We start from the raw sequence: 55679 nt of genomic DNA, 5'->3' as shown, positions 1-55679 counted from the left end.
TTCATCGCCGAACGCGTCGACGCTGCCGAGCAAACCTTGCGCTATCGCTGGGACAAGCTCGGCCGGTTGATCGCGCTGGAAAACGAAAACGAACGTCGTGCTCACTTTCACTACGATCCTGTGGGCCGGCTGCTGGGAGAGAGAGGTTTCGACGGTCGCTCGACCCGCTATCAGTATGATCCGGAAACCGGGCGCCTTGCCGAGACTATCAACGGGCAACGCAGCATTGCACTGACCTTCGACCCGATGGGCCGTCTGACCGAACGCCGCGCCACGCTCGGCGAGCAGTCGCAGAGCGAAACCTTTGCCTACGATGGCAACGGCCATCTGGTCATGGCGACCAACGCCGTCAGCCGCCTGCAATGGTTTCACGACCCGGCTGGCAATTTGCTGCGCGAGCACCAGCATTACTCGAATCTGGATAAGCCGCTGGTTGCCGTCTGGCAGCACGAGTACGACGCGCTGAACAACCGCGTTGCGACCATTCGCCCAGACGGGCATCGCGTCAGCTGGCTGACCTACGGCAGCGGTCATTTGCTGGGTATGAAGCTCGACGAGCACGAACTGCTCAGTTACGAACGCGATGATCTGCATCGCGAAGTCGCCCGCCATCAAGGCAACAGCTTGCTGCAAACCCAAAGCTGGGACCCGGCGGGACGCCTCCAAGAACAACTGCTAGGACGAGCAAACGACAAATCCACGCTCATAAAACGCGCCTACACCTACGACGCTGCCGGCCAACTCACCGATATCAAGGACAGCCGTCGCGGCCCGTTAAGTTACCGCTACGACCCCGTCAGCCGCCTACTCAGCGCCACCAGTCGATTAGGCACAGAAACCTTCGTTTTCGACCCCGCGAGCAACCTGCTCGACGACAGCGCCGCACCCGTCCGCCGTCCGTTAGATTCGGAGCCTGTCCGCCACAAACTGATCGACAACCTGCTGCGCGACTACGGCGGCAATCACTACGAATACGACGAACACGGCAACCAGACAACGCGCTGGACCGACGGCCTGCGCAGCGAACTGCACTGGGACCTCTTCGATCGCCTCGCGCATTTCCGAGATCCGCGCCTCACTGTCGACTTCGGCTACGACCCCCTCGGAAGGCGCCTCTACAAACTCTCCAAAGCCCACTACCGCCCACGCCCGGAAGCCGGCACCGGCTGGAACGAAAACGAACACGCCCGCAAAGAGCGCGAACTCGGCTGCGGCTTCACCCTGTACGGCTGGGACGGCGACAACCTGGCCTGGGAAAGCAGCCCGCCGCCCCACGCCGGCGCCCTCGGCCGAACCGTCCACTACATCCATGAACCCGGCACCTTCGTGCCGGTGGCTCAAGCCATCCGCCACGAAACAATCCGCCTCGTGAGTCAGCCGACCTACGAAGGCCGCTACAACTTCAAAGAAGATCCGCTCTGGAACTACAAACCTGTCGCACTGCCAATCGACGCCCTCGCCTGGTACCAATGCGACCACCTCGGCACGCCCCAGGAAATAACCGACCAGAACGGCAACACCGCCTGGAGCGCTCAATACAAAGCGTGGGGCGAAGCAACCGAACAGCGCTCGGAGTTCGCCCAACAAATCGGCCTGACCAACCCGATCCGCTTTCAGGGCCAGTACCACGACCACGAAACCGGCCTGCACTACAACCGGCATCGGTACTATGATCCAAGGGTCGGGCGGTTTATCAGCAAGGATCCGATTGGCTACAGTGGCGGGCTAAACCTCTACCACTACGTGCCGAACCCGACGGGATGGATTGACCCGCTGGGGCTCGCCAAAATTGGCGGGCGAACGGGGGGTACGCCCAGACAGGCACAACAAAAAGTCGAAAAACGTCAGGGTCCTGCTGACATCACTCGGATTGACCGTCCAGAGGAGGACGTGCCATACAGTCAGTGGCATGCCCACTGCAAGTGCGGATCTGGCTATAACCTTGACGGATCAATCCATGACAAAGGCAAGGGAGAGGTGAAGTTTTCTAGAAAGACTATCGACTGGCTGAACAGTCATGGATGGAGTATTCCGAAAAAATGAAGTTGACGAAGCTATTTCGCAAAATAATCAGTAAAGAACCCTATAACGATTTGAGCGTATTTTTCTCAGACTTCGAAAGTTTCGAAGAAATACCTTTGATTTCTAGGCATCACCGATTGAAGCTTTTAACGAAAAGTATCGAGAACGACAATGTTTCGGATTTTTTGATCGGTCTTTCATTCTTTCTCATGACCTCGATTAGGACGCTTTCAGTCACTAAGAAAAGCAAAGATATCTTTTTCGCGGTAAGTTTTCCTGACTTTGATCTGTTCGCAGAACAGGGTGTGTTGATGCCGCACATATTCATATACCCAGCGGCAGTCTCAACTTGTTTCGTGGAAAAGATAAAAGCCAAGCAGAGAACTGAAAGCTCACGAGAGATGAATGAAGTAAAAAGACATTTTGCAAGATGCAACCTTGAACCGATTTTTGAATTTTATGAAAGCCGATTCCACGACTCGGCTAGCGGGGAGGACATAATAAGGATTTACGCAGTCCCTAAAAAACTTGGGGTGTAAAAACCCTAAAGGGTGCGGTCCCCTTTAGTCCAAGAGCAGTGCGCAGGTAGACGGTCGATTGACCGTCTTGTGATCCAGTCAGCCCCTACACCGCAAACCCTGTCCCACGCGTATTCACAAACAGCGAATAAATCGAGTGACTGCTCGCCATGAACAACCGATTCCCCTCGCGTCCGCCGAAGCACAGGTTCGGGCAGCGTTCTGGCAGCGAGATGTGCCCGATGGCCTTGCCCTGGGGGTTGAACACGCGCACGCCGTCGAGTTTTTCGAGGTCGGCCTTGGGGTCGCCGTTACCGCCCCAGCCGCACCACAGGTTGCCGGCTTCGTCGCACTTCATGCCATCAATGGCGGCGTAGTCCAGGCCTTCGATGTGTTTGCGGCGTTCGCCCAGGGTGCCGTCGTCCTTGACTGCGATGGCCCAAATCAGGCGGTTCGGTTTGGCGCGACCTTCGACGACGTACAGGGTCTTTTCGTCTGGCGAGAAACACAGGCCGTTGGGGCCTGCGAGGTCGTCGATCACCCGGGTGACTTTCCGGCTCTCGCCGTCGATGCGGTAAACCGCGTGGGGCTGGGTCGGGGTGATTTTGTGGCCTTCGTAGTTGTTGCTGGTCTGGAAGGGCGGGTCGCTGAACCAGATCGAGCCGTCGCTTTTGCAGACGATGTCGTTGGGGGAGTTGAAGGGTTTGCCGTCGAAGCTGTCGGCCAGCACGGTGATGGTGCCGTTGTATTCAGTGCGGGTGATGCGCCGGCCTTCGCTGGCGGTGGTGGAACCCTCGCAGACGATGAGGCGGCCCTGGCGATCGCGGCACATGCCGTTCGAGAAATTGGAATGCTCGCGGTAGACGGTGAAGGTATCGGTGATTTCGTCCCATCGCATGATGCGGTTGTTGGGAATGTCGCTGACCAGCAAGTAACGCCCGTCACCGACCCAGACCGGTCCTTCGGCCCAACGCATGCCCGTGGCGAGTTTTTCGACGCTGGCGTTGAACACGCGCAGCTCTAGAAAACTGTCGTCGAGAATGTGAACGAGCGGATCCGGGTAGCGCTGGCTCAGGGGTTCCGCGGCAGACGCGAGGCGGGGCAGAGCGGTGCTGCCGACGGTGGCCAGCGTAGCGGAAACGGCGAGGGATTTTTTCAGGAAGCTGCGGCGGGTGTTGCCGCTTGAGTGACCAGCGGTTTCAGCGTGCGCGGGCAAGGCGGACAGGGATGAGTCCATGTAGCGATCTCCGTTCTATTATTTTTTTACGGGTCGCTAGTAATACCTCGTGATAAGACATCGTACAAGTGAATGATGGGTGGGTTATCCCGTTCACCCTTCGAGGACATCGCTGCCCAAACGGGCTTCTTCCCGACTGAAGCCGGTCCCATTAAAGGCAACGCGTGCAGTCGGTGGGACCGGATTCAGCCGGGAGTCGACGCGGAGCGTGGGCACGATCATCAGTGTTGAGCAGCAAGATTGATAGTGCCCAAACGGGCCTCTCCCCGGCTAAAGCCGGTCCCACTAAAAGCATCGCGTGCAGACAGTGGGACCGGCTTTAGCCGGGAAGCTTTTGATCTTCTACGCGGTAGTCCAGACACCACAAAACGCGACTTGGGTGCAGGCTGAACGCAGGTTTCGCGGAGTGGGCCGAGCCGCATGGATGCGGCGAGAGCTGCCCCCCGCCATGGATGGCGGATGGCAGCGGGCCCACGGAGCGAGACCGGAGTGAAGGAACCCTGACGAAGGAAGGGCCCAACCGAGAGCAAGCACCCTTGGTTACTTGGGGTGCTTTTCCAAGTAACTCGCCGGAGGCGAAATGTCTGCCCTTAGGCAGACGCCCTTGATCTTCCCCAAGGCCGGGCACGCTCCCAGGCCAGGCAAAGAACGAAAAACCTACTTCGCCCTCAACCCCTCCCGCACATCCTTCACATCCGAACCGGACACCGCCGGCGCCGCATTGCCCCACGTATTACGCACATACGTCAGCACATCCGCGACATTCTCATCCGACAGATTCCAGCCAAACGCCGGCATCGCCGGAGCCGTTGGCGCCGCATCCGTCGCGCCCGCACGACTGCCTGCCAGCACTACACGAATCAGCGAAGACGGGTCATTGCTGTTCACTAACGGCGCCATCGCCAGTTTCGGGAACAGATGGGCCGCACCTTCACCCGTCGGCGTATGGCACGCCGAGCAACGATCCGCGTAAATCGCCTTGCCCGCCACCATCGCCGCATCGTCTGCAGCAATCGGCTTGGCCGCTTCCACCGGCTTGGCGCCATCCTTCAAGTACACCGCCACCGCCAGCAAATCCTCGTCCTTCCAGTGCTGCGAAGAATGTTCAACTTCCTCGGCCATTGGCCCGGAGGCGATGTCGAAACGGTTCGCGCCGGTCTTCAGGTACTTGACGATATCGGCCTCGCTCCACGCACCGATGCCATCGTGGCCCGTGGAGGTAATGTTCGGCGCGACCCAGTTCTGCAGATTGGCCCCGGTGAGGAACTGGTCGTTCTTGTCACCGCCAATAAGGTTCTTTGGCGTATGGCACGTGCCGCAGTGCCCCAGGCCTTCCACCAGATACGCGCCGCGGTTCCACTGCTCGGACTTCTGCGGATCGGCCTTGAACTCGCCTTCCTTGAAGTTGATCAGGTTCCAGCCAATCAGGCTGGTGCGCACGTTGAAGGGGAAGGGCAGCTGGTTGGTTTCAACCTTGTTCTCCACCGGATCCACTGTCTTCAGGTACGCGAAGATCGCCAGATTGTCTTCACGCAGCACCTTGGTGTACGCGGTGAACGGCATGGCGCCATACAGGCGCTTGCCGTCCAGGCCGTGACCCTTGGACATGGCGTTCTGGAAATCCTCGAAGCTCCAGCGGCCGATGCCGGTCGCAGGGTCAGGCGTGATGTTCGCGCCCGCCAGCTTGCCGAACGGCGTATCGAGGATCACGCCGCCGGAAAACAGCGGTTTGCCCGGGATCGTGTGGCACGCCGTGCAGTCGCCCAGGGTGGTGAGGTAGCGGCCTTTTTCCACGATGTTGTAGGAATCGGCGCCGGTTGCTGCGTGCGCAAGGGAAACAGACAGGCCGATAACGCCTGCGCAGACTGTCAGAAGAGTTTTCATACGCTGATCATCTCCCCTGGACGCTTGAGGTAGCGGGTGCGGATGGCATCCGCCGCTTTGAAGGCCAGTGCCGCGACGGTGCCGGTCGGGTTGTAGCCCGGGTTTTGCGGGAAAGCGGAGGAGCCGACCACGAACAGGTTCGGCACGCCCCACACTTGCAGGTGCTTGTTCACCGAACTGTTTTTTGGATCAGCGCCCATGATAAAGCCGCCGACGATGTGCGACGACTGATATGGCGCGCTGTTCCAGTGCCCTTGCTGAGAGCTGGGCACCATCTGCCGCGGGTTCATGCTCTTGGCGATCTCGCCGACCTTGCCGGTGACGTACGCGGCCATCTTGCGGTCGTTCTCCGGGAAGTCGAAGGTGATGCGCAGCAGCGGGCGACCCAGCGGATCTTTATAGGTCGGGTCCAGCGACAGGTAATTGGTGCGCGTCGCGTAACTGCTCGCTTCGCAGCCGATGGACATGGTGGCGGCGTAGTTCTTCACCGTGGCTTTCTTCCATTCCGAACCCCAGGCCGGCGTGCCGGGCGGGAGAGGGCGGGAGTCAATGGGCGCAGCGCCGATCGGCGTCACGCGGGTGCTGCCGCCGCCTACGAAGCCCAGACCCGAGTGGTCGAAGTTGTCGTTGTTGAACTCGTCGATGCCCATGCCGATGGCGCCGCCGCCGATAAACGGGTTGAAGTTCTTGTCATCGAAGAACATGCGTACGCTGTTGGCGGTCTGGTAGGCGTAGTTGCGGCCCGTGGTGCCGGTGTTGGTCACCGGGTCATACGGCTGGCCGACGCCGGACAACAGCATCAGGCGCACGTTTTCGAAGATGAACGCGCTGATTACCACCAGTTCGGCGGGCTGTTCCCATTCCTCGCCGTTGGCGTCCATGTAGATGATGCCGGTGGCGCGCTTGCCGCTGCTGTCCATGGTCACCCGCAGGACTTCGCAGTTGGTCATCGCGGTGAAGTTCGGCTTGCGCACCAGCACCGGCAGCACTGTGGTGATAGCGCTGGCCTTGGAGTAGTTGGCGCAGCCGTAGTTGGTGCAGAAACCGCAGAACGTGCAGGCGCCCATGGCCACGCCCAGGGAGTTCACATACGGGCGCGAAAGCAAGGCCGACGGCACCGGGAACGGCTTGTAGCCCAGGTTTTTCGCGGCTTCGGCGAACAGCGTCGGGGCGTAGGTCTGTGCCGTCGGCGGGTTCGGGTATTCCTCGGAACGCGGACCTTCGAAGGTGTTGCCGCCTTCCTGGATCACGCCCTTGATGTTGCCGGCCTTGCCGGAGATGCCCGCCAGGCGATCGAACTTGGCGTAGAACGGCTCCATTTCCTCCCAGTCGGTGCCCCAGTCCTGCAGGGTCAATTCTGGCGACAGCTCCTTGCCGTAACGCTCGGTCAGGTAGCTGTGCAGCCGGAATTCGTGGGGCTGAAAGCGGAAAGTGATGCCGGCCCAGTGGTTGCCAGCCCCGCCGGTGCCGTTACCGGGGTGGAACGAGCCCCAGCTGCGCATGGGTAGCGCTGTCTCGGTCACGCTGTTACGAATGGTCGTGGTGTTTTGCCGGGTCCTCAGCATCAGGTCCTGACGGCGGTTGTAGCGCAGTTCATCCGCGGCCGAGGCCACGTTGAAGTCAGCAGCGGTGTCGCGCCATGGGCCGCGTTCGAAGCCGATGATCTTCAGGTTTTCGTCAGCCAGTTCATTGGCGATGATGGATCCGGCCCAGCCGAGCCCGACAACCACGACGTCCGTGGATGGTAGTTTTTTGGCCATGTCGAATTAACCCTTCTTGGTCCAGGCGGAGCTGCCGATGATGGAGAGCGGCACCAGATTGAGCTTCTGGTTGTGCAGGCCGATGTACTCGCGGTAGTCGTAGCGGGCACCAGGGAAGCCGATCATTTTCCACGACACCATGTCGCGGTTGCCGCCGTAGACCGGGTCGGCGAAGAAGCCTTCCATGGTGTTGCCGAGCACTTGCTGGAAGAACAGCTTGGCGTCGATGCCCTCCAGCTTGATCTCACCCTTGTCCAGGCCGGTGAGGACCTTGTCCTGCTGTTCCGCGGTCAGGGCGCTGAAGTTTTTCTGGAACTGTTTCTGGCAGTACCCTTCCAGGCCTGCCAGGCCAAGGCGATAACGCTGGCGCGGCACCAGTTCCGACTGGTCACCCTGCATCGGCGTGCCCTGAACGAACGGGCCCTGCATGTAAAGGCGGCTGAATGTGCCGTACTCGCCGGCCAGTTGGCGATCGATGAACACTGCGCAACCCGCGTCTTTGCCGCTGACGCTGAGTTCATCGGCGGGGATCAGCCGGGCGACGATGGCTTCCACCGCAGTGGCTTCGGCGTCAGTGAAGAATTGCCAGCCGGGCGTGTCGTAGTGCATCGGACCGTTGTGGTCGAAGGGCACCCACTGCGGAACGCCGACGACGGTGGCGGCCTGGGCCGTAGCGGCGGCGCCCACGGCCAGCGTGGTGGCTGAACCTTTCAGCAACTGGCGGCGGGTGAGGCCTTTGGATTTCTCTGTCATTCCGGGCTCCTGCAAAACCACGCCCCCACAGGCCATTGGGGAATGGTCCGTGCCGGGGCTATGCTCTGCGTTCTTTATCACGGGTATTGCCGCACATACGATGTGCACGGCAACTGGCTCTTGGCGGGGTGTGACATTGGGTCTCTGGCAGGCCAGCATGCGAATGGCGCACGCTAGGCGGGGAATTGCCGCAACTGATCATCATCTTTTCACGCCAACTGCCATGGTAGATGTGTTGCGAGTTATTGCCACGGACGATTTTCGTAAATGACTGTTACCGATTTCGTAATAGTCAGGCCTCTCCCCAGTAACAATGGGCTTTCGCGGAACCCCGGTCAGGTGACCGAAGCGAGTCAGTTGATCCGACCCATACACATGAACCGCGCGTGCTCCCGGCCTGCGCGCACTCGTGCAACGGCGTGAATCTGACAGAATCTTCATGAAGGGGAGCCCGTCCCCAGAGCCACTTATTGGTATCGTGCACGCCATTTGCGTCCTGCAACTTCATGCGGGGCGCTGACTGTGCCGTTCATCTTTTCACCGAGTAGCAACAGAAATGCCCGATCCCATACCCTTAAAAGACCACGAGAAGGAAACCCGGCTGGTCAACAAACGCTTGATCGCCTGCGCCGTTTTCGTGGCCATGCTCAGCGTCGCGCTGGTGTGCCGCATGTACTTCCTGCAAGTCACCGAATTCGCCTACCACTCGACCATCTCCGAAAACAACCGCGTCCACGTGCTGCCGATTCCGCCGGAACGCGGGCTGATCTTCGACCGTAACGGCGTGATCCTCGCCGACAACCGGCCCAGCTTTAACCTGACCATGACCCGCGAGCGCGCAGGGGACTGGCACGCGGTGATCGACGAGCTGATGCAGATCCTCAACCTGCCAGACGAGGACCGGATCATCTTCGACAAGGCGATGAAGAACTCGCCCCACCGCTTTGTGCCGGTAACCCTGCTCTATGAGCTGACCGAGGAGCAGATCGCGCTGCTGGCGGTCAACCAGTTCCGCCTGCCGGGGCTGGACGTCGAGGCGCAGTTCGTTCGCCATTACCCGCTGGCGGAGCATTTTGCTCATTCCATCGGCTACGTCGGCCGAATCAACGAGAAGGAAGCGACCCAGCTCGACCAGGTCGAATACCGCGGCACACAGTCCATCGGCAAGACCGGCGTCGAGCGGTTCTACGAAAGCGAGCTGCATGGCCATGTCGGCTATGAAGAAGTGGAAACCAACGCCCAGGGCCGCGTGTTGCGGGTGCTCAAACACACCGATCCGGTGGCGGGCAAAAACATCACGTTGAGCCTGGACATCAAGCTGCAAGAGGCGGCGGAACACGCGCTGGGGGATCGTCGCGGCTCGGTGGTCGCCATTGATCCGGCCACCGGCGAGGTCCTGGCGATGGTCAGCAAGCCGAGCTTCGACCCGAACCTGTTCGTCACCGGCATCAGCTTCAAGGAGTATTCCGCGCTGCGTGATTCCGTCGACCGGCCGTTGTTCAACCGCGTGCTGCGCGGGCTGTACGCGCCGGGCTCGACGATCAAGCCGGAGGTGGCGATTGCCGGCCTGGACAGCGGCGTCATCACGCCGTCAACCCGCGTGTTCGATCCGGGCTACTTCCAGCTGCCGGATTTCGATCACAAGTACCGCAACTGGAACCACAGCGGCGATGGCTGGGTGGACCTTTACGCGGCAATCATGCGCTCCAACGACACCTACTTTTATGACCTGGCGCACAAGCTGGGCATCGACCGACTGCACGATTACCTGACCATGTTCGGCATCGGCCAGAAGGTCTCCCTGGACATGTTCGAAGAATCGGCGGGCCTGATGCCGTCGAAAGAATGGAAGCGCATCACCCGCCGTCAGGCCTGGTTCCCGGGGGAAACGGTGATCCTCGGCATCGGTCAGGGCTACATGCAGGTCACGCCGCTGCAACTGGCGCAGGCAACGACGCTGATCGCCAGCAAAGGTGTGTGGCACCGCCCGCACCTGGCCAAGGAGATCGGCGGCGTGGCGCCGGTGGACGAGCATCCGATGCCGAACATCGTGCTGCGTGATTCCCACGAATGGGATCAGGTCAACACTGGCATGCAAGCGGTGATGCACGACCCGCGCGGTATCGCCCGCGCGGCCGCGCAAGGTGCGCAATACCGCATCGCCGGCAAGAGCGGCACCGCGCAGGTGGTGGCGATCAAGCAGGGCGAACGCTACAACCGCAACAAGACCCTGGAGCGGCACCGCGACAACGCCTTGTTCGTCGGTTTTGCGCCGGCGGCCAGTCCCAAGATCGTCGTCGCGGTGATGATCGAGAACGGCGAGGCGGGCGGTCGCGTGGCCGGTCCCGTGGTGCGGGAAATCCTTGATGCCTGGCTGCTGGATCAGGACGGCCACCTGAAACAGCAATACGCCACGCCGAGTGTCACGCCGATCAATCCGAAGGTGCAGATCGCCGCGCCGAACAAGCCTGCGGGCCAGCCGCCGGTGTGAGGTGTCCTCACTGCACCGGTCGGCAGGAGCGCCACCCCGGTCCCGCCCGGAAGGTTGCGATGTTCTTGACGCGGGCTGACGCTTCGCCCTTGAAAGGCCGACGCTTGATCCGTGAGAGCAGGCTTGCCCGCGAAGCCTTTGGCGCGGGCACTGCAAGCACAGCCTGCCCCGCGCATCCTCAGAAGCACTGAACTGTCCCCGACGCTACAGGTCGATTTGAGACCACGCGTGGGGTCTGTTTCGGCCTCGCGCGCCAATTCGACTCGACAAGGAATTTGCCCCATGTCCAGCAGAACCATCGCCGACTACCTCGCCCAAACCCTCGCCGCAGCCGGCGTCTCGAAGATCTGGGGCGTCAGCGGCGACAGCCTGAACGGCCTGACCGACAGCCTCCAGCGCCTGGGCAAGATCAAGTGGATGCACACCCGTCACGAAGAAGTCGCGGCGTTTGCTGCCGGTGCGGAAGCAGCGTCCACCGGCAAGCTGGCGGTGTGCGCGGGCAGTTGCGGTCCGGGTAACCTGCATTTGATCAACGGCCTGTATGACTGCCACCGCAGCGGTGTGCCGGTTTTGGCCATCGCCGCGCAGATTCCGTCTTCCGAGATCGGCCTGAACTACTTCCAGGAAACCCACCCCACCGATTTGTTCAAGGAGTGCAGCCACTTCGTCGAAACCGTCAGCACCCCCGAGCAGTTTCCGCGGGTACTGGAGCGGGCGATGCGCGCGGCCATCAGCCAGCGCGGCGTGGCGGTGATCGTGGTCTCCGGTGACGTTGCCCTGAGCGCAGCGCCGGACATTAAGCCAGAATGGGTCGATCACGCTCCAGCGCGGGTCATCCCGGCAGAAGCCGACCTGCAACGTCTGGTGGACCTGCTGGACAAATCCAAGGCCGTGACCATTCTCGCGGGCGCCGGCTGTGCCGAGGCCCACGATCAAGTGGTCGCGCTGGCCGAGAAGCTCTCGGCGCCGGTGGTTCACGCCCTGCGCGGCAAGCAGTACATCGAATACGCCAACCCCTTCGACGTGGGCATGACCGGGCTGATCGGCTTCAGCTCCGGCTACCACGCGATGATGGCCTGCGACACCCTGGTGATCCTCGGCAGCAGCTTCCCGTACCGCAATTTCTACCCGGAAAAAGCCAAGGTCATTCAGATTGATATCGACCCGACCGCCATTGGCCGTCGCGTGCCGGTGGCCCTCGGTCTGGCGGGCGGCATCGCTGAAACCCTTGATGCCGTACTGCCGCGCCTCAAGGCGCACACCGACCGTAAATTCCTCGACAAAGCGCTGGATCACTACGCCAAGTCCCGCGAAGAACTCGACGAACTGGCCACGCCTTCGGGCCATGGCGAGCCGATTCACCCGCAATACCTGACGCGACTGGTGGACGCCTACGCCGATCCGGACGCGATCTTCACCGTCGATGTCGGCACCCCGACGCTGTGGGCCGCGCGTTACCTGACCATGAACGGCAAGCGCTCGCTGCTGGGCTCGTTCAACCACGGCTCCATGGCCAACGCCATGCCCCAGGCCCTGGGCGCGAAAGCGGCCTTCCCGCAACGGCAAGTGGTGGCGCTGTGCGGTGACGGCGGTTTGTCGATGCTGATGGGCGACTTGCTATCGATCCGCCAGCTCAATCTCCCTATCAAGCTGGTGGTGTTCAACAACAGCTCGTTGGGTTTTGTTGCGATGGAAATGCAGGCGGGTGGATACGTGCCCCACGACACTGACTTCGACAGCACCAATTTTGCCAACATCGCCATTGGCGCGGGCATTCTGGGGATTCGCGTGGAGGACTCGGCCGACCTGCCGAATGCGCTGAAGAAAGCCTTCGAGCATCCGGGACCGGTGGTGGTGGATGTGGTGACCGCGAAACAGGAGCTGGGTATGCCGCCGAAAATCAAACTCGCCCAGGCGAAAGGCTTCAGCCTGTTCATGCTTAAGGCTGTAATGAACGGTAAAGCGGACATGGTGCTGGAGTTGGCGAAGACCAATTTGCGCTGATTGTCAGCTCCCCGGATGGGTGCTGCGTTCAGTGCGCAGTGCCTGTTCAAGGGTTATAAGAATGAAAACGGATTAAATGCAGACTGCAACATCACGCGTAGCCAGTTCATATCCTGCAGTATTAGATTTATTGGAAATAAGCGTAATTTCGAAATATACCAGTCATCGGTAACTCCTTGGTTTATTGCGGTTTTGTTCGTAGAAGAGCGCTGTAAAGTACCGCTACAGGCGTTTGAGTCAGATGTTCGCCTCGGCTACGCTCTAACACTCAACACCCATTCATTAAGGAAGATGATCATGAGCAAAAGGAGCGCAATGGGCGACGTTAATCTTGGCCATCACGCAGGTGACCGGGATGTAAACTTTGCCGAAGACGGTGTCATCAGAAGTGTGACGCCAACGTTTGCTGCTGATCCAACGACGACGACCGAGCAGAAGTTTTACATGTCACTGACTGTCTATCCTGTCGGTGCGGATGCGAGCGAGCTTTGGCGTTACAACGCCGACGGCACTATGGATCATGATTTTCCACGTGTACAGATCACCGCGATCAATGAAGAGATGAGCGCGGTGATTGATATCCAACGTTTGATATTTAGTCAGCCCAAAGGCAAGTTGGAGGCCGCAAGTACAGCAGGCACGATAACCTGCGTTGGCGTCACCCGAGCCCTTGTGAGGACCGGGGATGAGGCGACTTCCGGCATCTACTATTATCCGGCAGCGGTGCGCATTACCGCAGAAGGCAAGATGGATCCGGACTTTGGTACCAAAGGGGTGATGCTTTATAAATTTGATAAAGAGCGCGATGGAGACGGTACCAGGCCTAACGTACAGTCCTCGGCTTTTAATTCTTACCCAGGCACCTTACAGTCCGGTGGCGACATTCTGTTCTGCTGTGGCCTCGCCGATCTGAAGGAAAATAAATACGCGTACGCCCTCGTAAAGTTCAAAAACGACGGTCTACCAGATTTGAGCTATGGCGATAGGGGTCTGAGAGTCATCGCTGCGGCGGCAGACCGTAATGCCGCTCATTGGAAAGATTACGGCGTTGACGCCGCAGGGGATCTCACATTGGTGGGGGCGACGTCCACAGGGGATGCGGGGATCGTTACCCGGTATGGCGCGGATGGTGAGGTAGACGCAAACTACGGGCCAAATCATGACGGCACCCAGACGCTTAAGATCAACGGGTTGAACTCTTACATCAGTCAGATACACGTGTCTGAAGAAGGGGCTACAACCCTGCTTTTCGCCGTTGATTCCCTCGATACACCTGTCGCTGTAGTGAGACTCGTGAAGAGCGGCGAACAAGATCCGCAGTTTAATGATGGTAAGCCGGTATTGATTGGAGATATTGAAAAGGACAACGTTTGCCTAGCTGTAGACCGTAAAGAGCGCATCGTTGTAAGTGGCGAGAGCTTAACGTCGCCGGGCGTTGCGCGCGTGGTCAGGCTTGCGTCGAACGGGACGCCAGACACTTCATTCGGTAACACCGGAGTTAACGAGTACCCCACGCTGACTCCTTTTAACCGTGTGGTCATTCAAAATCAATCTGACATTCTTGCAGCAACCGTTGACAGGACATGGGTCGACGTCCCGGTGATCGTCAGATTGCTTGGCGAGAGCGTCGAGGACTGAAGCACCGGTCAGTAAAGGTTAGTAGCAACATCGGCGTTTCAAGTTGTTCTTTATCACACTTGGGAGGCCGGCTTTGTCCGGAGACACTGTGCTTCAGTCGACGCAATCCTTCGCCTGAAATCAGTTGTCTCCGGACAGGTTTTGCTCTTATCCAAAGACGGGCACCCCCGGTGATTCGATCCACTCGATATTTCGCCCTCAAACAGCGCGTTTTCGCGCTCTGCGCACCACCCTGAATCACCAAAATTCCCCGCCTTAAATCTCTTGAAAAAAGCGTTGTAAGCCCGCGAAGCGCGATGTTATGTTGCTAACATCCTGTTGCAAAATGACCGTCGGATAACATTATCCCGGTCTACGCAACCCGGCTCCACCAGCGGAATCCCCATGGAAAAGCGTCTCTTCCTTGATGCACTGGAACAGCGGTTCAGCGACCTGACGCCGACGGGTAAGCGTATCGCCGGCTACCTGCTGGCCAATCCGCAGAAGCTGCCGTTCGAGACCGCTGACAGCATCGCCCAGCAGACCGGGACCACTGGCATTTCGGTTGGGCGCTTCCTGCGCTCGCTGGGTTATCGCAATATCGACGACGTTAAACAAAGCCTTCGCGGTGACAGCGCCAGTCCGTGGGTGATCACTGATCGGCTCGGCGCCTTTCGCGAAGAAAACACCCAGGGCGATGCACTGGAACGTTCGATGAACCGCGAGCTGGAAGCCATCCAGCGGGTCTACGCACTGGCCCGTAGCGAAACCTTCGCCCGTATCGTTGAGCGGCTGCACAGCGCCGATGCGGTGTTCATCGTCGGCATCCAGACCACTCGCGGCATCCTCAACGCGTTTTTCAGTCATCTGGAGTACATCCGGCCCAAGGTGTACTACGTCGACGGCTTGTCCGGCACCTACGCCGAATCGCTGAATTCCCAATTCGAAAATCCCTACGCCGTGGTTGCCGACTTCCGCACCTATTCCGCCGTCACGCGGACCTTCTGCGAAGTCGCCTATCAGCAGAACGTCGGGCTGGCTTTCATCACCGACTTTCACTGCCCGTGGGCGCGGGATTACCCGAACGATCTGCTGCAGCTCAATTCCGACGTGGGGCAGTTCTGGGATTCCCTGGCGCCGCTGACGTGCCTGTTCAATTTGATGGTGTCGGCAGTGGCCGACCGTTATGGCGACCGCCTCGACCAGAGGCTGGCGAAGAACCGTGAGCTGCAACAACTGTTTGGCCAGTTTGAATAGATAGAGCTTCCCGGCTAAAGCCGGTCCTACTGAAGCAACTCGCACACGCTGATCTGGAGTGTCGTTACGTGAATAGCCCCCTCGTCGAAGTCGATGCCCACGCGCTGCAGGTCGAGGTCGACTTGATCTACGCCGGCGTCGACAACCTCGCCGGCAAGCAGATTTACCAGGATCCGCGCTGCCTGCTGCACCGCGACGCCGAGCGTTGTCTGCGCAAAGCCAGTCGTCTGGCGCGCCAGGCAGGATTCAGGCTGAAAATATTCGACGCCTATCGTCCGGCTTACGCGCAGTACCTGCTGTGGCAAGCGCTGCCCAACCCCGAATACGTGCGCGATCCCGGCCTGGGTTCCCATCACACCCGGGGCGTGGCGGTGGACCTGACCCTGATCGACGCCAGCGGCCAGGCGCTGGACATGGGCACCGGTTTCGATGACATGCGCGAGCAGTCCCATCAGTTCTTCGCTGACCTGCCCGCCGACATACAGCGCAATCGCTTGCTGTTGCTGGGGATCATGCTGGCGGCAGGCTTCACCTACATCGACAGCGAGTGGTGGCATTACGAACTGCCGGACGCCGACAACTACCCGCTGATCGACGACGGCTCAATCCAGCCCGCCACCTGAACACGCGAGACGCAAGACGCAAGACGCAAGACGCAAGACAAGACAGGACACACGAACAACCGACCGGGACAACCACGAATCCCGGCTGAATCTGGCGCCACCCGATCTCGCAAGGGCAGGGTGCGCCATTTCGCAGGCCTGACGCCTGTGAGCTTGAACTGCCCGGTATAGCTTCAATAACAAACCTGACGAACTTTCAGACATCGAACGATCAAGGAACCGGCATGAAATCAATCGTTACCCCCCGCACCCTGGCGATGGCAGTCCTCTGCACTGCGATGGGCCTCGGCGCCTGGCAATCGGCCAGCGCAGCCGTGGCCCAGGACACCCTGATGATCGGCAAACCGTCCGACCCGCAGACCCTCGACCCGGCCGTGACCATCGACAACAACGACTGGACCGTGACCTACCCGGCGTACCAGCGGCTGGTCACCTACAAGGTCGAAAACGGCAAAGGCAGCACCGAAGTCGCGGGGGAGCTGGCCAGCAGCTGGACCACCTCGGCGGACAACCTGACCTGGGAATTCAAGCTCAAGCCCGGCAACAAATTCGATGACGGTGCCGAGGTCAACGCCGAAGCGGTGAAGTTCTCCTTTGACCGGGTGATGAAGCTCAAGCAGGGCCCGTCCGGCGCCTTCCCTGAGGACATGGCCGTGTCGGTGGTCGACCCATTGACGGTGCGCTTCACCCTCAAAGCGCCGTACGCGCCGTTCCTCTCGACCCTGGCCCACAACGGTGCGGCGATCATCAATCCGGATGTGGCGAAGAAGGCGGAAGGCGCTGACGCGTATCTGTCCACTCACACCGCAGGTTCCGGGGCGTTCAAGCTGGTCAACTGGCAGAAAGGCCAGGCCCTGACCATGGAGCAGAACAGCTACTACGCCGGCCCCAAGCCGACCCTGAAAAAGGTCGTGGTGAAGATCATCGGCGAGGCCTCCGTGCGCCGTCTGCAGCTGGAACACGGTGATCTGGACATAATTGAAGACATGCCCGAAGACCAGCTCGAAGCGCTGGCGAAAAAATCCGGCATCGTTGTCGGCGATTACCCGTCGCTGCGAGTGACGCTGCTGTACCTCAACACCCAGAAAGCGCCGATGAACAACCCGGATGCGCGGCGTGCCATCGTCGAATCCCTGGATTACGACGGCATCATCAACGGCATCCTGAAAGGCAAGGCCAAGCCGCTCAATGGCCCGATCCCCCAGGGCATGTGGGCCTATGACGAGAAGCTGCCGGCGTTCAAGCAGGACATGGAAAAGGCCAAGGCCGATCTTGCGAAAGTGTCGCCGAAGGTCAGCAACCTGACGTTCATGTACTCCGACAAGGACCCGAACTGGGAACCGATTGGTCTGACTTTGCAAGCCGGTCTGCAACCGCTGGGCGTGAACCTCAAGCTGGAGAAACTCGCCAACGCCAGCATGCGTGAGCGCCTGGGCAGCGGTGACTTCGACATCGCCATCGGCTCGTGGAGCCCGGACTTCGCCGACCCCTACATGTTCATGAACTTCTTCTTCGACTCGAAGCTGAAAGGCCTGGCCGGTAACCGTTCGTTCTACGACAACCCGGCGGTGGACAAACTGATTCGCGAATCAGCGACCACCAACGACATGGCCAAGCGCACCGAGCTGTACCAGCAGGCTCAGAAGATCGTGCTCAACGACAGCGTCTACGCCTACCTCTACCAGAAGGCCTACACCTTGCCGATGAGCGAGAAGGTCAAGGGCTACGTGTTCAACCCGATGCTGGAGCAGGTGTTCAACGTCGGCACCATCACCAAGTAGCCCTTTTATCCAGTAAACCGCTGTCATTCACAGGGCCCCGCAAGGGAGGCGGGGGCCTGTGGAGCAGCGCTGTGTCCGCGAGCTGTTTCGCGTTATTGACCGACTGCGTGACCGAGGTGCCCCATGGCCTTCCTGAATATGCTGCGCAAACGCCTGGGCGGCCTGCTGCTGGTGGTGTTCGGCGTTTCCCTGATTACCTTTTCCATCTCGCACCTGATTCCGGGCGACCCCGCGCGACTGATCGCCGGGGACCGTGCCACCGACGCCATTGTCGAAAACATCCGCCATCAGCTGGGGCTGGATCTGCCGCTGTATCAACAATACGGCCGCTACATGCTCGACCTGCTGCACGGCGACCTCGGTACGTCGATTCGCACCCATCGCCCGGTGCTCGAAGACTTGCAGGCGTTCTTCCCGGCAACGCTGGAGCTGGCGCTGGCGGCGCTGACGTTGTCGATTCTGGTGGGTGTGCCGTTGGGCGTGCTCTCGGCGGTGTACCACAACCGCTTCATTGACCAGGTCGCGCGCACCCTGGCGGTGACCGGGATTTCGACCCCGGCGTTCTGGCTAGGACTGGGCCTGATCGTGCTGTTTTACGGTCACCTGAACTGGCTGCCCGGCAGCGGGCGTCTTGACGAAGGGCTGGACCCGCCGAAAACCATTACCGGGTTTTACCTGATCGACACGCTGCTGGCCGGCGACACCGGGCTGTTTTTCAACGCCGTGCAGCACCTGATTCTGCCGGCCATCACCCTGGGCTTCGTCAACCTCGGCGTGGTCGCCCGGCAGATCCGCTCGGCCATGCTTGACCAGCTCGGCGAAGACTACATCCGTACCGCGCGCGCCTACGGCCTGTCGAAGTGGGCGGTGATTCTGCGCCATGCCTTGCCCAACGCGTTGATCCCCTCGGTGACCGTCCTGGGCCTGACCCTGGGTGATCTGCTCTACGGCGCGGTGCTGACGGAAACCGTGTTCGCCTGGCCGGGCATGGGCGCCTACGTGGTCAAGTCGATCCAGTCGCTGGATTTCCCGGCGGTCATGGGCTTCGCGATCATGGTTTCCTTCATTTACGTGCTGCTGAACATGGCGATCGATCTGCTGTACCGCCTGATCGATCCGCGCATTGGCGAGGTCAACTGACATGACGACTCCGATCACCGCGCCCGCCGTGGCGCCACTGCCGGCCGCGTCGCGCTGGCAGGACAAATGGGCTTACCTGGCCCATCAGATTCGCCGCAGTCCGCTGACCATGGCCGGGCTGCTGATCACTGTGATAGTGCTGTTGGTGATGGCCTTTGCGCCTTGGCTTGCGTCCCATGATCCCAACGCGCTGAACCTCACTCAGCGCCTGGCCGCGCCGTCGGCCGCCCATTGGTTCGGCACCGACGAAGTGGGCCGCGACCTGTTCAGCCGCGTGTTGTACGGCAGCCGGCAATCCGTCGGCGTCGGTCTGTTCGTGGCCTTTGCCTCGTGCTTTGCCGGCGGCTTGTTGGGCTGCATGTCCGGGATCATCGGCGGGCGTTTCGACGGGCTGATCATGCGCCTGATGGACATCATGTTGTCGGTGCCGTCGCTGGTGCTGATCATGGCCCTGGCTGCGGCGCTGGGCCCGAGCCTGTTCAACGCCATGCTGGCGATCACGCTGGTGCGGATTCCGTTTTACGTGCGCCTGGCCCGTGGGCAGGCCCTTAGCATCCGCCAGATGGGTTACGTCAAGGCGGCCGAAACCTTCGGCGCCGGGCGCTGGCACATGGTCATCTGGCATGTGGCGCGCAATGCCATGCCGCCATTGCTGGTGCAGCTGAGCCTGGACATCGGCAGCGCCATCCTCATGGCCTCGGCCCTGGGCTTCATTGGCCTGGGCGCGCAACAGCCGACGGCGGAGTGGGGCGCCATGGTCGCGACCGGGCGCAACTACATCCTCGATCAATGGTGGTACTCGACCTTTCCCGGCGTGGCGATTCTGATCACCGCCACCGGTTTCAACCTTTTGGGCGACGGCGTGCGGGACTTGCTCGACCCACGGCAGCAGGGGAAATGACCATGCAGGCATCTTTTCAACAATCCCTTGCGGCGCAGGCCCCGGTGCTGGTCATCGACGACCTGCGCATCGAATTCCCGGCCTACAAGAGCACGGTCAAGGCGCTCAATGGGGTGTCGCTGCACGTCAATCCCGGGGAGATCGTCGGGGTCATCGGTGAGTCCGGTTCGGGCAAGTCGGTCACCGCGATGCTGAGCCTGCGCCTGCTGCCGGAGCGCTCCTACGAAGTGAAGAGTGGCAGCCTGAGTATTCTCGGCCGCGACATGCTCACCGCCAAAGAAAAGGACCTGTTGAGCGTGCGTGGCCGCGACGCCGCCATGATCTTTCAGGAGCCCATGACCGCGCTCAATCCGACGCGCCGCATCGGTCGGCAGATGCTCGACGTGATCATCCATCACCAGCGCCTGAGCAAGGCCGACGCCAGGGCCAAGGCCATCGCGCTGCTGCGTGACATGCACATCGCCGACCCCGAGCAGGTGATGAACAGCTACCCCTTCGAGCTCTCCGGCGGCATGCGTCAGCGGGTGATGATTGCGCTGGCATTCTCCTGCGATCCGCAGTTGCTGATCGCCGACGAGCCGACCACCGCGCTGGATGTCACCGTGCAGCGGCAAGTGCTGTTGCTGCTGCGGGAAAAGGCCCGTGCGCGGGGCACGGCGATTTTGCTGATCACCCATGACATGGCGCTGGTGTCGCAGTTCTGCGATCGGGTTTACGTGATGTACACCGGTGCGGTGGTGGAGCAGGGCGTCACCGCGCAGGTGATGCCCGACCCGCGACACCCGTACACCCAGGGTTTGCTCAGCGGGTTACCGGAGATGGTCGAGCCGGGCCAGGACCTGAAGACCATTCCGGGTCAGGTGCCCAATCTTTCCGCGCTGCCGGAAGGCTGTACCTTTCTTGATCGCTGCGCCTATGCCACGGCCCAATGCCTGCAGCGCCCGCCGATGCAGATCATCGATGCCGCCGCAGACCGCAAAAGCGCCTGCTGGTTGAGCGCGCCGTTACACATCACCGCACAGGAGTCGCGGCCATGACCCTTCCCGCCCTGCAGACATTGCCAGGCCAAAACCCGACCATCCTCGGCCTGCAAGACGTGCGCGTGCATTACCCCATGGGCAAGGACTGGCTCGGTCGCCCGAAAGCCCTGGCCCATGCCCTGAACGGTATTGATCTGCAGGTCCGTGCCGGTGAAACCCTCGGCGTGGTCGGGGAATCCGGCTGCGGCAAAAGCACCCTGGCGCAGTTGTTGATGGGCTTGATCAAGCCGACCTCGGGCCGGCTTGACTGGGTCTACGACAGCGACAAGGAACGCAGCAGCAACGTGCAGATTGTGTTTCAGGACCCGCAATCGTCCCTCGATCCGAGGCTGCCGGTGTGGAAAATCATCACCGAGCCGTTGTTCGTGCAGCGTTCGGCGCCGCGTCACGAGATGCGCGGGATGGCGGCGAAGGTGGCGGCGCAGGTGGGCATTCGCACGGAATACCTTGATCGGTTTCCCCATCAGTTTTCTGGCGGGCAGCGTCAGCGGATCGCCATTGCCCGGGCGTTGTCGTCCAATCCGGACATCATCGTGCTCGATGAGCCGACGTCGGCGCTGGATATTTCGGTGCAGGCGCAGATTCTCAACTTGTTGGCGGAGCTGCAGCGCAGCCGGGACCTGACGTACATTTTGATTTCCCACAATGTGTCGGTGGTGCGGCACATGGCCGACCGGGTGGCAGTGATGTACCTGGGGCAGATTGTGGAGTTGGGTACCGCGGCGGAGGTGCTGGAGCGACCGCGTCATCCGTATACGCAGCTGTTGCTGGAGGCGGTGCCGCGTCTGGGGGTGGCGGTGGACGACGCTCAGGTGTCGGCGCCGACCGAGCTGCCGGGCAATCGGACGTTGCCGACGGGGTGTTTTTTCCGGGATCGTTGTCCGAAGGCAACCTCGGGTTGCGAGAGGCCGCAGGCTTTGTTGCCGGCGAGGGGGGCGGTGGAGGGGGAGCAGGTGCGGTGTCATCTGGAGTCGTGATGATGCGTGCTGCGCAGGGAGATCAAGAGCATCTGCCTGGGGGCAGACTGTTTCGCCTTCGGCGAGTTACTTGGAAAAGTCGAAAGTCGCACCATCCCCAAGTAACCAAAGGTGCTTGCTCCTGGTTGGGCCCTTCCTGCGTCGGGGTTCCTTCACTCCGGTCTCGCTCCGTGGGCCCGCGCCGAACGGACATCCATGTCCTGACGGCGCTCTCGCCGCGTCCCTGCGGCTCGGCCCACTCCGCGAGACCTGCGTTCAGCCTGCACCCAAGTCGCGATTGGCGTCGTCCGGACGTCTTGCGTATGAAGATCAAGATCAAAAGCAAATCAAAAGCTTCCCGGCTGAAGCCGGTCCCACTGACGGCTGTGCGGGATTTTACTGGCTGAATGCGCTGCTTTTAGTGGGACCGGCTTTAGCCGGGAAGAGGCCGGTGTGGGCTATGGGGTTGTTTCGAGCTGACACCCGGACGCTCGATCGTTCCCACGCTCTGCGTGGGAATGCATTCCCTGACGCTCCGCGTCATATGGCTGCGCGAACACATCGGCAATTCATCGCGCCCATATTCGACGTCTGTTAGTTAAGCCGTATATAAACAACGGTCTTTATTGGATCCACTACTTGAACTAACGTCCCGCAATTGCATTGAAGTTCAACTATTTCTCTTCCCAAAGAACAGCACTCAACTTTCATCACCACCCAGCCCTAAATTCCGTGCCGTTGCAGCCGAAACATCTTTCAGGCCGTGCCTTCTCTTTCCTGCTGCACCCGTGCAAAGCGCAGCGCACCTATCGGCATCGCACTCTTGTCGCTGTCATCTCTGTTATGGACACACGCATATGATTAAACGTCTGGGTTTCAGCAGAAAAATCCTGCTGGCTGCTGCACTCATCGTGGTAGTTGCTTTCTCGTGTTTTATTCTGGTGAACGATTATCGCCAGCGCCAAACCTTGAAAAACAGTGTCGCCTCCGAACTTCAACAGTTGGGCAGTCTGACCACGCAGAACATTCAAACCTGGCTCGACAGCCGCACGCAGTTGCTCAACTCCATGGCTCAGCAGATCGCTGTGGACGGCCCATCGGCAAGCAGCCTGCAGCGCGTGATCGGTTTGCCGGTTTACCCGGACAACTTCCAGCTCAGTTATTTCGGCAGCAAGGACGGCGTGATGTTTTCCGTGCCGACGGGCAACCGCCCGGCCGACTATGACCCACGGGCCCGTGGCTGGTACAAGGCGGCGGATGCGGCCCAGGGCATTATCGTGACCGAGCCCTACATCGCCGCGTCGTCGGGCAAGCTGGTGGTGACGCTGGCCACACCGGTGCGCCAGCAGGGGCAAATGATCGGCGTCGCGGGCGCGGACATTTCCCTGGACGCGATCAGCAAGACCATCAACTCGCTGAACTTCGGCGGCCATGGCTATGCGTACATCGTCAGCGCCGACGGCAAGATTCTGATTCACCCGGACAGCAAGCTGATCCTCAAGAACGTCAGCGAGGCCTATCCGAACGGTGCGCCGACCATCGCGCCGGGCGTGGCGGAAATCGAGTCCGGCGGCAAGGGGCAGATCATCTCGTTCACCAAGGTGGAAGGCCTGTCATCGGCGAACTGGTACGTGGCGCTGGTCCTCGACCGCGACGCGGCCTATTCGATGCTCAGCGAATTCCGCTCTTCGGCGATTCTCGCCATGGTCATTGCTGTGGCGATCATCATGGTGCTGCTGGGGCTGTTGATCCGCGTGCTGATGCAGCCGTTGCACCAGATGGGCCGGGCGATGCAGGACATTGCCGATGGGGAGGGTGACCTGACCATGCGTCTGGTGATTGTGTCCCAGGATGAATTCGGCGCGTTGGCGCAGTCGTTCAACCGTTTTGTGGAGCGTATTCACGGCTCGATCCGCGAAGTGGCGTCGACCGCCGGGCAACTGGGTGAAGTCGCGGCCCGTGTGGTCGGGGCCTCAAACTCGTCGATGGGCAATTCCGATCAGCAGACCAGCCGTACCAGCAGCGTGGCCGCCGCGATCAACCAGCTCGGCGCTGCCGCCCAGGAAATCGCCCAGAACGCCGCGCTGGCGTCGCAGCATTCCAGCGAAGCCACGCAGTTGGCCAGTGAAGGTCAGGGCGTTGTCAGCCAAACCATCAAGGCGATGAACCAGCTGTCCGAGAAGATCAGCGAGTCGTGCGCCAATATCGAAACGCTGAACAACAAGACCGCCAACATCGGTCAGATTCTGGAAGTGATCACCGGCATTTCCCAGCAGACCAACTTGCTCGCGCTCAACGCCGCCATTGAAGCGGCGCGGGCGGGGGAAGCGGGGCGCGGCTTTGCGGTGGTGGCGGACGAGGTGAGGAATCTGGCGCACCGCACCCAGGATTCGGCGCAGCAGGTGCAGGGCATGATCGAGGAGTTGCAGGTCGGCGCCCGTGATGCGGTGATCAACATGACCGAGAGTCAGCGCCAGAGCGAGAACAGTGTGACCATCGCCAATCAGGCCGGCGAACGCCTCAACAGCGTGACCCGCCGGATCAGTGAGATTGACGGGATGAACCAGTCGGTGGCGACCGCGACCGAGGAGCAGACGGCGGTGGTGGAGTCGATCAATGTCGACATTACGGAGATCAATACGCTGAATCAGGAGGGGGTCGATAACCTGAAATCGACGCTTGATGCCTGCGCGCATCTGGAGCACCAGACGGCGCGGCTGCAGCATTTGGTGGGGACGTTCAGGATCTAAACGTCTGATCAAGATCAAGAGCGTCGGCCTAACGGCCTCGGGTTTCGCCTTCGGCGAGTTACTTGGAAAAGCACCCCATGTAACCAAGGGTGCCTGCTTCTGGTTGGGCCCGACTTCGTCGGGTTCCTTCACTCCGGTCCCGCTCCGTGGGCCCGCCGCCATCCGCCATCCATGGCGGGGGGCGGCTCTCGCGGCATCCATGCCGCTCGGCCCACTCCGCGAGACCTGCGTTCAGCCTGCACCCAAGTCGCGATTGGCGGTGACTGAACTATTTGTGTTTGAAGATCAGGATCAAAAGCAGATCAAAAGCTTCCCGGCTAAAGCCGGTCCCACTAGGTACGAGGTGATCGTTCCCTACGCTCCGCGTGGGAATGCATCCCCTGACGCTCCGCGTCACAGGTCTCACTGACGGGATGCGGTGATCTTGTGGGACCGGCTTCAGCCGGGAAGGGGCCAGTCTCCACACCCTCAATTCTGCAGCGCGCCATCCGACGCTTTCCGCTTAAAGCCGGTCGCATTCATTGCATCGCTCTGTGCCAACGGACCAACGGCACGAATTATTTATTTCAGCCCTGCCAGAACCCTCCCCATCCCGCCTTCAACATCCGCGCAACTTGTCTAGCCCGCACAGCCGCTAGACCGCCCTTTAACGTCCTGATGTCCACAAAACCCCCGAAAAATCCCGCATCAAACCGTCTCCGAAGTGACACTCCGCCGTCATCGTCGATTCATGGAACTGCCACAGGCTGCCCCTAATGTCACTCGCACCGAACGCGGCCATGGACGGTCGTGCGGCTGATCATTCACCCCCGGCAGGACGCTGGAATCACAAGACCAGAGAAGCCCATGACCGCAGCCATCCACGTCGACCGCCTGAACAAGACATTCGCCCGCAAGACCGCTTTGGTTGACCTTGCATTGTCTATACAACACGGGGAAATGGTGGCGCTGATCGGCGCTTCCGGTTCCGGGAAATCCACCCTGTTGCGCCATCTGGCCGGGCTGGCCTGCTGTGATCGCAACAACGGCGGCAGTGTTCAGGTGCTGGGCCGTGAAGTGCAGGCTTCGGGCCGGCTCAACGGCAAAGTGCGCCGACTGCGCGCCGACATCGGCTACATCTTCCAGCAATTCAATCTAGTCAATCGCCTCAGCGTCCTCGACAACGTCCTGCTCGGCTGCCTCGGTCGCATGCCGCGCTGGCGTGGCAGCCTGGGCCTGTTCAACGCCGAAGAGAAAGCCCGGGCCATGGCCAACCTTGATCGCGTGGGCCTTGCCGATCTGGCGCCGCAACGGGCCTCGACCCTGTCCGGCGGCCAGCAGCAGCGGGTGGCTATCGCTCGTGCGCTGACCCAGCAGGCCGAAGTTATTCTGGCCGACGAGCCCATTGCCTCCCTCGACCCCGAGTCCGCGCGCAAGGTCATGGAAATCCTCGCCGACATCAATCGTCGGGACGGCAAGACCGTCGTCGTCACCCTGCATCAGGTGGATTACGCCGTGCGCTATTGCCCGCGTGCCGTGGCACTGAAGGGCGGGCGCATTCACTTCGACGGCAACGGCAGCGAGCTCAACGGCCAGTTCCTCAATGACCTGTACGGCGCCGACGCTGACACCAGCCTGATGTTCGACGGCACGGCACGGGACAGCGAACGACCGTCGCGACTGATGATGGCCCGCGCCTGACTCAGGTGGCGGCACCGGTAACAAAACCACTCAACCCCACACCCAAAACCAGCTCCGGGAGTTCCCCATGTTGAACCGTATCGGGCGCGTGTTCGCGTCTGCCGCTGTCGTCGCCGGTTGCCTGCTGGGCAACGCGCAGGCCGACGACAACGTCATCAACTTCGGCATCATGTCCACCGAGTCGTCGCAAAACCTGAAGAGCGTCTGGCAGCCGTTCATCGACGACATGACCAAAAAGACCGGGCTGAAAGTCAACGCCACCTTCGCCTCCGACTACGCCGGCCTGATCCAGGGCATGCGCTTCAACAAGGTCGACGTCGCCTGGCTCGGCAACAAGGCCGCCATGGAGGCGGTGGACCGTTCCGGCGGCGAAATCTTCGCCCAGACCGCGGCCGCCAACGGTGCCCCCGGCTACTGGAGCGTGATCATTGCGCGCAAGGACAGCCCGATCAATTCGGTCGAGGACATGCTCAAGCACGCCAAGGAACTGACCTTCGGCAACGGCGATCCGAATTCCACCTCGGGCTATCTGGTGCCGGGTTACTACGTGTTCGCCCAGAACCACGTCGACGCCGCCACCGCCTTCAAACGCACGCTTAACTCCAGCCACGAAGTCAACGCCCTCAGCGTGGCCAAAGGGCAACTGGACGTTGCGACCTTCAACACTGAGAGCTGGGACCGCCTGGAAGTCACCCAGCCGGACAAGGCGGCGATGCTCAAGGTGATCTGGAAATCGCCACTGATCCCGGCCGACCCGATGGTCTGGCGCAAGGGCATGTCCGACGCGGACAAGAACAAAATCCGCGATTTCTTCGCCAACTATGGCGACACCGACGAAGAAAAGGCCGTGCTGAAGAACATGCAGATGGGCAAGTTTCTCAAGTCCTCGGACGACCAGTTGCTGACCATCCGCCAGCTCGACCTGTTCAAGCAGAAAACCGAAACCACGGCCAGCACCACCCTCAGCGCCGAGGAGAAGGCCACCCGCCTGAAAGACATCGACGCCGGCCTGACCAAGCTGCAGGACCGCATCTCCGAGCTGGAAAAACAAGGCACCGCCAAGGCGGGTTGATGCACGGGGCGCGCTGCAGCTTGAGGGCCCAGCGCGCCAGTCATGACGCTTCACCCGTTCGCAACTGGATTCTTTATGACCACTCACGCTGCTTACATCCAGGCCGCTGGCAAGCGCAGCTGGCCGCAATACCTGGGCTGGGGCCTGTTCCTGGCGATGATGGCCTGGGCCTGGCACGGCGCGGAAATGAACCCGCTGGCGCTGTACCGTGACTCCGGCAACATGGCGACCTTCGCCGCCGACTTTTTCCCGCCCGATTTCCACGAATGGCGCGCGTACCTCAAGGAAATGATCGTCACAGTGCAGATCGCCCTCTGGGGCACGCTGCTGGCGATCGTCTGCTCGGTGCCGCTGGGCATTCTCTGCGCCGACAACATCACGCCGTGGTGGATTCATCAACCGCTGCGGCGGGTCATGGATTCGTTCCGCTCGATCAACGAAATGGTCTTCGCCATGCTCTTTGTGGTGGCTGTCGGTCTGGGCCCGTTTGCCGGTGTCCTGGCGTTGTGGATCAGCACCACCGGTGTGCTCGCCAAGCTGTTTGCCGAAGCGGTGGAAGCGATCGATCCCGGCCCCGTCGAAGGCGTTCGAGCCACCGGCGCCAGTGCCTTGCAGGAAGTGATCTTCGGGGTCATCCCGCAAGTCATGCCGCTGTGGATTTCCTACGCGCTGTACCGCTTCGAATCCAACGTTCGCTCGGCCACGGTGGTGGGAATGGTCGGTGCCGGCGGGATTGGCGTCATCCTCTGGGAAAACATCCGCGCCTTCCAGTTCACCCAGACCTGTTCGGTGCTGCTGGTGATCATCGTGGTGGTGAGCGTCATCGACATCTTCTCCCAGCGCCTGCGCAAGCAGTTCATCTAATGACCACGACAGGAGAGGGTGCGAACCCTTTTTTAGCCATGCAGTTGTCTAGACAATCCGAAGCCCTGCACCGAGAGCCGACGCGTCGAGAAGCCACGCATCGGGAACCCATGTACCGCGAACTGGCGCAGACCCTGCGCAGTGAACTCGACCGCTACACCGCCGGTGAATACCTGCCGGCTGAAATCCAGCTCGCCGCACGCTTCGAGGTCAACCGGCATACGGTTCGCCGGGCCATCGACGAGCTGGTCCGCGAAGGCAGCCTGCTGCGCCGCCAGGGCAAAGGCACCCAGGTGCTGGGGCGTCCGCTGGTGTACCCGGTTGCCGCCGGCAGTGCCTACAGCGAATCCCTTGCCGCGCTCGGCCACGGCGTCGAAGCGGTGCTGCTGCAACGCCGGCATTGCACGGCCACGGTGGAGGAGGCCGCGCATCTGCGCCTCGAACCCCACGCGCCGCTGATCGAACTGCAAACCCTGCGCCGCCTCGACGGTCAGCCGGTCTGCCTGATTCGCCACCGTTACTGCGCCACCCGCGCGTCGTTGATCGCCGACTACGTCAGCGGCTCGGTGCGCCAGTTCCTCACCGAACGGCAATTGCCGTTGACTCGCACCTTCAGCCTGATCGGCGCGCGCCTGCCCAGTCGCGAAGAAGCCAGTGTGCTGCTGATGCCGCGTCATCTGCCGGCGCTGACGGTGCTCACCCTTTCCCATGATGCGCACGGAAACCCGGTGGAGATTGCCCATTCCACCAGCCGCTCCGACCGCTTCCAGTATCAGATCGTCACCTGACGGAGATGCCCTCGATGACTGCGACACCCGTTCCCTCCACCGCGCCCGACGCTTCAGCCCCCGAACTGTCCGCCCGTCAGCACTGGATCGGCGTGCTCTCGCGCAGCCGCCGCGATGAATTGCTCGCCCATGAAGCCGCATTGCGTGACGCCGAATACCAACTGATCCGCGCGCCGGAAATCGGCATGACCCTGGTGCGGGGCCGCATGGGCGGCAGCGGTGCGCCGTTCAACGTCGGCGAGATGACCGTGACCCGTTGCGTGGTGCGCCTGGCCGACGGCCGCACCGGCTTCAGCTACCTGGCCGGGCGTGACAAGGCCCACGCCGAACTCGCCGCCCTGGCCGACGCCCATTTGCAGGGTGCTCAACAGGCGCACTGGATCACAGAACTGATTGACCCGCTGGCCCGCGCGCAAGCTCTGCGTCGGGCTCGACAACAAGCCGATACCGCCGCGACCAAAGTGGACTTCTTCACCCTGGTCAGAGGAGAAAACTGATGAGCACCTCTCTCGCAACTGAATCCTTGCCCGCCTCGCTGTTGCAGCCGGCATTTGCCGATCCGGTGCTGGATGCCCAGCGCAGTTTTCGCGCCGCCCTCAAGGCGCTGGCCGGTCCCGGTGTCGCGCAAAGCCTGCTCGCCGCGCAAACCCCGCCGCACCTCGAAGGCCTTGCTGCGGCCAGCCACGCCCTGTGCCTGGCCTTGCTGGACATCGACACGCCGCTGTGGCTCGCGCCGACGTTCGACACCCAGGCCATTCGCGCCAACCTGACCTTCCATTGTGGCTGCCCGATCGTCAGCGACCGGCAGAACGCCCGCTTCGCGCTGCTCGACGACAGCCAGTTGCACGATCTCAGCGGTTTCGACCTGGGCAACGACCGTTATCCCGATCAGTCCTGCACGCTGCTGGTCCAGTTGCCGAGCCTGCAGGGCGGCACGCAACTGGCCTGGCGCGGGCCGGGCATCGAACGCCAAAACCACGTCAGCCTGCCGCTGCAGGAAGCGTTCTGGCAGGAGCGCGAAGCGCGCAATGACTTTCCCCGCGGGATCGACGTGTTCTTCGTCGCCGGCAGCGAATTGCTCGGTTTGCCGCGCAGTACTCAAGTGGCGTTCAAACCCGTGCTGCCCAAGCCCCAGCCTTCGAGTCTTCAACCCTCAAGAGGAGCGGCCTGATGTACGTTGCCGTCAAGGGTGGTGAACAGGCCATCGACAATGCCCACAAACTGCTGGCGAAACAGCGCCGGGGCGACCCCTCGGTTGCCGAGCTGGGCGTGGAACAGATCCGTCAGCAATTGCCCCTGGCCGTCGCCCGGGTGATGACCGAAGGCTCGCTGTACGACGCCGAGCTGGCGGCGCTGGCGATCAAGCAGTCGGCCGGCGATCTGGTGGAAGCGATCTTCCTCCTGCGCGCCTACCGCACCACGCTGACGCGCTTCAGCGCCAGCTTGCCGATCGACACCTCCAACATGCAGCTCAACCGGCGTCTGTCGGCCACGTTCAAGGATGTGCCCGGCGGGCAGCTGCTGGGTCCGACCTTCGATTACACCCACCGCTTGCTGGATTTCACCTTACTGGCCGAAGGCGAATTCCCTGGCCCTGAAAGTCAGGCCGACGCGGCGGTCCAGGACTGTCCGCGGGTGTTGGGATTGCTGGCGAAAGAAGGGCTGATCAAGGAAGAACAGGACACCGGCGCACCGGTCGCCGACATCACCCGTGAGCCGCTGGAGTACCCGGCCAGCCGCGCCGAGCGCCTGCAAGCGCTGGCCCGGGGCGACGAGGGTTTTCTGTTGGCCCTGGGCTATTCGACCCAGCGCGGATACGGCCGCAACCACCCGTTTGCCGGCGAGATTCGGGTCGGTGACGTGGAAGTGTGGATCGAGCCGGAAGAGCTGGGCTTCCCGATCGCCATTGGCGCCATCGAGGTGACCGAGTGCGAGATGGTCAACCAGTTTGTCGGGTCCGCCACCGAGCTGCCGCAGTTCACCCGCGGCTACGGCCTGGCCTTCGGGCACGCCGAACGCAAAGCCATGGGCATGGCGCTGGTGGACCGCTCGTTGCGCGCCGGTGAGTACAGCGAGGAGATCGTCTCCCCGGCGCAGCAGGAAGAGTTCGTGCTCGCCCACTGCGACAACGTCGAAGCCGCCGGTTTCGTCTCGCACCTGAAACTGCCGCACTACGTGGACTTCCAGGCCGAACTGGAACTGATCCGCAAACTGCGCACGCCCTCCAAGGAGCAGGCTCAATGAACGCCGCCACGCAGCCACGTCCGCAACCACAGACGCCGCGAGACGAGGCCTACAACTTCGCGTACCTGGATGAACAGACCAAACGCATGATCCGTCGCGGCCTGCTCAAGGCCGTGGCCATTCCCGGTTATCAAGTGCCCTTCGGTGGCCGCGAAATGCCGCTGCCCTATGGCTGGGGCACCGGCGGCATGCAACTGACCGCGGCGATCCTTGGCGCCGAAGACGTGCTCAAAGTCATCGATCAGGGCGCCGACGACACCACCAACGCCGTGTCGATCCGCCGCTTCTTCGCCCGCACCGCCGGTGTCGCCACCACCGAACGCACTCCCGAGGCGACGATCATCCAGACCCGTCACCGCATCCCGGAAACGCCGCTGCACGCTGACCAGATCATGGTCTATCAGGTGCCGATCCCCGAGCCGTTGCGCTTCATCGAACCGTCGGAAACAGAGACCCGCACCATGCACGCCCTGAATGATTACGGCGTCATGCACGTCAAGCTTTACGAAGACATCGCCACCTTCGGCCACATCGCCACGGCCTACGCCTACCCGGTGACCGTCGACGAACGCTACGTCATGGACCCGTCGCCGATCCCCAAATTCGACAACCCGAAACTCGACATGAGCCCGGCGCTAATGCTGTTCGGCGCCGGTCGCGAGAAGCGTCTTTACGCCGTGCCGCCGTTCACCCGCGTCACCAGCCTGGACTTTGAGGACCACCCCTTCGAAGTGCAGAAGTGGGAACACAACTGCGCCATCTGCGGCAGCCATGATTCGTTCCTCGACGAGCTGATCCTCGACGATCAGGGCACCCAGAGCTTCGTCTGCTCGGACACCGACTACTGCGCGCAACGGGTCAGCCAGGGGAGGGCCGCGCAATGAACGCTGCTCAACAGATCGACCGCGATGCGCTCGGCGATCGCACTCAACCGCTGCTCAAAGTGCGCGGCCTGACCAAGTTGTACGGCCCGGAGAAAGGCTGCCAGGACGTCAGCTTCGAGCTCTATCCGGGGGAGGTGCTGGGCATCGTCGGCGAGTCAGGCTCGGGCAAGTCGACGCTGCTTTCGCTGCTCAGCGGCCGTTGCCCGCCCGACCGGGGCGTCATCGATTACCGCCTCGCGGACACCCACAAAAGCGCCGGCCAGTGGCTGGACCTGTACAGCGCCAGCGAGGCCGAGCGCCGCACCTTGCTGCGCACCGAGTGGGGCTTCGTTGAGCAAAACCCCCGCGACGGCCTGCGCATGGCGGTGTCGGCCGGGGCCAATATCGGTGAGCGGCTGATGGCCCAGGGCGTGCGCAATTATCAGGCGCTGCGGGCGGCGGGGCTGGACTGGCTCAACCAAGTGGAGATCGACCCGGCGCGCATCGACGACCTGCCGCGAACCTTTTCCGGCGGCATGCAGCAGCGCCTGCAAATCGCCCGAAATCTGGTGTCCGGCCCACGGCTGGTGTTCATGGACGAGCCCACCGGCGGCCTCGACGTGTCGGTGCAGGCGCGTTTGCTCGACCTGATGCGCGGGCTGGTGCGCGAGCTGGACCTGGCGGTGGTCATCGTCACCCACGACCTGGCCGTCGCCCGCTTGCTTGCCGATCGACTGATGGTCATGCGCCGTTCCCACGTGGTGGAAACAGGGCTGACCGATCAGATCCTCGACGACCCGCAACATCCGTACTCGCAGCTGCTGGTGTCTTCGGTGCTGCAGCCATGATCCGACTTTCGGGATGCTTTCAATGAACACGCTGATCGAGGTCCGTGACCTCTCGAAAACCTTCACCCTGCACCAGCAGAGCGGCGTGGTGCTCAACGTGCTGCGCGGCGTGAATTTCTCCGTCGGCGGCGGCGAATGCCTGGTGCTGCAGGGTCATTCCGGCGCGGGCAAAAGCACGCTGCTGCGCACCTTGTACGGCAACTACCTGCCGGCCGGCGGCAGCATTCGCGTGCAGCATCAGGGCGAGTGGATCGAGCTGGTCGGCGCTGCGCCGCGCGAGGTGCTGCAAGTGCGCCAGCAGACCCTCGGCTACGTCAGCCAGTTTCTGCGGGTGATTCCCCGCGTCGCCACCGTCGACGTGGTCATGGAACCGGCCCTGGCCCGTGGCTGGAAACGCGAGGACGCCCAGGCCCGCGCCGAGCATCTGCTCGCCCGGCTGAACATTCCCCAACGGCTGTGGCAACTGGCACCGGGCACGTTTTCCGGCGGCGAGCAGCAGCGCGTCAACATCGCCCGCGGCTTCATGGTGCCGTGGCCGGTGATGCTGCTGGACGAGCCTACTGCTTCGCTGGACGACGGCAATCGCCAGGTGGTCCTTGAATTGATCCATGAAGCGAAAACCGCCGGCGCTGCGGTGATTGGCATCTTCCACGACCGACTGGCCCGGGAAGCGGTGTCCGACCGCCACCTGGACATGACCCCGCCAGATGTCGACCTGCAACCCTCGATGGTGTCGAGCCCGAAGGAGACCGAACAATGCTGAACGAACAGATCCTGACCCACGCCAAGATCGTCACCGCCGAGCGCGTCTTCACCGGTACCGTGGTGCTGCGCGACGGGTTGATCAGCGAGGTGGACGACCGCCTCAGCCATTTGCCCCAGGCGCAGAACCTCAACGGTGACTACCTGCTGCCGGGGCTAGTCGAACTGCACACCGACAACCTGGAAAAACACCTCAGCCCGCGCCCCGGTGTGGACTGGCCGTCGGCCTCGGCGGTGATGAGCCACGACGCGCAAATCATCGCGGCGGGCATCACCACGGTGTTCGACGCGCTGTCCATCGGCGACGTCAATCCCAAGGGCAAGCGCATGCAGCAATTGCCGGGCATGGTCGACGCGATCGCCAAGGCCAACGCCGCCGACATGACCCGCGCCGAGCACCGCTTGCACCTGCGCTGCGAGGTCTGCCACCCCGACACCCTCAGCGTGTTCCGTGACCTGGTCGAGCAGCCGCTGGTGCAACTGGTGTCGGTGATGGACCATTCGCCGGGCCAGCGCCAGTTCGCCCTCGAATCCAAGTACCGTGAGTACTACATGGGCAAGTACCACCTGAGCAGCGAGCAAATGGACGCCTTCATTGTCGAGCAGGTCGCCAACTCCAAAACCTACAGCGACCGTTATCGCCGGGCCATCGTCGACATCTGCCTGGCCCGTGGGTTGTCGGTGGCCAGCCACGACGACGCCACCCTGGCTCACGTGGAAGAGTCGGCGGGTTACGGCATGAGCATCGCCGAGTTCCCGACCACCCTCGAAGCCGCACAGGGCTGCCGGCGTCTGGGAATGAGTGTGTTGATGGGCGCCCCGAACATCGTTCGCGGCGGCTCGCACTCGGGCAACATTGCGGCGGCGACATTGGCCGAAGAAGGGCTATTGGATATTCTCTCCAGCGATTACTATCCGGCCAGCCTGTTGCAGGCGGCGTTCACCCTGGGCGCTCAGCTGGATGCAGCGGACGACTCGACAGGCGCCGGACTGGCTCGCGCGGTGACCACGGTCAGCCTGGCACCGGCCCGTTCGGCGGGCTTGCACGATCGCGGCGAGATCCGCGTTGGCCTGCGCGCCGACCTGATCCACGCCCGGGCTATCGGCACACTGCCGGTCATTCAACAAGTCTGGCGACAAGCGAAGAGGGTGTTCTGATGGCAGGCAGGTTGATCTATCTCATCGGACCGTCGGGTTCGGGCAAGGACAGCCTCCTGGACGCGGCCCGCGAGGCATTGGCCGCGCGGGGCTGCCGCATCGTGCGCCGAGTCATCACCCGTTCGGCGGAAGCCAAGGGCGAAGCGGCCCAGGCCGTCAGCGTCAACCGCTTCGCCGAACTGCAGTCTCAGGGCGCCTTTGCCTTGAGTTGGTTCGCCAACGGCCTGCATTACGGCATCCCCAAAGAGATCGATCAATGGTTGGCCGACGGGCACGACGTTCTGGTCAACGGCTCCCGCGGGCATCTGCCTCAGGCGCGGTCGCGCTATCCGTCGCTGTCGGTGGTGTTGCTGACAGTCGATCAATCGGTATTGCGGGATCGCTTGCTGAGCCGGGCGCGGGAATCGGCCGAAGACATCGAAACCCGACTGGCGCGCAACGCGCAGTTCGCTGACGACCTGCAAGTGAACGATCCGTCGTTGATCGTGCTCGACAACTCCGGCGCCCTGGAGCAAACCGTCGCCCGATTGTTGCAGCGACTGCAGCGCGCGCCCGCATGCGCCTGACCCTGTTGGGCACGGGGGATGCGCGGCAAGTCCCGGTTTACGGCTGTGAATGCGCGGCCTGTTGCGCGGCCCATGCCGACAAACGCCTGCGCCGCCGCCCGTGCTGCGCGCTGGTGGAGCTGGGGGAAGAACGCTGGCTGATCGACAGCGGCTTGCCCGATCTCACCGAACGCTTCCCGCCGCGCAGCCTCAGCGGCATCTTGCAAACTCACTACCACGCCGACCACGCCCAAGGCCTGCTGCACCTGCGCTGGGGCCAGGGGCTGGTGATCCCGGTGCATGGCCCGGTGGACCCGGAAGGGTTGTCGGACCTGTACAAGCACCCCGGCATCCTGGATTTCAGCCAGCCGTTCATGCCCTTCGAAAGCCGGTCGCTGGGCGAACTGCAAGTCACCGCGCTGCCGCTGCTGCATTCCAAGCCAACGCTGGGTTATCTGTTGGAAGGCGGAGGGCGGCGCATCGCCTACCTCACCGACACCGTCGGCTTGCCCCACGATACCCAGGCTTTTTTGCAGCGTGAGGCGCTCGACGTGCTCATCCTCGACTGCTCAATGCCGCCCCAGCCGCAAACGCCGCGCAACCACAACGATGTGACGCTGGCGCTGCAGATCATTGCCGAGCTGACACCCGAGCGAGCCGTGCTGACCCATGTCGGGCACACGCTGGATGCGTGGTTGATGGAACATGCCGCGGATCTGCCCGACCACATTCGGGTGGCGCGGGACGCAATGGAGCTCTGAGCGGGAAGGGGGGAGTTTGGCCAGTCGTCCTATGACCACCTGTCGCCCATGTCGCTTAAACCTCGGTCCGGCTTCAACTTTTCCCTGTCATGGCCGTTGCAAATGTAGCCCTACATTTCCTTCGGAGCTTGACCATGTCTTTGATTCCCCGCCGTATTGCTGGACGAATGACCCTGGGGATCCTGACATTGCTGATTCTCACCGCGGTGGCGATTTTCGCGGTCATGACCCTGGGCGGCAAACCCCAACTGGTGGCCGCTGGCACCGAATCCGCGGAGCAGTCAGCCAGCGCCATTACCCGTCAGTTGGCGCTGCCATTGAGTCGCATCGAGGGGACCGCTGCTGCCATGGCGCTGCTGGCCGAGACACTGCCCCACGAAGAAACCCTGTACATGAGCAATTTCCCCGGGCTGATCGACAGCCAGGGGGATTCCGCCATCGCCGGTGGCGGCGTGTGGCCGGAGCCCAACGCCTTTGCCGCAGGCACCGAGCGGCGCAGTTTTTTCTGGGCACGGGACGCGGGCAATCGACTGGATTTTTCCGACGAATACAACCAGGCCAAAACGCCGCCTTATCAGGCTGAGTCCTGGTACACCGGGGCCAAGTCCGCACCGGCAGGGCATTGCGTCTGGTCCGATGCTTATCAGGACCCGGTCAGCGGCGTGGCAATGACCACCTGCAGCGTCCCTTATCGGGCCCAGGGCGCGTTCGCCGGTGTGGCGACCATCGACCTAAAGCTTGACGGCCTGGCGGCCTTCCTCAAGGACAAAGGCGGCGTCACCGACGGCTACGCATTTGCAGTCGATCCTTCAGGGAATCTGCTGTATTTCCCCGATGCGAAGGGCACCAAGGGCCTGTTGACCATTACCGGATTGAGCCAGGAACAACCCTGGTTAAAGCCAGTGGCTGATCAGCTTGCGAGCAACACTTCGGCCCTCTCGACCCTGAGGATTGAGCACGACGGTCGGCTCAACGGCCCGGCCTACGTCACCCTGGCGACCATGGCCGGCACCGGATGGCGCATAGGGCTGGTGACCCCGGAAGCCCGCGTCGTCGGCCTGGCCGACCGCCTCACCGGACAAATTCTGCTGTTCCTGTTGCCGCTGTTGGGCGTGCTGCTGGGTCTGGCCTGGCTAGCCGGCAAGCGGCTGTTGGCGCAACTGGAGGAAACCACCGCGCAGATATCGAGTCTGGGCCAGGGCGGTCAGATCGATACTCAACTGGCGATTTTGCGCGCCGACGAGATCGGCGCACTGCGTGAGTCGGTCAACCGCTACGCGGGTTCCCTGCGCGACATGCTGCACCGCATCGCCGAGGAGTCGGTGTCCCTGGAACGCCAGGCCAACGAGCTGGCGCAGTTGTCCCAAGGCGTCGCCGAGCGGGCCGAATCCCAGCGCCAGGACAACACCTTGTTGGCGACCGCAATCACCGAGATGTCGGCCAGTGCCAACGAAGTCGCCCAGAACACCACAGACTGCTCCGACACCGCCCGCCGTTCCCTGGGTGATGCGCAGAAAAGCCAGGATCAGGTCAACAGCAACAGCCAGTCCATCGAAGTACTGGCAACGGACATTGCCGGCGCGGCGGGCGCCATCACCCAATTGGGCGATGACATCGAGCGCGTGGGCAGCGTGCTGGAAGTGATCAAGTCAATCTCCCAGCAGACCAACCTGCTGGCGCTGAACGCCGCCATCGAAGCGGCCCGGGCAGGTGAACAGGGGCGTGGTTTTGCGGTGGTGGCGGATGAGGTGCGCACGCTGGCCGGGAGGACCCAAGCCTCGGCGAACGAGATACAGGAGATGATCTCGCAACTGCGTCAGGCCTCCAGTGCGGCGGTGTCGACCATGCAGAACGGCGCCGCGCGCACCCGTGAGTCGGTGCAGCAGGCGGTCAGTGTCGCCGCCACACTGGGCACCACCGTCTTCAGCTTCGACGACATCGTCCAGCGCGCCCATCAAATCGCCGTGGCCGCCCAGGAACAGAGCCACGTCACCCACGAAATCAATGAGCTGGCGGTGCGCATCCACGCCTCCAGCGAACAAGGCGCCCGGGATGCCGGCACCCTGCGCGAACTGGGCAAAGGCATGCAGTCGATCTCCGGTCGTCTGGGTGCATTGAGCCGCGGTGGCAACCAGGCCTGAGGCGCCTGTCTCAGGCCTCATCACCGGTGGCCACACCGGCGTCTTCCCGGCTAAAGCCGGTCCTACATGTATGCGGTCAGTAGGACCGGCTTGCGCCTGGTATGGACGCGGAGCGTCCCGTGATGCATACCCACGCGGAGCGTGGGCACGATCAGACAGTGAGGGTGCGTGCATTCAGCGGAAATGGTGGTGGCCACACCGGCCTCTTCCCGGCTAAAGCCGGTCCCACTAAAAGCAGCGCGTCCATTCAGGAAAAGTGGCGGCGACCTCGACCGTAGGACCGGCTTCAGCCGGGAAGCTTTTGATCTGCTTTTGATCTGCTTTTGATCTTCGTACACAAAAAGCTCAGTCACCGCCAATCGCGACTTGGGTGCAGGCTGAACGCAGGTCTCGCGCAGTGGGCCGAGCCGCATGGATGCGGCGAGAGCGCCGTCAGGGCATGGATGCCCGTTCGGCGCGGGCCCACGGAGCGAGACCGGAGTGAAGGAACCCTGAGGAACGAAGGGCCAAACCAGGAGCAAGCACCCTTGGTTACTTGGGGTGCTTTTCCAAGTAACTCGCCGAAGGCGAAACAGTCTGCCCCCAGGCAGACGCTCTTGATCTTGATCTGGCTCTAGATCTCGATTGGCTTCAAGCCTGGCCACGGCAATTAAGCACATAACTGCAATCCAGCCGCGCCACAACCGACTACGCTCAACCTTCCCCCCCGCACCCACTCCAGAGGACCGCATCCCAATGACCACCCTGACCCTCAAAGACGGCACCGAATTCTTCTACAAAGACTGGGGCACCGGCCAACCGATCGTCTTCTCCCACGGCTGGCCCCTCGACGGCGACGCATGGGATGCACAAATGCTCTTCCTCGGCCAGCACGGCTACCGCGTCATCGCCCACGACCGCCGCGGCCACGGGCGCTCCGGCCAGACCTGGGAAGGCAACGACATGGACACCTACGCCGACGACCTCGCCCAACTGTTCGACGCCCTCGACCTCAAAGACGCCATCATGATCGGCCACTCCACCGGTGGTGGCGAAGTCGCCCGCTACATAGGCCGCCATGGCACCGCCCGCGTTGCCAAAGCCGTCCTGATTGGCGCCGTGCCACCGATCATGCTCAAAACCGACGCCAACCCCGAAGGCCTGCCCATGGAAGTCTTCGACGGCATCCGCGCCGGCTTCACCGCCGACCGCTCGCAGTTCTTCAAGGACCTCGCCGTGCCGTTCTTCGGCTTCAACCGCGACGGCGTGAAAACCTCCCAGGGCGCCATCGACTCGTTCTGGTCCATTGGCATGCTCGGCAGCGTCAAAGGGGAGTTCGACTGCATCAAGGCGTTCTCGGAAACCGACTTTACCGAAGACCTGAAAAAGATCGACGTGCCAACCCTGATCCTCCACGGCGATGACGACCAGATCGTTCCGATCGTCGCGTCAGGCTACAAGAGTCACGAATTGGTCAAAGGCTCGACACTGCACGTGGTCAAGGGCGGCGCCCACGGCATGTGTAACGTGCAGCCGGAAGAAATCAACGAGATTCTGTTGGGCTTCATCAAGGGCTGATCAGCCTGTTCAACAGAGGCTGGCGGTCTCAAGCTGGAGGCTGCCAGGCTTCTCATCAAGCCAGGTCAGCTCATGATCAAGGGCGTACTCAGCCGCCCGTCATGTTCATGAAGCGCACCACCTGCACATCATCGTTGAGCTCGAAGTTGTGCTTCCACGGCTTCAGCTGCATGGCGTTGACGATGGCTTTCTCCAGCTTTTCCGGCTGACCCGGATTGGCCCGCAGCACGGCTTTCAAATCAGCCGAATGCTCATTGCCGAGACACAGCAGCAGACGACCTTCCACCGTGACCCGAACCCGATTGCAGGTCGCGCAGAAGTTGTGGCTGTGGGGCGAAATGAAGCCGATGCGGATGTGCGGTGCTTCCGCCACGCGCCAGTAGCGCGAAGGCCCGGACGTGGTTTCGGTCGAATGCACCAGGGTGTAACGCTCGGCGATGCGTTCACGCACCTGCTCGCTGGAGTAGAACGACTCGGCGCGGCTGTGCTCGCTGATCGTGCCCAGGGGCATTTCTTCGATGAACGTGATATCGACCCCACGATCAATCGCAAAGGCCACCAGATCATTGATCTCGTGGTCGTTGCGGCCCTGCATGACCACGCAGTTGAGCTTGGTGCGCTCGAAGCCGGCCGCGTTGGCGGCGTCGATACCGGCAATGACCTTGCTCAGGTCACCGGTGCGGGTCAATTCCTTGAAGCGCGCCGGGTCGAGGCTGTCGAGGCTGATGTTAAGGCGCTTGAGGCCGGCTTCGAACAGCGGCACGGCGAGTTTGTCGAGCTGCGAGCCGTTGGTGGTCATGCACAGTTCGCGCAGGCCGGGCAGGGCGGCGATGCTGCGAACCAGCCCGAGGATGCCGGCGCGCACCAGTGGCTCACCGCCGGTCAGACGAATCTTCTTGGTGCCCAGCGCCACGAAGCGCTCGGCAAGTTGATGAATTTCTTCGAGGGAGAGAATCTGCTGACGGGGGAGGAACGTCATGTCCTCGGCCATGCAATACACGCAGCGAAAATCGCAGCGATCCGTGACCGACATGCGGACGTAATCGACCTTGCGTGAATAGCTGTCCATCAGGACTTGATCTGACATTGATTACTCTCGACAACGTGACGCGTGGCAGAAACAGGGTGCGCGCCCCGGAAATGAGGCGCGCGGCTGCAGCGTTAAATCTGGCTACCGGACTGCTGCTCGATGGCCGCAGCAGTGACGCCGGTCGCCGAAGCCTGAATGGCTTTCGAATAGGACACGTAATACGCGAGCCCGACAAAAATTGCACCCCCCACGGCGTTACCCAGGAACACCGCAACGAAGTTTTCAACGAATTCGGTCCAGCTCAGGGCGTCGGCAAAGATCGCCGCCGGGATCACGAACATGTTGGCGACGACGTGCTGGAAGCCGATGGCGACGAAGGCCATGATCGGGAACCACATGGCAACGACCTTCCCGGTCACGTCTTTGCTGGCGTATGACAACCAGACCGCCAGGCACACCAGCCAGTTGCAACCAATGCCGGAAATAAACGCCTGGCTGAAGTCAGCGCTGGCCTTGGCCTTGGCGATGGCCAGGGTCTTGGCCAAGTACGCACCTTCTGTGAGGCCCAGCACATGGCCGAAGAAGTAGGCGACGAACAGCGCGCCGAGCAGGTTGGCGAACGTCACCAGCGCCCAGTTGCGCGCCACCGCCGACAGCGGCACCCGACCGGCGAACATTGCCGTCGGCAGGCTCATCATATTGCCCGTGAGCAGCTCGCCGCCGGCAAGGATCACCAGAATCAGACCCAGCGGAAACACCGCCGCGCCCAGCAGGTTGCCCAGTGACGCCCAAGGCGCCGGGATCATGGTGCTGACGTGGATGTCCAGCAGAAAGCCCAGGGCGATGAACGCGCCGGCGAGAAAGCCCAGCACCAGAATTGCCGGGGTCGGCAGGTGGGACTTCTTCACGCCGGCTTCAATGGTGATTTCGGCGATCTGCTGCGGTGTATTGATGGACATAGGCTTTCAGGCTCGCAAGCGATGAACCGCGTCGCGGCTCAACGAGCCGTGACGCGTAAACAAAGGAGGGGGTCAAGCATCCGGGCTTGGTGCGCGGGGTGTCAGCCGACACGGCGCCGATCCCTGATGGGCAGGCTGCTGCGACTCTAAACCGCAGGCAGTCAGCGCCCAAAAGACCTGATCAATTCGTGAGCACGCTACCGATCAGGGTGTTAAGCGTCCAATCGCTTGTTCCAATAGCGTCATCGACGCTGTCTATCACGAGGTTTTCAGGCGCGGGGCCTTCCCTCTGTCATCAGAGCGGCATCGTCCCTGGTCAGTCTTTGCTGGCGCGGGCGATGCTGCGTTCGTATCGCTCCAGCAACGGTTGAATACTGATGCCGTGCAGCAGGATGCTCAATGCCACCACCGACAACGTCAGGCTGATGGTGGTGTGAACGGCCTCAGCGGGAAGGCCATGGGTCAACGCGTAGCACAGGTAGTACAACGTGCCGATGCCGCGAATGCCGAACCAGCCGACCAGTGCCTTTTGCGGCCTGGTCAGCAATTTGCCACTGATCAGCAGCCAGACGCTCAACGGCCTGATTACGCAGAACAACGCCAGGCCCAGGCCAACGGCGCGCCAGTCCCAGTAAGTGGCGAGGGCCGCGCCGAGAAGGGTGATCAACAGCACCTCCATTGCGCGCTCTACCAGGCTGCCGAAGACCATCATGTCGCCCATCATCACGCCGGCCGCCAGTTGGCTGTCTGACAGCGCATCGCGGTCGCCCATGATTGCCGACTCCGGATCGCTGTGGGTGTGGCCCACCACCGGGATCGCCACATGCTCCGACGGCACCTCAGACTGGGTGGCGTTGGACTCGGCATGACGCACGCCGATGCCCGCCGCGAATACCGCCAGAAATCCGTAGGCGCCAAGGCCTTCGGCGCTGACGTAGGCAATGGCGATCAGCGCCAGGGCGAGAAAGTCGTTGGGCGACAGGGTGCTGTCGGCGTTCTTGATGCGCAGGTAGATCATCAGGTGGCCGACCCCACGGCCCAGGCCGTAACCGAGCATCAGTCCGACCGGTACGCCCCAGATGATGTTTTTCAGCAGCCAGCCCTGGGTCCAGTCGAAATCCGAAAAACCGTGGGTGATGAACATCAGGGCGAAAATCACGAAGGGGAACGCAGTGCCGTCATTCAGCCCGGCCTCACCGGACAGGCCGAAGCGCACCCGGTCCAGGTCCTGGGCGCTGTTGACCTGCACCAGGCCGGCCAGCACCGGGTCGGTGGGCGAAAGCATGGCGCCGAGCAGCAACGCGATCGGCCATGACAGGCCGAACAGGTAATGGGCGGTCAGGCTGACACCGGCAATGGTCGCCAGCATCACCGGTCCGGCCAGCAGGTACGCCGAATACCAGCCGCTACGGTGCAGGGGCAGGCGCAGCTTGATGCCGGTGTTGAACAGGGAAAACAGCACGGCAATTTCGGTGAGGCGTTCGAGCCAGTGGCGGGCGTCGCGCACGTCGAGCTGCGCAATGTCCAGGCCCCAGGGGCCAATCGCGGCGCCAAACGCCAGACACACCGCCGACGTGGTGACCGGCAGCCAGCGCAGGTAAGAAGAAGTCAGTGCCAGCAGCATCAGCAGGACACCGAAGACGGTCATGCAAAGAATGAAGCTCATGCGAATTCGTCATCAGTCAAAGGGCGGGAATGACTGTGTGACTGTAGTAGGCAGGGATAGTTGAAACAAATGTGGGATGGATTCGCGACCGGCGCGGGACCCCGGATGCCCGGGGCATGGTTGGGCCCACTGGCTGCACGCGATCGCCTTGTGGGACCGGCTTTAGCCGGGAGCGGCCAGCGGATACGTCATCCATTTTTCGGTGTGGCATCCGACGCCTTCCCGGCTAAAGCCGGTCCCACTTAAATCGCGCCTACCGCTCGATCGACCGGCTCCACCGCGCGTTCCATTCCGGGCGCACCTGATTGACCTGATCCCAGTCGATGGTCACGGCGGTTTCCAGGTATTTGTTCATCGCTTCCACCTGACCACGAGTCTTGTCGGTGGTCGGGGTTTTCGGATTGGACGGGATCTGGTCGCCCATCTCCAGCGCCGGCGCCTGTGCTTCCGGGGTCAGCAGGAAGGCCGCGAGCTTTTGCGCCAGTTCCGGCTGGTCGTTGTTGGCGATGGTGCATTCGGCCACGTTCAACACCACAGCGCCTTCCTTCGGTGGCGCGTATTCCACCGGCACGCCCTTGAGCTTGAGCGCGGTGACCTGGGTCGGCGTCAGCGGGAACAGCGCCGCTTCGCCGGTCTGCACCATCTCCGAGATCTTCGCCGAGCTGGCGATGTATTCCAGCACGTTAGGCCCCACCGTCTTCGGCCACGCCTTGAAACCCGGCTCGACGTTGGTTTCGTTGCCACCCTGCAGCCGGTTGAACATCAGAAAACCATGCAGCCCGAACGTGGAGGAGGCCAGCGACTGGAACACCAGCTTCTCCTTATACTTGGGGTCCGCCATGTCGGCCCAGGACGTCGGCGCGCTCCAGCCGTTGTCCTTGAACATCCGGGTGTTGTAGGCCAGCCCCGTGACACCGAGGCTGACGGCCACGGCTTCTTCCTTGATCTTGCCCTTGGCCGGAATGTCCGCCAGGCTCGCGCTCGGGTTCAACTTGCCGCACAGGCCCATGGAAATGGCCCGGTACATGATGCCGTCGTCGAGGAACATCACGTGCATCTGCGGGTTGTCCTTGCTGGCCTGAGCCTTGGCGAGGATGTCCGAGGACGTGCCCGGCACAATCACCACCTTGACGTTATTGGCCTTCTCGAACGCCGGCAACACGTGGTCGGCGTACAAGCGCTCCATGGTGCCGCCGTTCATGCCCAGGTACAGCGTCGGTTCGGCCTGTACGGGCATCGAAGCAAGAAACATAGCGAACGGCAGGCAAGACAAGCAGGTTACGGCAACACGTTTCATGTGAGTCATGGGTTCGACCTTCCTCTGAGCAATGGAATGACGTTATCGGTGCCGGACGGCACGACGATGGCGGGCGATGAAGTGTGCGGTTGCGATTGAAAGCGTGTGATCGAGAACGGGCTCAGCTCAATGTTCGACGCCCCGACGCAGACGATCTGCGCCAAGGCCTCGCCCGCCGCCGGGCCAATCTGAAAGCCCGATCCGGCGAATCCGAAGCCGTGCAGCAGACCGGGTTGGGTCGAACTGGCCCCCAGCACCGGCTCGCGGTCGGGCAAATAACCTTCGGTGCCGCTCCAGGTGCGAATGGCCTGGGCACCGGCCAGCGGCGGATACAGTTCAACGGCGTTGCGCAGGATCTCCAGAATCGCCGCCTGACCGGGCCGCGCAGTGGCCGGGTCCAGCGGAAAACCCTGGCCGCCGCCCAGTACGCAATTGCCCCGCGCCACCTGTCGGGCATAAATCCCGCCGCCCTCGACGCCGGTGCTGACGTCCATGAACATCGGCAGCGGTTCGGTCACCAGCATCGCCGGATGGCCCGCGCGCATGGGCACCGGTTCGCCGAACTGCCGGGCCAACTGAGCCGCCCACGCCCCGGCGCAATTGAGCAGCCACGGCGCGCGAAAGCTCAGGCCGCTGGCGGTGCGCAGCAGAAAACGCTGCCCGTCATGGGCGACTTCAGTGACATGGGCCTGCTCGAAGGTCTGCGCACCGGCGCGGCGTGCGGCAGCGGCAAATGCCGGCGAGACGAGGCGCGGATTGGCATGGCCGTCCTCGGCGCACAGCGAAGCGCCCACCGCCACATCGCCCGCCCAGGGGAAGCGGGCGCGTAACCGGGCGTGATCGAGCAGCTGCAGTTCCATTCCGAACCCGCGAGACGCCTCCTCATACGCGACCAGCGAGGCCATGTCTTTGTCGCTGCGGGCCAGCTTGAGATGCCCGGAGCGGACGTATTCGCCGTCAGTGCCGATGAACGCGCGCAGGTCTCCCCAGATTTCATGGGCGCGCTGGGACAGCGGCAGTTGCGACAACGGCCGACCCTGGCGCCGCACGCCGCCATAATTGACGCCGCTTGAGTGAGAGCCGAAAAAGTCCCTTTCCAGCAGCGCCACGCGTTTGCCGCTCAGGGCGAGAAACAGCGCCGCCGATGCACCGACGATCCCACCGCCCATCACCACCGCATCCACCTCAGCCGGCTGGCTCATTGTTCTGCCTCCACGCCAAACGGCAACGGCTTGATTGGCGCCTGCCCGCGCAAGCGACCGACGCTGGCGATGTCCCGCCCTGACGCCTGCGCGACGATTTCCGTCGCGGCCAGCCCGCACATGCGCCCCTGGCAGCGGCCCATGCCGACCCGGCACATGGCCTTGACCCGGTTGATTTCCCAGTGACCCTCGGCCACGGCCTGACGGATGTCGCCAGCGCTGACTTCCTCGCAGCGGCAAACCGTGAGGCTGTCTGGCGCCTGGGCGGCCCAGTCTTCGGGGAAAGGGAACGCGGTCTCCAGCCCCTGGCGAAACCTCCGGATGGCCTCCAGTTGCCGCTGCAATTCAATGCTGCGGGCGCGGTCGATGCGGTAACCGATGTCGCCGAGCAGGGTCAGCGCTGCCAGTTCGCCGGCCATTTCCGCAGCGTCGGCGCCCATGATCCCGGCCCCATCCCCGGCCAGATAAACCCCCTCGACACTGCTGCGCCCGGCAGCGTCGCGGGTGGGCAGCCAAGCGCGATTCAACGGGCTCCAGGCGAATTCGCAGCCGAGCAGATCGGCCAATTGGGTTTCGCTGCGCAGTGCGTGGGCGAAGGCGACGGCGTCACAGGCGAGTTTTTTGAGCTGATTGCCCTGTTGCCAGCTGACCCCGCTGACCCGCCGCTCGCCCTGAATGCCGTGCAGATGAACGCCCTGATGCACCGGGATGCCGTGGGCCGTCAGCCAGGCGCGGTAATAAAGCCCTTTGGCCAGCGTCGACGGTTGCCCGAGCAGCGCGGGCAGGGCGCGGGTCTGAGCGGAAAAGGGCGAGCTGTCGAGCACCGCCGCCACCGTCGCACCGGCCTTGGCGTACTGATACGCCACCAGATACAACAGTGGCCCGCTGCCGGCGAAGACCACGCGCTCACCGATGGCGCAGCCCTGAAACTTCAGCGCGATCTGCGCTGCGCCGAGGCTGTAGACGCCGGGTAAGGTCCAGCCCGGCACTGGCAAGATGCGGTCGGTGGCGCCGGTGGCCACGATCAAATGCTTGAACGGCACCTGCGCCGTGCGGCCATTGCGCAGGGTGTCGAGGGTGCGTGCTTCGGCGTTCCACACCAGCGTCTCGGGGCGGTAGTCGATCTCGCGCTGCAACTGATCGAGGGTGGCGTGAACCGACGCGGCTTTGCCCGCTTCGAAACCGTACAGGGCCTTGGCCGAGCGCTTGAAGTTCTCCGGCTGGCGACGATAGACCTGACCGCCGCCGCGCAGGCTTTCATCCAGCAGACAAGGGCGCAGGCCGTGGGCGAGCAGCGTCTGCGCCGCGCGAATCCCGGCTGGGCCGGCGCCGACGATAACGGTGTTCATGGCTTGAAGGGTCGGCGCATTCATAGGCTGCGCCCCGGTTCGCGACTCACGCACACGCCGGCTTCGAGCATCGTCGAACAGGCGCGCACCCGGCGACCGTCTCCCAGTTTCACCCAGCAGTCCTGGCACGCGCCCATCAGGCAGAAACCGGCCCGGGGCTCACCGCTGAAGTCGCTGCCGCGCAAGGAATCCTCTGCCGTGAGCACGGCCGTCAGCAAGGTATCGCCCTGCAAACCACTGGCTGGCTGGCCGTCGAGGGTGAAGGGGATGACGGCGCGGTCGCGTTCGGCGAGTCGTCTCAGCAAGGCCATGGCGCGCGCTCCATCGGGTAAAAGTGGGTAAACCGAACAGTCATCAATGCCTCCCCACCAGCACACGGTCCAGGCCGTACACCCGGTCGAGAATGATCATGGTCGCCGCCGTCAGGGCGATGACCAGCGCCGAGACCGCGGCCATCATCGGGTCGATGGATTCGGTGGCGTACACGTACATGCGCACCGGCAGGGTCTGGGTCGACGGCGAGGTGACGAAGATCGACAGCGTCACTTCGTCGAAGCTGTTGATGAACGCCAGCAGCCAGCCACCGGCGACGCCGGGCAGGATCATCGGCAGGGTGATCAGACGAAACAGCGTGAAGCGGTTGGCACCGAGGGATTCGGCCGCTTGCTCGGCGCTGCGGTCCATGCCGATGGAGGCGGCGATCACCAGGCGCAACACGTAGGGCGTGATGACCACGACGTGGGCGAACATCAGCCAGACGAAACTGCCGTTCACCCCCATCAGCGCAAACAGGCGCAGCATTGCCACGCCCAGTACCAGATGGGGAATGATGATCGGCGACAAGAACAGGCCATTGAGAAAGTCGCGGCCGGGAAAGCGATAGCGAGTGATCGCCAACGCCGCCGGCACCGCGATCAACGTCGCCAGCGTGGCGGCGACCACCGCCAGAATCAGGCTGTTATAGAAGGATTGAATGAAGTCGGCGCGCTCGAACACCGCCCTGAACCAGCGCAGGGAAAACCCGTGCCACGGCAGGCTCAGGGTGTTTTCCGGGGTGAAGGCCACCAGGCACACCACCACCAGCGGCGCCAGCATGAAGATCACCACCAGGGCATGAAACGACAGGGCCAGAGGACCGTTTTTGGACATGGCTCATTCCCCCAGGGATTGTTTGTAGCGGCCTTCGACCAGCCGGTTCCACGACAGCATGACCAGCAGGTTGATCAGCAGCAGTGCCACGGCGATCGCTGCGCCCATGGGCCAGTTGAGTTCCGAGAGGTATTGGTCGTAGACGACAGTGGCGACCATCTTCAGCCGGCGACCGCCGAGCAATCCGGGGATCGCGAAAGAGCTGGCGGACAGGCCGAAGACGATCAACGTGCCTGACAGCACGCCCGGCATCACCTGGGGCAACACCACCATCCGCATGACTTGTGCCTGGGTGGCACCAAGGGACAGCGCGGCCTGTTCGGCGGAGGCGTCGAGTTTCTGCAGCGAGGTCCACACCGGGATGATCATGAACGGCAGCATCACGTGGACCAGCGCCAGAATCACCGCGAACGGCGTGTACAGCATTTTGATCGGACGCCCGCCAAGGGCCTGGATCGCCTGATTGATCAGACCGTCGGCGCCCAGCAACAGGCTCCAGCCGAACGCCCGCACCACCACCGAAATCAGCAGCGGCGTGAGGATCAGGATCAGGAAAATCGAGCGCCACGGCGTACCCATACGGCTGAGGATGTAGGCCTCGGGCACGCCGATCACCACGCACAGCAGGGTCACCAGCGCGCTGATCCAGAAAGTGCGCAGGAAGATCTCGTAGAAGTACGAATCGGTGAGCAGATTGGCGTACTGGGCCAGGGTCCATTCACCGCCCTTGACCCCGACTTCGTAGTCGAACACGTTGAACGACAGCACCAGCGTCAACGCCAGTGGCAGCACCAGCAGGCCGAAGAACAGCGCCAGGGCCGGGGCCGACAGCAGATAACCGCGTCCGGTGTCGCGCAGCACACTCATGCCGGCACCTCGTCGACGCTGAGCACGCGCAGCAGATCCGACGGCCAGTCCAGCCCCACCGCGAAGCCTTCGTTCATCGGCGCGTCGCCATCGTTGCGGCGCACCACGGTGATTTCGCCGATGGGCGTTTCGATGCGGTACAGCCACTGGCTGCCGAGAAAGTAGCGCATGACCACGCGTCCTTGCAGACGGCCGGTCCCCGCAGGCACCAGGTCGATTTTCTCCGGGCGCAGGCTCAGCACCAGTTGGCCGTCGCCGGGCTGATGGCGCACCTGGGGGGCGCCGCTGGCATCGCGATCGCCGCGCAGCAGATTGGCCTTGCCGACGAAGCCTGAGATGAAACGCGTGCGGGGGTGTTCGTAGAGGTGATAGGGCTCGTCGATCTGGGTGATGCGCCCGGCCTGCATGACCACGACGCGGTCGCTGATGGACAGCGCTTCGGCCTGGTCGTGGGTGACCATCAGGGTGGTGATGCCGACTTCGCGCTGGATGCGCCGGATTTCGAACTGCATTTCTTCGCGCAGGTTGGCGTCTAGGTTGGACAGCGGTTCGTCCAGCAGCAACACCGGCGGCTCGATCACCAGCGCCCGTGCCAGAGCGACCCGCTGACGCTGGCCGCCGGACAACTCGCGGGGGTAATGCTCGGCGTGGGGCGTGAGGCGCACCAGCTCCAGTACCCGGGAAACCCGGCGCTCGATGTCGGCGGTGGAGACTTTACGCATCTTCAGGCCGAAGGCCACGTTGTCGCGCACGGTCATGTGCGGGAACAGCGCATAGGACTGGAACACCACGCCAAGCCCGCGACTGGCCGGCTTGGCGTGGGTGATGTCGCGGCCGTCCAGCAAGATGCGGCCGGCGCTGACATCAACGAAGCCGGCGATCATTTGCAGGGTGGTGGTTTTGCCGCAGCCGGAGGGGCCGAGCAGGGAGACGAACTCGCCTTGCTCCACCGAAAGGTCAGTGGCCACGACGGCGTCGACGGGGCCGTAGCGCTTGCACAGTGCCTGGAGCTGAAGAAAAGCCATGGCTGCGTTCCACCTTTTTTCGTGCGCACCGAAGGCGCGCGTTTTTTATGGGCAGATGCGAAGAGAAGTGCTGCGTATGGCCGTGGACGCTGGCGCTCGATCACTGTCGGCTGCCGCTGTTATTCAAATCGCCCTGTGGACTGATCCTAGGCCCAAGAATAGGATGCGCTCAACGGGCAATTTCATTGAGTGAGTAGTTTTTTCGGATTCATTCATTCAGCGAAAAGAAATGAGGATTGTGGCGCAATGGATTCCACTGAACGGAAGATTGCCGAGAAAGAAACAGGTGTTGGCGCGGTCTCTCGCCTGTTTGCCGTGCTGCGGGCGCTGGGCGATTGTCCCGATGGCAGTGAGCGCGTGACGCAACTGGCGCAGCAGGTCGGCCTGTCGCAACCGACCACCCACCGCTTGCTGCGCAGCCTGATGGACGAAGGCATGGTTGAGCAGGACCTGCGCAGCAAGCGCTATCGACTGAGCCTGGAATTCTTCGCCCTGGCGGCACGCGCCGGGCAGTCCGGCAACCTGCGGGACGTGGTGCGGCCGAGCCTGTTGCGGTTATCGGCCTCGTTGGGAGATTCGTTGTTTCTGCTGGCGCGCAGTGGTTTCGACGCGGTGTGCCTTGACCGCAGCGAAGGTCCATACCCGATCCGCACCTTCACCGGAGACATCGGCGGCCGCGTGGCGCTGGGCGTAGGGCAGGGCAGTCTGGCCATCCTGGCGTTTCTGCCGGAAGAAGAACGCGAGACCGTGATCCGCTACAACCTGCCGCGCCTGCGGGATTTCCACCTCTACGACGAAGTGATGCTGCGCTCGGAAATCGACACGGTGCGGCGTACTGGCTACGCCGCGCGCAACACCGGCGTGCTGGAAGGTATGGCAGGGTTGGCGGTGCCGATTCTCGACCGCGCCGGCCGGGCGGTGGCGGCGTTGAGCGTGGCGACCATCAGTGATCGTCTCAGTGCAGATCGCATGCCCACGGTGGTGGACATGCTCAAGCGCGAGGCAACGGCGATCACCCAGAAGATCAATCCCTTCGATCCGGTCTTGCGCAGACCCTCTCAGGTGTTCGGTCAGCGGGAGTGATCGCTGCTTCTTGAACACTCATCTGAATGCCGTTCAGCGCGCTTCAGTAACCGTTTGATGGGCCTGAATGGCCCGTTCTTGACGCGTTTCAGCCGCCCGTCGGATCCGTCGGAGCTGCCTTCAAGAAGCCCCGCGTGGAGTCGAATCAGTCTGTGTAGGCGCCTCGCTTTCGGATAGATCCGACGCGATGGCACAGGGATGTGGCAAGCCGCAAAAACTCCGGGTGATCCTCGGAGCAGGTTGTCCTCCCTTTTGAGATCCCCGTATGTCGAAATCCCTGAGATTGCAGATCCTCGCGCTGCTCAGCGGCAGCCTCGTGCTGGTCGTGCTGATTGCCCTTGCGTGTTTCCAGTTCCTCTCCAGCAACGTACACGCCTACCGCGGTCTGCTTGAAGGGCCTTTGCACGCCTCGCAACTGGTCGATCAGGCCAACCTGCAATTCAAGGTTCAGGTGCAGGAGTGGAAGAACGTGCTGTTGCGCGGCAAGCAGCCGGCCGACCGCGATAAATTCTGGGCGCAGTTCGAGGACCAGGAGCGTCAGGTGCAGGACACGCTTGGGCAACTGAGCGCCGTGAATGGCCTGGACAGCACGACCAAGACCCAGATCGATGCCCTGCGCACCGAGCACCGCACGTTGGGTGTCGCCTATCGCAAGGGCCGTGATGCTTACATCGCCTCCGGTGGTGATCCGGTCGCCGGTGACATGGCCGTGAAAGGCGTCGACCGCGCGGCCAGCGAGCAGATGACCGGCCTGGTGGCCGGCCTGCGCAAACAGAGTGACGAACAGTCGAAAGTCCTCAGCAGCACGGCCGACCAGACCATTTTGATCGGCACGCTGGTCATGCTCGCCTCGGCGTTGCTGGTCGGCGTGCTGACGCTGTGGGTGGTCAACCGCAACATCGTCGCGCCGATCAGCATGCTCATCGAATACGTTGCGCAGTTGAGTCAGGGCAAGTTCAGCGACCGTGTCAGCATCACCCGCCAGGATGAACTCGGGCGTCTGGCCGTTGCGGCCAATACCCTGCGGGATTTCCTCGCCGACACCTTTACCCGCCTCAAGCGCAGCACCACCGACCTGGACAGCGCCGGCGGCGAACTGAAAGCGATCGCCGCGCTGATGGCCCAGGGCACCCATGAGCAATTCGAGCGTACCGATCAGGTGGCGACGGCGATGACAGAGATGTCTGCCACCGCCCAGGAAGTCGCACGCCATGCCGCTCAGGCGGCTCAGGCCGCTGACGAAGCGGACCGCAGCTCTCAGGAAGGCAGCAAGGTGATGGGCGCGACCATCACCGCCATTACCCAGATGCGCACCGAAATCAGCAATACCGCTGACGTCATTCGCCGTCTGGAAGCCGACAGCGGCCGGATCGGCAAGGTGCTGGAAGTAATTCGCGGCATCGCCGAGCAGACCAACCTGCTGGCGCTGAACGCGGCCATCGAAGCGGCCCGTGCCGGCGATGCCGGGCGCGGTTTTGCGGTGGTCGCCGATGAAGTGCGCACGCTGGCCCAGCGCACCGCGGCCTCGACGGCGGAAATCAACCAGATCATCAGTTCGGTGCAGACCGGCGCGGTGGACGCTGCCCAGGCGATTGAAAGCGGCCAGGCCCGCAGCCAGGAAAGCGTCGATCAGGTAGCGCTGGCAGGTTCTTCGCTGGAACGCATTACCTCGGCCGTCGAAGCCATCCGCGACATGAACCGGCAGATCGCGACGGCGGCGGAAGAGCAGACCTCCGTGGCCGAAGACATCTCCCGCAACCTGACCGAAATCACCGCCATTGCCACCACCAACCAGGACAACGTCCAGCGCACCCAGACCGCGAGTCAGAATCTGCATGTGTTGTCGGTGGGCTTGAACGACGTGATCTCGCGGTTGAGTGCCTAGCGCTCAACCACGTTGTCACTGCTGAAGCGCGCTCCTACAGGTTCGTGCGGGTTCTCACCATCCGGGCCGGACGCAGATCAACTGTAGGAGCAATCGGAGGTTACGACGGTCGCGAATGCGGTAGGTCTGTCACACCACCATTGCCTGACCCAACGCATTCGCCAGCAAGCCGGCTCCTGCTGAGATCGCGTCGTGCGGTCACCTTTCAGCCCTGGCGAAACACCAACGCTTTCAAGCCACCCCCTTCCTCGGCATCGGCGAATTCGGGCGGGTTTTCCAACCGCTCGACAAACCGCAATCCTGGCGCTTCGCGGGTCACGCCTTCGATGAGAAAGTCAGCGCCCAGCAACGGGTCGTTCATGCAGGCCAGCACAGTGCCTTCCGCCGTCAACAGCTCCGGCAGCTGGCGCAGCACTCGCTGGTAATCCTTGGTCAGCAAAAAACTGCCTTTCTGAAACGACGGCGGATCGATGATCACCAGGTCATACGGCCCGGTGCTTTTCACCTTGCCCCAGGACTTGAACAGTTCGTGGCCGAGGAACGTCACCTTGCTCAGGTCATGGCCATTGAGGCGGTGGTTGTCGCGGCCGCGACTCAGCGCCGCCCGGGACATGTCCAGATTGACCACACAATCAGCGCCCCCTTGGATCGCCGCCACCGAGAACCCGCAGGTGTAGGCGAACAGGTTCAGCACCCGTTTGCCCGCCGCATTGGCCCGCACCCAATCGCGCCCGTAACGCATGTCGAGGAACAACCCGGTGTTCTGTTTCTTGCCGAAGTCCACGAGGTAACGCAAGCCGCCCTCGGTCAGTGTCCATTCCTCAAGCACCTCGCCCAGCAGCGCTTCAGTGTGGCTGTCCGGCAGATAACGGTGCTGTAGCAACAGCGTATGGGCGCGGGATTGCTGCCAGGCGGGTGACTTGATCAGTGTGAACAGCCGCTGCTTCAGGGCCTCCAGCTCATCGGCGGCCGGTGCCTTGAACAGCGACACCAGCACCACGCCCTGCATCCAGTCGACGGTCAGTTGTTCCAGCCCAGGCCAGCGTCGGCCACGGCCGTGAAACAGCCGGCGTGTTTCGGCGGGCGCGTCGGCGAGGGCGGTATGAAGGTGGGAGTCGAGCAGGTCGAGGGCGTCGGCATTCATCGGTGGCGGGCAGGTCGGCAGTGGGAAAGGGCGGCATTCTAGACCAATCGCCGGGCCAGCGTTCGGCGCCCCGGCGCTGGAAGTGAACGCGCAAGAAAATGCCCCGAGCCGGGTTGGACGGGCCCACCGCTTCAAGGGCAAGCTTTGTTCCCTCCGCGTTCTGATCTGGAAGAGGAAATGCCGTGGCCGACGAATTAATCGTGCGCGACGCCCGTGAGTCCGACATGCCCGCTGTGCAAGCGATCTACGCCCATCATGTGACTCACGGCACTGCCAGCTTCGAGCTGGAACCGCCGACGCTTGCGCAAATGCTGCAGCGCCGCGCCGACATCTGCGCCAACGGATTGCCGTATCTGGTCGCCGAGCGCGAAGGTGAAGTGGTGGGTTACGGTTATGCGACGCTGTACCGGCCGCGGCCGGCCTATCGCTTCACGGTGGAAGATTCGGTTTACGTGCGCGAAGGCATGGCCGGGTTCGGGATTGGTCACGCGTTGCTGGCGGCGGTCATCCAGCAGTGCACCGAATCGGGCCGACGGCAGATGGTGGCGATCATCGGCAACAGCGAAAACGTCGCATCGATTCGGCTCCATGCGCGACTGGGCTTCCGCCAGGTCGGCGTATTTGAGTCCGTCGGCTTCAAGCACGGCCGCTGGCTGGACACGGTGATCATGCAGCGGGAATTGGAGGAGGGCGCGAGCACCATCCCCGACCGTTGACCCGGTCGATCAGGTTGCGGCCGCGCCATGCAGATCATCATCCGCCAGGCGCTCGCCGGTTTCCGGCACCGCCAGCCACAACAGAACAAACGCCACCGCCGCAATCGCCGCCAACGTCAGAAACGCCGCGCTGTAGCCTGCCTCGCGCACGACCAGTCCGGCCAGGCCGTTGCTCAGCGCCGCGCCCAGGCCGAACACCGTCGAGATGGCACCGAGGCTGACATTGAAGCGCCCGGTGCCGCGGGTCAGGTCCTTGACCACCAGCGGCAGCAGCGCGCCAAACGCCCCGG

General features: G+C 62.5%; 47 protein-coding genes and 2 pseudogenes (1 of these 49 only partly in view). 33 read left to right on the top strand and 16 right to left on the bottom strand.

Annotated elements, in window-relative coordinates:
- Both AC0Z8Z_RS07445 and AC0Z8Z_RS07440 read left to right on the top strand, forming a co-directional pair.
- A partial coding sequence (locus tag AC0Z8Z_RS07445) for an RHS repeat-associated core domain-containing protein (RefSeq protein WP_485618672.1) occupies nucleotides 1–2043 on the top strand: 2043 nt, incomplete at its 5' end.
- Entirely contained in the window at nucleotides 2040–2561 is a 522-nt protein-coding gene (locus AC0Z8Z_RS07440) for an Imm15 family immunity protein (RefSeq protein ID WP_485618671.1), read from the top strand. The genes AC0Z8Z_RS07445 and AC0Z8Z_RS07440, both read left to right, overlap by 4 nt.
- A gap of 85 nt (nucleotides 2562–2646) precedes the next feature.
- On the opposite strand, the gene AC0Z8Z_RS07435 is transcribed toward AC0Z8Z_RS07440, so the two are convergent.
- The 4 genes from AC0Z8Z_RS07435 to AC0Z8Z_RS07420 form a co-directional block, all read right to left on the bottom strand.
- Nucleotides 2647–3777, bottom strand: a complete 1131-nt coding sequence (locus AC0Z8Z_RS07435) for an SMP-30/gluconolactonase/LRE family protein (protein ID WP_485618670.1) — start codon at nucleotides 3775–3777, stop codon at nucleotides 2647–2649.
- A 657-nt stretch (nucleotides 3778–4434) separates the two neighbouring features.
- Entirely contained in the window at nucleotides 4435–5661 is a 1227-nt protein-coding gene (locus tag AC0Z8Z_RS07430) for a c-type cytochrome (protein WP_122535778.1), read from the bottom strand.
- On the bottom strand, nucleotides 5658–7421 hold the full coding sequence (locus AC0Z8Z_RS07425; RefSeq protein ID WP_122535779.1) for a GMC family oxidoreductase: 1764 nt from the start codon (nucleotides 7419–7421) through the stop codon (nucleotides 5658–5660). Before AC0Z8Z_RS07425 ends, AC0Z8Z_RS07430 begins: the two co-directional genes overlap by 4 nt.
- A gap of 6 nt (nucleotides 7422–7427) precedes the next feature.
- Nucleotides 7428–8174 (bottom strand): gluconate 2-dehydrogenase subunit 3 family protein, encoded by a 747-nt coding sequence (locus AC0Z8Z_RS07420; protein WP_485618669.1) that lies wholly within the window; start codon nucleotides 8172–8174, stop codon nucleotides 7428–7430.
- Between the two features lie 556 nt (nucleotides 8175–8730).
- On the opposite strand from AC0Z8Z_RS07420, the gene mrdA reads away from it, so the two are divergent.
- The 28 genes and pseudogenes from mrdA to AC0Z8Z_RS07280 all read left to right on the top strand — a co-directional run bounded on the left by mrdA (nucleotide 8731) and on the right by AC0Z8Z_RS07280 (nucleotide 40017).
- Nucleotides 8731–10665, top strand: a complete 1935-nt coding sequence (gene mrdA / locus AC0Z8Z_RS07415; RefSeq protein ID WP_172612441.1) for a penicillin-binding protein 2 — start codon at nucleotides 8731–8733, stop codon at nucleotides 10663–10665.
- A gap of 282 nt (nucleotides 10666–10947) precedes the next feature.
- Nucleotides 10948–12669, top strand: a complete 1722-nt coding sequence (poxB, locus tag AC0Z8Z_RS07410) for a ubiquinone-dependent pyruvate dehydrogenase (protein ID WP_485618668.1) — start codon at nucleotides 10948–10950, stop codon at nucleotides 12667–12669.
- Nucleotides 12670–12984: 315 nt separating this feature from the next.
- A complete protein-coding gene (locus AC0Z8Z_RS07405) occupies nucleotides 12985–14307 on the top strand; it encodes a delta-60 repeat domain-containing protein (protein ID WP_485618667.1) in 1323 nt (440 codons plus the stop codon).
- Nucleotides 14308–14691: 384 nt separating this feature from the next.
- The gene (locus AC0Z8Z_RS07400) at nucleotides 14692–15543 is read left to right on the top strand and encodes a MurR/RpiR family transcriptional regulator (RefSeq protein ID WP_485618666.1); all 852 of its coding nucleotides are present in this window, start codon (nucleotides 14692–14694) and stop codon (nucleotides 15541–15543) included.
- Between the two features lie 68 nt (nucleotides 15544–15611).
- Nucleotides 15612–16166, top strand: coding sequence for a D-alanyl-D-alanine dipeptidase (ddpX, locus tag AC0Z8Z_RS07395; protein ID WP_240356604.1), 555 nt, complete (start codon nucleotides 15612–15614; stop codon nucleotides 16164–16166).
- Nucleotides 16167–16390: 224 nt separating this feature from the next.
- Nucleotides 16391–17947: an ABC transporter substrate-binding protein gene (locus tag AC0Z8Z_RS07390; RefSeq protein WP_485618665.1), complete on the top strand. Its 1557-nt coding sequence runs from the start codon at nucleotides 16391–16393 to the stop codon at nucleotides 17945–17947.
- Nucleotides 17948–18070: 123 nt separating this feature from the next.
- Complete coding sequence (locus tag AC0Z8Z_RS07385; protein WP_485618664.1) at nucleotides 18071–19087, top strand: ABC transporter permease; 1017 nt, start codon at nucleotides 18071–18073, stop codon at nucleotides 19085–19087.
- Between the two features lies 1 nt (nucleotide 19088).
- Entirely contained in the window at nucleotides 19089–19988 is a 900-nt protein-coding gene (gene ddpC, locus AC0Z8Z_RS07380) for a D,D-dipeptide ABC transporter permease (protein WP_485618663.1), read from the top strand.
- Between the two features lie 2 nt (nucleotides 19989–19990).
- Nucleotides 19991–21025: an ABC transporter ATP-binding protein gene (locus AC0Z8Z_RS07375; RefSeq protein WP_485618662.1), complete on the top strand. Its 1035-nt coding sequence runs from the start codon at nucleotides 19991–19993 to the stop codon at nucleotides 21023–21025.
- Nucleotides 21022–22005: an oligopeptide/dipeptide ABC transporter ATP-binding protein gene (locus AC0Z8Z_RS07370; protein ID WP_485618661.1), complete on the top strand. Its 984-nt coding sequence runs from the start codon at nucleotides 21022–21024 to the stop codon at nucleotides 22003–22005. Before AC0Z8Z_RS07375 ends, AC0Z8Z_RS07370 begins: the two co-directional genes overlap by 4 nt.
- Before the next feature lie 836 nt (nucleotides 22006–22841).
- Nucleotides 22842–23876: pseudogene (locus AC0Z8Z_RS07365) on the top strand (HAMP domain-containing protein); the annotation flags it as partial.
- A 93-nt stretch (nucleotides 23877–23969) separates the two neighbouring features.
- Nucleotides 23970–24734: a methyl-accepting chemotaxis protein gene (locus tag AC0Z8Z_RS07360; RefSeq protein WP_420793071.1), complete on the top strand. Its 765-nt coding sequence runs from the start codon at nucleotides 23970–23972 to the stop codon at nucleotides 24732–24734.
- An 846-nt stretch (nucleotides 24735–25580) separates the two neighbouring features.
- Nucleotides 25581–26414, top strand: a complete 834-nt coding sequence (gene phnC, locus AC0Z8Z_RS07355) for a phosphonate ABC transporter ATP-binding protein (RefSeq protein WP_122625313.1) — start codon at nucleotides 25581–25583, stop codon at nucleotides 26412–26414.
- A 67-nt stretch (nucleotides 26415–26481) separates the two neighbouring features.
- Complete coding sequence (gene phnD / locus AC0Z8Z_RS07350; RefSeq protein WP_485618660.1) at nucleotides 26482–27486, top strand: phosphonate ABC transporter substrate-binding protein; 1005 nt, start codon at nucleotides 26482–26484, stop codon at nucleotides 27484–27486.
- Nucleotides 27487–27561: 75 nt separating this feature from the next.
- The gene (phnE, locus tag AC0Z8Z_RS07345; RefSeq protein WP_122535792.1) at nucleotides 27562–28350 is read left to right on the top strand and encodes a phosphonate ABC transporter, permease protein PhnE; all 789 of its coding nucleotides are present in this window, start codon (nucleotides 27562–27564) and stop codon (nucleotides 28348–28350) included.
- 38 nt (nucleotides 28351–28388) lie between these two features.
- Nucleotides 28389–29138 carry a phosphonate metabolism transcriptional regulator PhnF gene (phnF, locus tag AC0Z8Z_RS07340; protein WP_485618659.1) on the top strand — a complete coding sequence of 250 codons (750 nt, stop codon included), beginning with the start codon at nucleotides 28389–28391 and terminating at the stop codon, nucleotides 29136–29138.
- Between the two features lie 14 nt (nucleotides 29139–29152).
- Nucleotides 29153–29635 (top strand): phosphonate C-P lyase system protein PhnG, encoded by a 483-nt coding sequence (phnG, locus tag AC0Z8Z_RS07335; protein WP_485618658.1) that lies wholly within the window; start codon nucleotides 29153–29155, stop codon nucleotides 29633–29635.
- 26 nt (nucleotides 29636–29661) lie between these two features.
- On the top strand, nucleotides 29662–30309 hold the full coding sequence (gene phnH / locus AC0Z8Z_RS07330) for a phosphonate C-P lyase system protein PhnH (RefSeq protein ID WP_485618692.1): 648 nt from the start codon (nucleotides 29662–29664) through the stop codon (nucleotides 30307–30309).
- Nucleotides 30309–31382: a carbon-phosphorus lyase complex subunit gene (locus tag AC0Z8Z_RS07325; protein ID WP_485618657.1), complete on the top strand. Its 1074-nt coding sequence runs from the start codon at nucleotides 30309–30311 to the stop codon at nucleotides 31380–31382. The genes phnH and AC0Z8Z_RS07325 overlap by 1 nt, the downstream gene beginning before the upstream one ends.
- Nucleotides 31379–32266, top strand: a complete 888-nt coding sequence (locus AC0Z8Z_RS07320; RefSeq protein ID WP_122535796.1) for an alpha-D-ribose 1-methylphosphonate 5-phosphate C-P-lyase PhnJ — start codon at nucleotides 31379–31381, stop codon at nucleotides 32264–32266. Before AC0Z8Z_RS07325 ends, AC0Z8Z_RS07320 begins: the two co-directional genes overlap by 4 nt.
- A complete protein-coding gene (gene phnK / locus AC0Z8Z_RS07315) occupies nucleotides 32263–33093 on the top strand; it encodes a phosphonate C-P lyase system protein PhnK (protein WP_485618656.1) in 831 nt (276 codons plus the stop codon). The genes AC0Z8Z_RS07320 and phnK overlap by 4 nt, the downstream gene beginning before the upstream one ends.
- Before the next feature lie 22 nt (nucleotides 33094–33115).
- Nucleotides 33116–33856 carry a phosphonate C-P lyase system protein PhnL gene (gene phnL / locus AC0Z8Z_RS07310; RefSeq protein WP_485618654.1) on the top strand — a complete coding sequence of 247 codons (741 nt, stop codon included), beginning with the start codon at nucleotides 33116–33118 and terminating at the stop codon, nucleotides 33854–33856.
- Complete coding sequence (locus tag AC0Z8Z_RS07305) at nucleotides 33850–35013, top strand: alpha-D-ribose 1-methylphosphonate 5-triphosphate diphosphatase (RefSeq protein ID WP_485618652.1); 1164 nt, start codon at nucleotides 33850–33852, stop codon at nucleotides 35011–35013. The genes phnL and AC0Z8Z_RS07305 overlap by 7 nt, the downstream gene beginning before the upstream one ends.
- Nucleotides 35013–35579 carry a phosphonate metabolism protein/1,5-bisphosphokinase (PRPP-forming) PhnN gene (phnN, locus tag AC0Z8Z_RS07300; protein ID WP_485618651.1) on the top strand — a complete coding sequence of 189 codons (567 nt, stop codon included), beginning with the start codon at nucleotides 35013–35015 and terminating at the stop codon, nucleotides 35577–35579. Before AC0Z8Z_RS07305 ends, phnN begins: the two co-directional genes overlap by 1 nt.
- A complete protein-coding gene (gene phnP / locus AC0Z8Z_RS07295) occupies nucleotides 35570–36319 on the top strand; it encodes a phosphonate metabolism protein PhnP (protein ID WP_485618649.1) in 750 nt (249 codons plus the stop codon). The genes phnN and phnP overlap by 10 nt, the downstream gene beginning before the upstream one ends.
- An 89-nt stretch (nucleotides 36320–36408) precedes the next feature.
- Nucleotides 36409–37602 (top strand): annotated as a pseudogene (locus tag AC0Z8Z_RS07290) (PDC sensor domain-containing protein); the annotation flags it as partial.
- A 12-nt stretch (nucleotides 37603–37614) separates the two neighbouring features.
- The gene (locus AC0Z8Z_RS07285; RefSeq protein ID WP_485618691.1) at nucleotides 37615–38460 is read left to right on the top strand and encodes a methyl-accepting chemotaxis protein; all 846 of its coding nucleotides are present in this window, start codon (nucleotides 37615–37617) and stop codon (nucleotides 38458–38460) included.
- A gap of 735 nt (nucleotides 38461–39195) precedes the next feature.
- Nucleotides 39196–40017 carry an alpha/beta fold hydrolase gene (locus AC0Z8Z_RS07280; RefSeq protein WP_122625316.1) on the top strand — a complete coding sequence of 274 codons (822 nt, stop codon included), beginning with the start codon at nucleotides 39196–39198 and terminating at the stop codon, nucleotides 40015–40017.
- Nucleotides 40018–40105: 88 nt separating this feature from the next.
- On the opposite strand, the gene moaA is transcribed toward AC0Z8Z_RS07280, so the two are convergent.
- The 10 genes from moaA to AC0Z8Z_RS07230 all read right to left on the bottom strand — a co-directional run bounded on the left by moaA (nucleotide 40106) and on the right by AC0Z8Z_RS07230 (nucleotide 50561).
- Nucleotides 40106–41104: a GTP 3',8-cyclase MoaA gene (gene moaA, locus AC0Z8Z_RS07275; RefSeq protein ID WP_485618647.1), complete on the bottom strand. Its 999-nt coding sequence runs from the start codon at nucleotides 41102–41104 to the stop codon at nucleotides 40106–40108.
- Nucleotides 41105–41178: 74 nt separating this feature from the next.
- Entirely contained in the window at nucleotides 41179–42006 is an 828-nt protein-coding gene (locus AC0Z8Z_RS07270; RefSeq protein ID WP_272634379.1) for a formate/nitrite transporter family protein, read from the bottom strand.
- 316 nt (nucleotides 42007–42322) lie between these two features.
- Nucleotides 42323–43672 (bottom strand): cation:proton antiporter, encoded by a 1350-nt coding sequence (locus AC0Z8Z_RS07265; RefSeq protein ID WP_485618646.1) that lies wholly within the window; start codon nucleotides 43670–43672, stop codon nucleotides 42323–42325.
- A gap of 253 nt (nucleotides 43673–43925) precedes the next feature.
- Nucleotides 43926–44978, bottom strand: coding sequence for an ABC transporter substrate-binding protein (locus tag AC0Z8Z_RS07260; RefSeq protein ID WP_485618645.1), 1053 nt, complete (start codon nucleotides 44976–44978; stop codon nucleotides 43926–43928).
- Entirely contained in the window at nucleotides 44975–46171 is a 1197-nt protein-coding gene (locus AC0Z8Z_RS07255; protein WP_485618644.1) for an NAD(P)/FAD-dependent oxidoreductase, read from the bottom strand. Before AC0Z8Z_RS07255 ends, AC0Z8Z_RS07260 begins: the two co-directional genes overlap by 4 nt.
- Nucleotides 46168–47544, bottom strand: a complete 1377-nt coding sequence (locus AC0Z8Z_RS07250; protein ID WP_485618643.1) for an FAD/NAD(P)-dependent oxidoreductase — start codon at nucleotides 47542–47544, stop codon at nucleotides 46168–46170. The genes AC0Z8Z_RS07255 and AC0Z8Z_RS07250 overlap by 4 nt, the downstream gene beginning before the upstream one ends.
- Nucleotides 47541–47831 carry a (2Fe-2S)-binding protein gene (locus AC0Z8Z_RS07245; RefSeq protein ID WP_272634388.1) on the bottom strand — a complete coding sequence of 97 codons (291 nt, stop codon included), beginning with the start codon at nucleotides 47829–47831 and terminating at the stop codon, nucleotides 47541–47543. The genes AC0Z8Z_RS07250 and AC0Z8Z_RS07245 overlap by 4 nt, the downstream gene beginning before the upstream one ends.
- A gap of 43 nt (nucleotides 47832–47874) precedes the next feature.
- A complete protein-coding gene (locus AC0Z8Z_RS07240; RefSeq protein ID WP_485618642.1) occupies nucleotides 47875–48669 on the bottom strand; it encodes an ABC transporter permease in 795 nt (264 codons plus the stop codon).
- A 3-nt stretch (nucleotides 48670–48672) separates the two neighbouring features.
- Nucleotides 48673–49536: an ABC transporter permease gene (locus AC0Z8Z_RS07235; RefSeq protein WP_485618641.1), complete on the bottom strand. Its 864-nt coding sequence runs from the start codon at nucleotides 49534–49536 to the stop codon at nucleotides 48673–48675.
- A complete protein-coding gene (locus AC0Z8Z_RS07230) occupies nucleotides 49533–50561 on the bottom strand; it encodes an ABC transporter ATP-binding protein (RefSeq protein WP_485618640.1) in 1029 nt (342 codons plus the stop codon). Before AC0Z8Z_RS07230 ends, AC0Z8Z_RS07235 begins: the two co-directional genes overlap by 4 nt.
- 246 nt (nucleotides 50562–50807) lie before the next feature.
- On the opposite strand from AC0Z8Z_RS07230, the gene AC0Z8Z_RS07225 reads away from it, so the two are divergent.
- Together AC0Z8Z_RS07225 and AC0Z8Z_RS07220 are read left to right on the top strand one after the other, a co-directional pair.
- Complete coding sequence (locus tag AC0Z8Z_RS07225; RefSeq protein ID WP_485618639.1) at nucleotides 50808–51644, top strand: IclR family transcriptional regulator; 837 nt, start codon at nucleotides 50808–50810, stop codon at nucleotides 51642–51644.
- 265 nt (nucleotides 51645–51909) lie between these two features.
- On the top strand, nucleotides 51910–53529 hold the full coding sequence (locus AC0Z8Z_RS07220) for a methyl-accepting chemotaxis protein (RefSeq protein ID WP_485618638.1): 1620 nt from the start codon (nucleotides 51910–51912) through the stop codon (nucleotides 53527–53529).
- 205 nt (nucleotides 53530–53734) lie between these two features.
- Here AC0Z8Z_RS07220 and AC0Z8Z_RS07215 read toward each other — a convergent pair whose 3' ends face one another.
- Nucleotides 53735–54673: a class I SAM-dependent methyltransferase gene (locus AC0Z8Z_RS07215; protein ID WP_485618637.1), complete on the bottom strand. Its 939-nt coding sequence runs from the start codon at nucleotides 54671–54673 to the stop codon at nucleotides 53735–53737.
- A 224-nt stretch (nucleotides 54674–54897) separates the two neighbouring features.
- Between AC0Z8Z_RS07215 and AC0Z8Z_RS07210 the strand changes: the two genes are divergently transcribed.
- Nucleotides 54898–55389 (top strand): GNAT family N-acetyltransferase, encoded by a 492-nt coding sequence (locus tag AC0Z8Z_RS07210; RefSeq protein ID WP_485618690.1) that lies wholly within the window; start codon nucleotides 54898–54900, stop codon nucleotides 55387–55389.
- Between the two features lie 9 nt (nucleotides 55390–55398).
- On the opposite strand, the gene AC0Z8Z_RS07205 is transcribed toward AC0Z8Z_RS07210, so the two are convergent.
- On the bottom strand, nucleotides 55399–55679 hold the 3' portion of the coding sequence (locus AC0Z8Z_RS07205) for an MFS transporter (protein WP_485618636.1). It continues 964 nt past the right edge of the window; 281 of the gene's 1245 nt are visible here — the last part of the coding sequence; its start codon lies off the right edge, out of view; the stop codon is at nucleotides 55399–55401.

Source organism: Pseudomonas sp. 1L-C-7-B-C1 (assembly GCF_057291635.1).
This window is presented reverse-complemented; position numbering and strand designations above follow the sequence as displayed.

What these genes read in the sequence shown, in the direction of transcription:
- AC0Z8Z_RS07215 (WP_485618637.1), bottom strand. Translation starts at nt 54,673, where the DNA reads ATGAATGCCGACGCCCTCGACCTGCTCGACTCCCACCTTCATACCGCC.
- phnN (WP_485618651.1), top strand. Translation starts at nt 35,013, where the DNA reads ATGGCAGGCAGGTTGATCTATCTCATCGGACCGTCGGGTTCGGGCAAG.
- phnD (WP_485618660.1), top strand. Translation starts at nt 26,482, where the DNA reads ATGTTGAACCGTATCGGGCGCGTGTTCGCGTCTGCCGCTGTCGTCGCC.
- AC0Z8Z_RS07320 (WP_122535796.1), top strand. Translation starts at nt 31,379, where the DNA reads ATGAACGCCGCCACGCAGCCACGTCCGCAACCACAGACGCCGCGAGAC.
- AC0Z8Z_RS07250 (WP_485618643.1), bottom strand. Translation starts at nt 47,544, where the DNA reads ATGAATGCGCCGACCCTTCAAGCCATGAACACCGTTATCGTCGGCGCC.
- AC0Z8Z_RS07235 (WP_485618641.1), bottom strand. Translation starts at nt 49,536, where the DNA reads ATGAGTGTGCTGCGCGACACCGGACGCGGTTATCTGCTGTCGGCCCCG.
- AC0Z8Z_RS07270 (WP_272634379.1), bottom strand. Translation starts at nt 42,006, where the DNA reads ATGTCCATCAATACACCGCAGCAGATCGCCGAAATCACCATTGAAGCC.
- AC0Z8Z_RS07255 (WP_485618644.1), bottom strand. Translation starts at nt 46,171, where the DNA reads ATGAGCCAGCCGGCTGAGGTGGATGCGGTGGTGATGGGCGGTGGGATC.
- AC0Z8Z_RS07210 (WP_485618690.1), top strand. Translation starts at nt 54,898, where the DNA reads ATGCCCGCTGTGCAAGCGATCTACGCCCATCATGTGACTCACGGCACT.
- AC0Z8Z_RS07420 (WP_485618669.1), bottom strand. Translation starts at nt 8,174, where the DNA reads ATGACAGAGAAATCCAAAGGCCTCACCCGCCGCCAGTTGCTGAAAGGT.
- AC0Z8Z_RS07370 (WP_485618661.1), top strand. Translation starts at nt 21,022, where the DNA reads ATGACCCTTCCCGCCCTGCAGACATTGCCAGGCCAAAACCCGACCATC.
- AC0Z8Z_RS07385 (WP_485618664.1), top strand. Translation starts at nt 18,071, where the DNA reads ATGGCCTTCCTGAATATGCTGCGCAAACGCCTGGGCGGCCTGCTGCTG.
- AC0Z8Z_RS07265 (WP_485618646.1), bottom strand. Translation starts at nt 43,672, where the DNA reads ATGAGCTTCATTCTTTGCATGACCGTCTTCGGTGTCCTGCTGATGCTG.
- AC0Z8Z_RS07285 (WP_485618691.1), top strand. Translation starts at nt 37,615, where the DNA reads ATGCTGCACCGCATCGCCGAGGAGTCGGTGTCCCTGGAACGCCAGGCC.
- AC0Z8Z_RS07225 (WP_485618639.1), top strand. Translation starts at nt 50,808, where the DNA reads ATGGATTCCACTGAACGGAAGATTGCCGAGAAAGAAACAGGTGTTGGC.
- AC0Z8Z_RS07325 (WP_485618657.1), top strand. Translation starts at nt 30,309, where the DNA reads ATGTACGTTGCCGTCAAGGGTGGTGAACAGGCCATCGACAATGCCCAC.
- AC0Z8Z_RS07430 (WP_122535778.1), bottom strand. Translation starts at nt 5,661, where the DNA reads ATGAAAACTCTTCTGACAGTCTGCGCAGGCGTTATCGGCCTGTCTGTT.
- AC0Z8Z_RS07390 (WP_485618665.1), top strand. Translation starts at nt 16,391, where the DNA reads ATGAAATCAATCGTTACCCCCCGCACCCTGGCGATGGCAGTCCTCTGC.
- phnC (WP_122625313.1), top strand. Translation starts at nt 25,581, where the DNA reads ATGACCGCAGCCATCCACGTCGACCGCCTGAACAAGACATTCGCCCGC.
- phnL (WP_485618654.1), top strand. Translation starts at nt 33,116, where the DNA reads ATGAACACGCTGATCGAGGTCCGTGACCTCTCGAAAACCTTCACCCTG.
- AC0Z8Z_RS07400 (WP_485618666.1), top strand. Translation starts at nt 14,692, where the DNA reads ATGGAAAAGCGTCTCTTCCTTGATGCACTGGAACAGCGGTTCAGCGAC.
- AC0Z8Z_RS07435 (WP_485618670.1), bottom strand. Translation starts at nt 3,777, where the DNA reads ATGGACTCATCCCTGTCCGCCTTGCCCGCGCACGCTGAAACCGCTGGT.
- moaA (WP_485618647.1), bottom strand. Translation starts at nt 41,104, where the DNA reads ATGTCAGATCAAGTCCTGATGGACAGCTATTCACGCAAGGTCGATTAC.
- AC0Z8Z_RS07280 (WP_122625316.1), top strand. Translation starts at nt 39,196, where the DNA reads ATGACCACCCTGACCCTCAAAGACGGCACCGAATTCTTCTACAAAGAC.
- AC0Z8Z_RS07305 (WP_485618652.1), top strand. Translation starts at nt 33,850, where the DNA reads ATGCTGAACGAACAGATCCTGACCCACGCCAAGATCGTCACCGCCGAG.
- phnK (WP_485618656.1), top strand. Translation starts at nt 32,263, where the DNA reads ATGAACGCTGCTCAACAGATCGACCGCGATGCGCTCGGCGATCGCACT.
- AC0Z8Z_RS07425 (WP_122535779.1), bottom strand. Translation starts at nt 7,421, where the DNA reads ATGGCCAAAAAACTACCATCCACGGACGTCGTGGTTGTCGGGCTCGGC.
- phnP (WP_485618649.1), top strand. Translation starts at nt 35,570, where the DNA reads ATGCGCCTGACCCTGTTGGGCACGGGGGATGCGCGGCAAGTCCCGGTT.
- AC0Z8Z_RS07240 (WP_485618642.1), bottom strand. Translation starts at nt 48,669, where the DNA reads ATGTCCAAAAACGGTCCTCTGGCCCTGTCGTTTCATGCCCTGGTGGTG.
- AC0Z8Z_RS07245 (WP_272634388.1), bottom strand. Translation starts at nt 47,831, where the DNA reads ATGGCCTTGCTGAGACGACTCGCCGAACGCGACCGCGCCGTCATCCCC.
- poxB (WP_485618668.1), top strand. Translation starts at nt 10,948, where the DNA reads ATGTCCAGCAGAACCATCGCCGACTACCTCGCCCAAACCCTCGCCGCA.
- phnG (WP_485618658.1), top strand. Translation starts at nt 29,153, where the DNA reads ATGACTGCGACACCCGTTCCCTCCACCGCGCCCGACGCTTCAGCCCCC.
- AC0Z8Z_RS07375 (WP_485618662.1), top strand. Translation starts at nt 19,991, where the DNA reads ATGCAGGCATCTTTTCAACAATCCCTTGCGGCGCAGGCCCCGGTGCTG.
- AC0Z8Z_RS07360 (WP_420793071.1), top strand. Translation starts at nt 23,970, where the DNA reads ATGGGCAATTCCGATCAGCAGACCAGCCGTACCAGCAGCGTGGCCGCC.
- mrdA (WP_172612441.1), top strand. Translation starts at nt 8,731, where the DNA reads ATGCCCGATCCCATACCCTTAAAAGACCACGAGAAGGAAACCCGGCTG.
- AC0Z8Z_RS07220 (WP_485618638.1), top strand. Translation starts at nt 51,910, where the DNA reads ATGTCGAAATCCCTGAGATTGCAGATCCTCGCGCTGCTCAGCGGCAGC.
- AC0Z8Z_RS07260 (WP_485618645.1), bottom strand. Translation starts at nt 44,978, where the DNA reads ATGACTCACATGAAACGTGTTGCCGTAACCTGCTTGTCTTGCCTGCCG.
- AC0Z8Z_RS07230 (WP_485618640.1), bottom strand. Translation starts at nt 50,561, where the DNA reads ATGGCTTTTCTTCAGCTCCAGGCACTGTGCAAGCGCTACGGCCCCGTC.
- ddpC (WP_485618663.1), top strand. Translation starts at nt 19,089, where the DNA reads ATGACGACTCCGATCACCGCGCCCGCCGTGGCGCCACTGCCGGCCGCG.
- AC0Z8Z_RS07405 (WP_485618667.1), top strand. Translation starts at nt 12,985, where the DNA reads ATGGGCGACGTTAATCTTGGCCATCACGCAGGTGACCGGGATGTAAAC.
- AC0Z8Z_RS07440 (WP_485618671.1), top strand. Translation starts at nt 2,040, where the DNA reads ATGAAGTTGACGAAGCTATTTCGCAAAATAATCAGTAAAGAACCCTAT.
- phnE (WP_122535792.1), top strand. Translation starts at nt 27,562, where the DNA reads ATGACCACTCACGCTGCTTACATCCAGGCCGCTGGCAAGCGCAGCTGG.
- phnF (WP_485618659.1), top strand. Translation starts at nt 28,389, where the DNA reads ATGCAGTTGTCTAGACAATCCGAAGCCCTGCACCGAGAGCCGACGCGT.